The sequence below is a fragment of the Limnohabitans sp. genome (assembly GCF_040401495.1).
In the GTDB taxonomy this organism is placed as follows: domain Bacteria; phylum Pseudomonadota; class Gammaproteobacteria; order Burkholderiales; family Burkholderiaceae_C; genus Limnohabitans.
The window spans coordinates 13,530-69,947 of sequence record NZ_JBBAOI010000006.1 but is presented as its reverse complement, the minus strand read 5'-3'; the positions used below and the strand labels follow the sequence as shown (position 1 = coordinate 69,947).

Here is a 56,418-nt window from a genome sequence, read left to right as displayed (position 1 = left end):
GCTTCACCCGCCACCATGGCTATGCAAGGTTTCAGATTGCTGGGCATGGTGTTATTGTAAAAAATCAGCGAATGATGCCGCGCTGGGGCGAAACAGAGCTTAAAAACTCGGACATCAATGCAGTAACGTCTTTACCATTTGGTTGGGCAAGTCCTAGGGAATCTATCGCTTGAATGGATTTCTCTAGGGTCAAACCATCTCGATAAAGAACTTTGTAAATTGCCTTAACTGTTTGAATCTGCTCATGTGAAAACCCACGTCGCTTCAAACCTTCAAAATTCATAGACCGCGCTTGTGCAGGCTGACCTTGACACATGACAAAGGGCGGAAGATCTGCGAATAACAATGAATTCATGGCGGTAAAACTGTGGGCCCCCAATTTGCAAAATTGGTGTACTACGGTGAAGCCACCCAAAATAACCCAATCCCCCACATGCACATGGCCAGCCAGTTGGGTGTTGTTAGCAAAAATGGTGTTGTTGCCAATTTGACAGTCGTGGGCCAAGTGAACATAGGCCATGATCCAGTTGTCGTTGCCTATAGTGGTCACGCCTTGGTCACCCGCCGTGCCAATATTGAAAGTACAAAACTCTCGAATGACATTGCGGTCCCCAATGATCAATTCACACGGCTCGCCAGCATATTTTTTATCCTGAGGTATGGCGCCTAAAGAATTAAATTGAAAGATTTGGTTATCTCGACCAATGCTTGTTCTTCCCTCGATGACACAGTGCGAACCAATTCGCGTACCCGATGCAACTTTCACATGAGGTCCGATGGTGGTGAAAGGGCCGACACTGACGGAATTGTCTAATTCCGCAGAGGGATCAACCAACGCTAATGGGTGAATATCAGCCATCAGAGCCTCATTCGATAGTGCGCATTGTGCAAATCAAATCAGCCTCAACTGCCAAGGCCTCACCCACCCAAGCTTTTGCTTTGAATTTAAAGATGCCGGCTTTCATTCGATCTAATTCCACGCACAATGTTAAAGCATCACCTGGTTCAACTGGCCGTTTAAAACGCGCATTGTCTATGCCTGCAAAGTAATAAACCGTGTTGTCGTCAGGAACGATATTCAACGTGTCAAAAGCCAATAATGCAGCCGCTTGAGCCAACGCTTCAAGCATCAAAACACCTGGCATGACCGGCCTATGAGGGAAATGACCATTGAAAAAGGGTTCATTGATCGTGACATTTTTTAATGCTTTGATCGACTTTCCCTTGTCCAAACTTAAGACTCTATCGACCAACAATATTGGATATCGATGGGGTAGCATTTTTAATATTTGATGGATATCCATGATTTAACCTCTTGAGGGGAGTCCAGACTCCAATTGCTTAATTCGATCTCTAAGAGAATGTAACTGTCTCAAAGTTGCGGCATTTTTTTGCCAAGACTCGTTGTTATCGATAGGAAAAACGCCACTGTAGGTGCCAGCTTGCAAAAGGGAACGCGTAACCACCGATGCTGCAGAAACATGAACATGGTCTACCAGTTGCAGATGACCTAGAACAATAGCACCTCCACCTAAAGTGCAATGGGCACCTATTTTGGCACTGCCTGCAATTCCCACGCAACCGGCCATGGCTGTATGCGCACCTACCGAAACGTTATGGCCAATTTGAATCAAATTATCCAGTTTGACTCCGTCTTCTATCAGCGTATCCCCCAATGCTCCACGATCTATGCACGTATTTGCACCTATCTCAACAAAATTACCGATGCGAACGCATCCTAGTTGCTCAATCTTTATCCACGCACCATTGTCAGGCGCAAAACCAAAACCATCGGCACCAATCACGACGCCAGGATGCAGAATGCAATCTTCACCAATAGAGCAACCATAGGACACCGTAACACTGGATTTAAGCCAAGTTCGCCTGCCAATGACAGCATGGGCTTCGATGACACACATCGGGCCAATACGCGCAGTTGGGTCAATATTCGCAAGGGGGTGAATAAATGCGCTGGGGTGAATCAAGGGTTCATCACTCGCCGGGAGCAGGCTTGACCAAAGCTTGGTTACGCGTGCCCAATATGCGTAGGCATCATCAGTCTCGATGGTTGTCCCGCGACTCAATGCCTCCGACCCCATAGCGCGAGAAACAATCACACAAGCAGCCTTGGAACTTAAAAGCTGAGACCTGTATTTTGGATGACTTAAGAAAGCCAAATCATGCTGACCGGCTGAGGACAATGTTGCGAGACCGGTAATTTCGGTATCGGGCGACCCTTGCAAATCTCCGCCCAATTGGTCAACGAGTTGTCCTAATGTCAGACGAACCACGCCATCACTTACCGGTATTGATGACTTTAATCACTTTTTCAGTGATATCGTGTTTAGGATTGATATAAACAGCTTCTTGCAAAATCAAGTCGTATTTTTCAGCTTCAGCTACTTGCTTGACAACCTTATTGGCTTTTTCCAAAACCAGTTGCAGTTCTTCATTTTTTCTTGCGTTAAGGTCTTCTTGGAATTCACGGCGCTTTCGCTGAAATTCGCGATCCTGATCAGCAAGCTGACGTTGCTTTGTACTTCTCTGTGTTTCAGACAATGTAGGCAAATCGCGCTCGAGTTTTTCGGAGTTGGTTTTCAAGGAATTACCCAAATCTACCAATTCTTTTTCGCGCTTTGAAAACTCTTGCTCTAATTTGGTTTGAGCGACTTTGGCGGTATTGGCTTCACGAAAAATTCGGTCAGTATTGATGAATCCAACCCTAAAGTCTTCGGCCCACAAGGGGATGGCGCCCATCAACACAGAGCTGGCCAATATATAACGCAGGTAGAGATGTTTCATCAAAACGACGTCCCAATTTGGAATTGAAAGGATTGCATTCTATCTCCATCAAATTTACGGATGGGCTTGGCCATCGCGAACCTTAATGGACCAACGGGTGAAATCCAGCTGAGTCCTACACCAAAAGAAGTGCGCAGCTCATCTAGTTCAATACTGCTGTCAAAAACATTACCTGCGTCGATAAAAGAATACAAGCGCAATGTTCTGTCATTACCAACCCCAGGAAAGGGGACATAAAACTCAGTATTGAGCAAAACCTTCTTGGAGCCACCCACTGGACACCAGGAACTGGTACTGCATCCGTAATCTTTGGGGCCTAGAGAACCTTGCTGAAAGCCACGCACAGAGCCTAAGCCGCCTGCAAAGTAGTTTTTAAATACAGGGTAATTTTTCCCGCTCAAGCCCTCGCCATAACCGAACTCGGCATTGATAGCAAAGGTGTATTTTTTGCCTATGGGAAAAAATTCTTGAAATTGAGCGTTGTTTCTGTAATAGCGTGTGTCGCCAACGCCAACCTCACCATTGAGCTTAACTAACCGCCCTTTACTGGGTGCTAGTAAGCTGTCGCGGCTGTCTCGGGCCCAGCCAATGCCAAGAGGAATAGATTGGCTGGTGGTACCAAACTCTCTGATGTAACTTGCAAAGGCGGTTGGAATATTGGTGCCCGTATTGATAGTCGTTTGTTCAAAGGCGGCGCTTACAAATACCGTGTCGATTTCAGCAAATGGAACCCCAAAGGCAACACCAAGGCCAGAGGTTCCAATACTATAGTTGCCACTGTTAGTTAAATAAGGTTTACTAGATTTGTGGTAAGCATTAAGAGACCTGGAAACCCCGTCTTCTGTGAAATACGGGTCTGTGGTGCTGATATTCAAAAGACGGTTGTACTTGCTGGTATTGACATTGATACCTAAAGAATTTCCTGTTCCAAAGAAATTATCTTGGCTGATACCAAAAGAAAGAAACAACTTTTCTGTACTTGAAAAACCTGCGCCCAACTGCAGACTACCCGTGGGCTTTTCAGTAACTTTCAAATTGATGTCTACCTGATCGGGAGAACCGGGGACCTCCTGAGTATCAATAGTGACTTCAGTGAAATAGCCCAAGCGATCTACACGGTCACGCGATATACGGATACGATCCCCGTCATACCAAGAAGACTCCATTTGCCTGAATTCACGACGAATGATGTCATCTTTGGTTCGATCATTGCCTGAAATATTGATTCTGCGGACATAGGCCCTGCGAGAAGGGTCAGCTTGCAAAACCACTTGAACTTGGTTGGTCGCTCTGTCAATCTCAGTACGGGGTTCTATGCGGGCAAACGCAAAGCCGAAGTTTCCGAAATAGTCCGAGAACGCCTTCGTGGTTTGCACAACATCTGCGTTGTTATAGGGTTGTCCAGGCTTGATTGAAATGAGTGATTTAAATTCACTGTCACGCCCTAAGTAATAGCCATCCAACATAATGCGCGAAACGACAAAGCTGTTTCCTTCAGTGACGTTGATAGTGATACTGATGTCTTGCTTGTTTGCAGATATGGCGACTTGGGTCGAGTCCACACGAAATTCAAGGTAGCCTCTAGAAAGGTAGTAAGACTTTATGTTTTCCAAGTCAGCATTGAGTTTGGCTTGCGAATAACGATCTGCTTTGGTATACCAAGACATGTAGTTGGGCTCTGACAAGTCCATCTGGTCTTTCAAAGTTGACTCCTCAAACGCCTTGGCGCCAACAATACGTAAAGACTTAATACGGGCTACATCGCCTTCAACCACGGTGAAATTGAGATTGACCCGATTGCGGTCGGAGGGTGTCACAGTCGTTACAACTTCAGCCCCATACAAACTCTTGTTGATGTATTGACGCTTAAGTTCTTGTTCCGCCCTGTCAGTCAGCGCCTTATCGTAGGGTCGGCCCTCCGCTAAGCCTATGTCCTTGAGCGCTTTACGCAATGTATCTTTGTCAAACTCTTTGATACCCACAAAATCAACTGCACCAATGATGGGGCGCTCCTCAACAATCACCACCACCACTGCGGCATTAACTTCGATGCGAACGTCTTTGAATAAGCCAAGCGCAAACAAATTACGAATGGCCAAAGTGCCCTTCTCGTCACTGTAATTTTCCCCAACTCGAAAAGGAATTGTGGCCAATACAGTACCGGGCTCGGTACGTTGCAAACCTTCAATTCGTATGTCTTGTATCTGAAATGGCTCAAGGGCGTGTGCTGTCGGCAAAAAACAAATGAATAAAAGCAAGACATACAGAAATTTGTAGGCCGTGGAAAAGGGATTTGATTTCATAAATGAAGAAAAATGTGAGGGGTAATTCATGGGCATCAAGTCAACCAGCGCAAAACATCGTTAAACAAAGCCGTGAACATCATGAGTGCCACCACGGAAAGACCTATGACTTGCAATCGCTCAAGCCACAATTGGGAGGGGGGACTCCCAATGACAAGCTCCCAAAGATAATACATCAGGTGTCCACCGTCCAACATAGGCACTGGAAGCAGGTTTAAAAGCCCAATGCTTAGACTGATCAAGGCTAAAAATTGCACAAATGGGCGCCAGCCCTGTTCCGCTGTTTTACCTGCATATTCGGCCATGGTCAGTGGCCCACTCATCTGCTGCCATCCACTGGAAGTAGTGACCAATTTTCCAACGGCAACTAGGGTCATATTCGATTGAGCCAACAGCGTATCGAATGCCATACCCAAGCTTGAAATTGGGCCATGCTGCACCCACACCATGTCAGGTTCCCCACCGATCACGGCATCAATTTTGGCGACTTTTTTGCCATCTATTTCCCTTATCTCTGGGAGAATAGTCAACGAACGAACTTTTCCGCTACTAGACTGAACTTCCCAACGCTGAACATCGGTGCAAGCTCGAATGAGTTGAATCAAATGTTGAGAATCACTGACCACTAGACCATCCACCTTCAAGACCAAGTCCCCTGCAAGCAAACCCGCCTTGGCTGCAGGCCCCATTTGCAGAACTCTCACCACTTCGGGCTTGGTGAAGGCCCCTGTAATTCCTATGAGTGACATTGGCGAATGTTTACCATCGACATCCCATCCAACAAGCGAAATATCCACGATCCGATTTGTCTGAGATTGAGATGACAAGACCTCTAACTGGAAACTCTGTTGAGCATGCGAAGCATCATTGACCATCCCTCTTAGGTGGTCCAAGCTTTGCACAGTCTCCCATTCTTGAGGAGTCACCGAGAATTTTTGAACCAAATCGCCGCTGCGAAGGCCGGCAGTCTCTGCGACAGAAGCTTTCACAGGCGTGCCAATCACGGCCACAGCTTGCAGACTGCCTACCCAATGAACAAACGCATATAAAAAAAGCGTGAGCAATAAATTAGCCATGGGCCCTGCCACAACAATGCAGGCTCGTGCAAACAAAGGCTGGCGGTTGAAAGCCGTTTGAGCCTCTTCGAACGCCACCTCTTGGTCTCGCTCATCAAGCATTTTAATAAAGCCACCCAAGGGGACTGCGCAAATGGTGAATTCAGTGGGCAGGCCCAAACCAGGTTGAACACGCTGCCATCTCAAAATGGGTTTACCAAACCCGATGGAGAAACGCAAAACCCGCACCTTGAACCATAAGGCTGCACGGTAATGGCCATACTCATGGACAAAAATGACGGTTGTCAGTGCGACCAAAAAAGCCAGTAAGGTCATGCCCATGTGGGTTCTTTAATTCAATCTAAGCGCAATTTGTTGCGCAACAGAACGGGATCGCTGATCTAAATCCAGTAAACCTTCCAAATCCACCGCAGCAGATGGAATAAGCGACTCCATCGTAGCCAAATTCAAATGATGAATTTGATCGAAGCGGATTCGCTTGTCTAAAAATGCAGCGACAGCCACTTCATTCGAAGCATTAAGCACAGTCGTACTGCCTGAAGTTGCCTCCAAGGCCTCCCATGCCAGTTTCAAACCCGGAAAACGTGCCTGATGTCCATGGTCATCAAATGACTCAAAGGTCATGGCGGGCAAATTTCGAAAATTCAAATTGTCTGCGCCAGAGGCCATTCGCTGCGGCCAAGAAAGACCGTAAGCAATGGGCACACGCATATCGGGAGTGCCCAGTTGCGCAACGACTGAGCCATCGACAAACTGCACCATCGAATGAACAATGCTTTGGGGATGAATAACGACATCTATGCGATTAGGCGACATGCCAAATAAGTATTTAGCCTCAATGACCTCTAAGGCTTTGTTCATCATAGTTGCTGAGTCCACGGAAATTTTTCTGCCCATAACCCAATTAGGGTGAGCGCAAGCTTCTTCGGGGGTGACATCACGCAAAGTAATCGGGTCGCGTAGTCGAAAAGGGCCACCAGACGCCGTCAAAATAATTTTGTCGACACTGCTCTCCCAAGTACTGGGGTCTTGCGGCAAAGATTGAAAAACAGCGGAATGCTCGCTGTCAATAGGCAATAGATGTGCCCCACCTGTTTTGACAGCATCCAAAAACAATTGGCCTCCAACAACCAAGGCCTCCTTGTTAGCTAATAGCAATCGTTTCCCTGCTTTGGCAGCAGAAATGCATGAAGACAAACCAGCTGCGCCAACAATGGCAGCCATCACGGTGGTGACGCGTTCATCACTGGCTACTTGATCCAAAGCTTTTGCGCCGGATAACACCGTAGTGGGCAAGTTTTCAGCGAGCAAACGTTCACGCAAAACACGAGCGGCATCTTCATTGACCATGACCGCGAAGACTGGTCGAAATCTGGCGCACTGAGAAAGCATCAAATCGACTTGTTTAGCGCCAGTTAAAGCAAAAATCTGAAATTGCGTCGGGTGGCGCGAAACCACATCCAAAGTGTTGACGCCAATGGAGCCGGTTGAGCCCAAAATAGTCAGTGTTTGTTTCAAAGCATTCATATCAAAGCCAACATCACTGCCAAAGGCAGCGTTGGTAAAAGTGCATCTATACGATCGAGTATGCCGCCATGACCTGGTAAGAGCTGACTGCTGTCCTTGGCTCCCGCACTGCGTTTAACCAATGATTCTATTAAATCACCTGCTACGCTCATCATGACCAAAAAAAGCAAGCCCGATACCAACACAACGAAACCATGCTCATAAAGTCTGTCAAAGATACTGCTGGATTGCCAAGAAAAATAGTCTGTGGCACTCAACCAAACATATGACAGTAAGAAAACACCAACCACTGCCCCACCAACACCTTCCCATGTTTTTCCCGGACTGATGTCAGGCGCTAATTTATGTTTACCCAAAGCTTTGCCAGAAAAATAAGCCGCAATATCGGCCATCCAAACCACCAAAAGCACAGACATCAAAAAATCAATGCTGAAAATTTTGGATGCCATCAGCGCTAACCAAGTACAACACAACAGAAGAACACCAACACCCCACCTTATAACAAATGGGATTCGGGACCATCGCTGTACACCACCTGCCAACAAGAACCCTGCCAACAGAACCCACAAGCCGCCCAGCAATAGCCAAAAGCCTCGATCAAAATATTTGAATAAATTAAAGTACCAAACGAAAGAACAAAAAATGATGCACAGAACCGCCATCCACATAGAAGAGAAAAATCCTAGCTGATTAAGCCGCCCCCACTCCCAAGCCGCAGCGCTTACCAAAACCATGCCAGCTAAAGCAATCCAGAAAAGGTCTGGATGAAAAAGCGCTGGGATCAAAATTCCCAACAAGACCAATGCAGTCGAGATTCGCTGCTTAAGCATGGCTTGGCATGGATTAAACCGCCATGATTTCTTGTTCTTTCGAAGCGATGAGTTTGTCTATGTCGACAATGTGCTTATCGGTTACTTTTTGTATGTCCGCCTCTGCTCGCTTTTGATCATCTTCAGAGGCTGATTTATCTTTCACCAGTTTTTTAACTGATTCATTTGCATCACGGCGCAAATTCCTTATAGCCACCTTGGCATTTTCCCCTTCAGTGCGGACCAACTTGGTCATTTCCTTGCGTCGCTCTTCAGACATTGGCGGCATAGGCACACGAATCAAATCGCCCATAGAGGCGGGGTTAAGACCTAAATCGCTTTCACGAATGGCTTTTTCAATCTTGGGACCCAGGCCTTTTTCCCAAGGTTGGACGCTGATGGTGCGTGAATCGAGCAAAGATATGTTGGCCACCTGGGATAACGGCGTTGGGTTTCCGTAGTACTCGACCATCACGTGGTCGAGCAGCCCTGGGTTGGCACGTCCAGAACGAATTTTGGACAATGTATTGCTGAAGGCAGCAATTGATTGGTCCATTTTGGTTTCTGTATTTTTTTTGATCTCTGCAATATCCATCATTTCCTCTTTGAGATTGACAGACTTCAGGCAAACACCAGTGTGCCTTCGTCTTCGCCCATGACAACGCGCTTGAGAGCGCCGTGCTTGAAAATAGAAAAAACCGTGATGGGAAGTTTTTGGTCCCGACATAAAGCAAAAGCAGTGGCATCCATGATGCCGAGATTACCTTGAATGGCCTGATCAAAACTGATCTTGGCATAACGAGTCGCTGATGCGTCCTTGTTTGGGTCAGCAGAATAAACGCCATCCACTTTGGTTGCCTTTAGTACCATTTCGGCACCAATTTCTGCACCCCTTAGTGCCGCGGCCGTATCGGTAGTGAAAAAGGGGTTACCAGTTCCAGCAGCAAACACCACTACCTTGCCCTCTTCCAAATATTGCAATGCTTTGGGACGGACATAGGGTTCAACCACTTGCTCAATACCTATGGCGGACATGACCCGCGCCGTCAAGCCGGCCTTGTTCATGGTGTCAGCAAGTGCTAAAGCGTTCATAACTGTTGCAAGCATACCCATGTAATCGGCCGTAGCGCGGTCCATGCCCACAGACCCACCAGCAACACCTCTGAAAATATTGCCGCCACCAATCACAACAGCCACCTCTACCCCGAGACGGGTAATTTCAGCAATCTCTTCAACCATGCGAACGATGGTGGCACGGTTGATACCAAAAGCATCATCCCCCATCAAAGCCTCGCCAGACAACTTCAGCAATATCCGCTTATAGGCTGGTTTTTTTAATGTCATTCAGGCCTCCGTTGGGATGAGAGTTTAACGAGTTAGTTCAAGCCAAAAAAAAGGGGACTTTCGTCCCCTATGATGTTTATGCAGATTGTTTAGCAGCAGCTACTTGGGCTGCCACCTCAGCGGCAAAGTCATCGACTTTGCGCTCTATACCCTCACCAACCACATAAAGTGTGAATGACTTGACTGTGGTTTTGACCGACTGGAGCATTTGAGAGACGGTTTGTTTGTCATTTTTAACAAAGGGTTGATCAAACAATGACACCTCCTTGAGGTACTTTTGAACAGAGCCCTCAATCATTTTGGCTGCGATATCTGCAGGCTTACCAGACTCGGCAGCCTTGGCTGTCGCAACTGAGCGCTCACGCTCAATCAATTCTGCAGGGACGTCAGCGCTGGTCAGAGAAACGGGCTTCATAGCGGCCACATGCATGGCAACATCACGCGCAGCTGACTCGTCACCTGCGTATTCGACCAGAACGCCAATACGCGTGCCGTGCAAATAGGAAGTCAAGGCTGTTTCTCCACTGAATAATTTGAAACGGCGAAAACTCATGTTTTCACCGATCTTGCCAATCAAACCTTGACGGACATCTTCTAGTGTTGGGCCAAAGCCATCTTGCTCATAAGAAAGCGCACCCAAAGCATCGATATTGGCGGGCTGGTGTTGCGCGGCTAACTTAGCAGCGGCCTGAGCCAAGGACAAGAAACTGTCGTTCTTGGTCACGAAGTCGGTTTCACAATTGACCTCGATCAAAGCGCCTGAATGGCCTTCGATGAAACTGCTGACTACGCCCTCAGCAGTTACGCGAGCTGCAGCCTTACTTGCTTTACTGCCTAACTTCACTCGAAGTAATTCTTCTGCTTTGACCATATCGCCAACTGCTTCCGTCAACGCTTTTTTGCACTCCATCATGGGCGCATCCGTTTTGGCTCGCAGTTCGGCGACCATGCTTGCTGTGATTGCTGACATAAATACTCCTGTTTATTCAATAGAGGGGATTTGCTGTGAAAAAGGGGCCTCTTAAGCCCCTTTTAAATGACTCCTAAAGGACGCTTAAGCCTGTGCAGAATTCTCCACTTCCACAAACTCATCAGCGCCTTCAGTGACGGCTTTGACCACATCGTTGACTGCATTAGCACGACCTTCCAAAATAGCATCAGCGATACCGCGAGCGTAGAGGGTTACAGCCTTAGAAGAGTCGTCATTGCCAGGAATGATGTAATCAATTCCTTCAGGCGAGTGGTTCGAGTCAACCACCCCGATCAAGGGAATACCCAATTTTTTAGCCTCTGCGATGGCAATTTTGTGAAAACCTACGTCGATCACAAAAATCGCATCGGGCAAGGTAGCCATGTCTTGAATGCCGCCAATGTCTTTTTCAAGTTTTTCAAGCTCGCGCATGAAAACGAGCTGTTCTTTTTTAGACATGCTTTCCAGACCCACTTCTTGCTGGACTTTCATATCTTTCAAACGCTTGATGGATGTTTTCACGGTCTTGAAATTGGTGAGCATTCCACCCAACCAGCGCTGATCAACGAATGGCACACCAGCACGCTTGGCTTCCGAAGAGATGATTTCGCGGGCTTGACGCTTGGTGCCAACCATCAAAATGGTGCCGCGGTTAGCTGCCAATTGTTTGGCGAACTTGATCGCGTCTTGGAACATCGGCAAAGATTTTTCCAAGTTGATGATGTGGATTTTGTTGCGATGGCCAAAAATGAACGGGGCCATTTTGGGATTCCAAAAGCGGGTTTGATGTCCGAAATGAACACCAGCTTCTAGCATTTCGCGCATGGAAGTAGACATAGATAACACTCCAAAGGTTAGGTCTGAGCCAGTTCTTTATCGCAACAAATCACAGAGATTTGGGCAACACCTTGTGGGAACTGGTTTGGGATTTGCTGATTGCAAACTGAGTTTTGCACATCTTGAGCAACTGAAATTTTAGCACAAGCCCGCGTTTGGCTTTCGATTTTGTCAGCCCCTGCCCACAAACGGCATATTGGTTGCCATCACTGTATGAAACAGCACATTGGATGAAAGCGGCATATTGGCCATATAGAGAACAGATTCGCCCACATGCTTTACATCCATCAAGGGTTCTTTGGCGATGTCACCATTTGCTTGTGGAACGCCCAGAGCCATCTTGGCGGCCATTTCGGTGGCAGCATTGCCAATATCGATTTGCCCGACGGCAATACCGTATTTGCGCCCATCCAGTGCTGCCGTTTTCGTCAAGCCGGTTACTGCATGCTTGGTTGCCGTGTAGGCGATAGAGTTGGGACGAGGTGCATATGCCGATATAGAGCCATTGTTGATGATCCTGCCGCCTTGTGGGGATTGCGCTTTCATTGCGATAAATGCTTGTTGCAAGCAGAAAAACATGCCATTGAGATTGATGTCCACCACGTTTCGCCATTGCTCAATGCTCAACTCTTCAAGCGGCACACCAGGCGCACTCACACCAGCGTTGTTGAACAGTAAATCTACACGCCCCCATTTGCTTATCACTTTTGCAAAAGCATTTTTGACAGCATCAGGATCAGCCACATCTGCCGACAATGGCAAGCATGAATCTTGGGAGTGGGAAGCGGCAGCAACCTCCTCTAAAAGCTGTAATCGGCGACCGATTAAAGCAACGCGCCAACCATCAGCGAGTAACGCCAGCGCGGCGGCTTTGCCAACACCTGTGCCAGCGCCTGTGACGATTGCAATTTTGGAATGGGACATGTTTGAATCTCCTGGAAAATGTCAGTGGCGATTTTTAGATTTTTTGGGGACTTTAGCTGTGGTTTTTTTTGCTGAGGTCTTAATGCCTTGGGACCCTGATTTTGTGCCAGCGTGGAAATTGCTTGTGGTACTTCTAACTTTTGCCTTTGCAATTTTGGCATTGGAAGAAGGATTGCCGCCGCCTGATGGCAATTTCTTACCCCACACAGTCTTGTCCATTGCAGAAGTGCCGTCGTCTTGTACCCAACGAAAATCAATTTTTCGACCATCCAGGTCTACACGGCTGACTTGTACCCTGACACGTGCGCCAACGTTGTAGCGAATGCCGGTTCGCTCTCCGCGTAACTCCTGACGGGTTTCATCAAATTTGAAGTAGTCGCCACCGAGCTCTGTGATGTGAACCAAACCCTCGACATACATGGCATCCAAAGTCACAAAAACGCCAAACCCTGTGACGCCAGACACAGTTCCACTGAAATCTTCGCCTAAGTGTTCGCGCATGTACTGACACTTGAGCCAAGCTTCAACGTCCCTGCTGGCCTCGTCAGCACGTCGCTCATTGGCGCTGCAATGTAATCCTGCAGCTTCCCAAGCTTGTTGCTCAGCAGATGGTTTCTGTGAGGGTGTTGAAGGTTTATCTTTCAAACGAGCTTGGGCTGCTAAGCGCCTAGCCAACTTAATATGCGCCTCTCCAGGCAAAGGCAAACCGGGCAACTGATAGCGCTTTCCCGTCAAAATGGATTTAATAACACGGTGAACCAACAAATCGGGATAGCGCCGAATAGGACTGGTGAAATGGGTGTAAGCCGGATACGCCAATCCAAAGTGGCCACTGTTGAGGGGGGTGTAAATGGCTTGTTGCATAGAGCGCAACAACATGGAATGAATTTGCTGTGCGTCAGGCCTGTCTTTACTTGCTTGGGCAATGGCCTGGAACTGACCTGGGCTTGGGTTTTCGCTCAAACTGGCAGGCACACCCATGGCCTTGAGGTAGTTGCGCAGGGTCTCCCGTTTTTCAGGCGTGGGGCCCTCATGCACCCGAAAAACCGCTGGGTGTTTGGCTTGCAAAATAAAGTCAGCACTGCATACGTTGGCTGCCAACATTGCCTCTTCAATCAATCGATGCGCTTGCGTGCGAACTCTGGGCACAATTTTTTCAATTCGACCGCTGTCATCACAAATGATCTGGGTTTCAGTGGTTTCAAAATCAACAGCACCCCGCTTCTCTCTGCCTTTTAGCAAGCTTCGATAGACGTCGTGAAGGTGAATCAGATCTTGAACCCTGTCTTTGTACTTTGCAGCTTGGGGACCTCTTGTGTTGGAGAGAATAGCGGCTACATCGGTATAAGTGAATCTCGCATGGCTGTGCATCACAGCTTGGTAAAACTGATAAGCAAAAACTTGTCCATCTTCATCAATCAGCATATCGCAGACCATGCAAAGCCGATCGACCAAAGGATTGAGAGAGCACAAGCCGTTGGATAATTTTTCCGGCAACATGGGGATGACACGACGTGGAAAGTACACACTCGTGGCACGTTCGTAAGCATCTATATCGATAGGACTACCGGTATCAACGTAATAGCCGACATCTGCAATCGCTACCAATAGACGCCAGCCTTTTTGTTTGCCAAAAGTTGCGGGTTCGCAATAAACAGCATCGTCAAAATCTCTTGCGTCCTCGCCATCGATGGTGACAAGCGCAATGTCACGCAGATCGATACGACCAGCCAAGTCTTTGGCTCTTACCTTGGCAGGTAATTCAGTTGCTTGCGCAATACAAGCAGAAGAAAACTGGTGGGGCACACTGTACTTGCGAACCGCTATTTCAATCTCCATGCCGGGGTCATCCATCTCGCCCAGCACTTCTTTGACGCGGCCAACAGGTTGCCCAAACAAACTAGGCGCCTCGGTCAACTCCACCACCACCACTTGACCCGCCTGCGCATTTCCTGTGGCCCCTTTGGGTACGAGTATGTCTTGCCCATAACGCCGGTCTTCAGGGGCGACCAACCAGATGCCACTTTCTTGCAAAAGTCGGCCAATGATGGCTTGCTGAGGTCGATCAATGATTTCCACAATACGCGCTTCTGGGCGACCTTTGCGATCCAAGCGGGTTACTCTTGCAATAACTCGATCGCGGTGTATGACAGCCCGCATTTCATTGGGCGGCAAATACACATCGATTTGACCGTCATCGCGTTGTACGAAGCCATGACCATCTCGGTGACCCTCTACCGTTCCCTCGAAGGTTTCAAGAAGTCCTGCGCTTGGAGTTGATTTTTGTTTGATAGAATCCTCTGCTTTCCTGAATGCCCAGGTGGCGGAATTGGTAGACGCACTAGTTTCAGGTACTAGCGAGTAACATCGTGGGGGTTCGAGTCCCTTCCTGGGCACCAATGTTAACCAACATCAAAGCCACCGAAGTGGCTTTTTTTACGACCACTTCATACAGCTCATTAGATTGGCAAACCAATCAAATCATGTCCTTGCGTTTGCAGAACGCGCACCTTGATGAAATCCCCTGTGCGATAACTTTTACTCAGCTTTTCGGGAGGCAGCAGATGAACGACGCCGTCAATTTCTGGCGCATCAGAGTAGGTTCGCCCAACACCGCCTTGCTTGCCTAAGGCTTTAGAGGAGTCAACCAAGACTTGCATGGTAGAGCCGATTCGATTTTGCAGTTTTTGAGTAGATATTTTTTCTGCCACCTGCATGAATCTTGCCCGACGCTCTTCACGAACCTCTAATGGCAACATGCCCGGCAAGGCATTGGCCGTCGCTCCTTCTACAGCGCTGTAAGCAAAACAGCCTGCACGGTCGATTTGTGCTTCTTCTAAAAACTGCAGCAAGTGCTCGAACTCAGACTCTGTTTCGCCAGGAAAGCCTGCGATAAAGGTACTGCGAACCACCAACTGAGGACACTGAGCACGCCAAAGTTGCAAGCGCTCCAAATTTTTTTCTCCACTGGCAGGACGCTGCATACGCTTGAGTACATCGGGGTGGCTGTGTTGAAAAGGCACATCCAAATAAGGCAGGACACGTCCGCTCGCCATCAATGGGATCAGATGATCAACCGTGGGGTAGGGATAGACATAGTGCAAGCGCACCCATGCAGAAAAAGGCTCGGCCAATTCAGCCAATACCTGAACCAACTCTAGGGTTCGAGTTTTGACGGGCCGTCCATCATGAAAACCCATTTGATAGCGCACATCAACGCCATAGGCTGAGGTGTCTTGGCTAATAACCAGCAACTCTTTGACGCCGCTTTCAAACAAAGCTTGGGCTTCGCGCAAAACATCCCCAATGGGGCGCGAAACCAAATCTCCTCGCATGGAGGGAATGATGCAAAAAGTACAGCGATGGTTGCAGCCTTCACTGATCTTCAAATAAGCGTAATGCTTGGGTGTGAGTTTGATGCCGGCAGCTGGAACAAGATCAATAAAGGGGTCATGCGGCTTGGGTAAATGGGCATGAACCGCGTCCATCACTTCTTGCGTAGCATGGGGGCCCGTCACAGCAAGTACGCTTGGATGCATGGCTTTGACGACGTTTTGTCCATCCGACTGCGCTTTGGCACCCAAGCACCCCGTGACAATGACTTTGCCATTCTCAGCCAAAGCTTCACCAATGGTATTGAGGCTTTCTTCAACGGCGGCGTCTATGAATCCGCAGGTGTTGACGATGACCAAGTCAGCGCCAGCAAAGGTTTTAGAGGTTTGATAGCCCTCAGCGCTTAGCTGGGTGAGAATGAGTTCTGAGTCAGTCAAAGCCTTGGGACAACCCAAGCTGACAAAGCCAACAGTGGGCGTGGCCATCAACGCTTGAGCCCCATGGCTGTGAGCATTTGTGTTTGCATCTGTGTGAGCATTTGCTGAGATTGCTCTGTGTAACTGCCCATCAAACCTTTGAGCAAAGGAGACTGTGTGGTCATGACTTGAGCCCACAGTTCTGGCGAAAGATGTTTGCTTTGGTCAGCCATTTGCATTTGCAAATCTATAAATGTTTGTACATTTTTTTCTAAATAATTACCCATAAAGCCTTGCATCGCATGGCCATAAAAGCGAATGATATTGGCCAAGGCGACCTCGGAAAACATTGGCACACCGCCTGACTCTTCTTCCAAAATAATTTGCAACAAGATACTGCGTGTCAGGTCTTCATTGCTTTTGGCTTCTACGACTTTGAAGATTTCACCTGCGACCACAAAGGCTTTAACCTCTTGCAAGGTGATGTAACTTGAAGTTTGGGTGTCGTACAGACGCCTATTGGGGTATTTTTTGATCAACCGAGTTGCAACTTCCCCCTTAGGGTCTGCTTCTGGGAAGTTTGAAGTGGAAGAAGATTTGCGTGCCAAAAGAATGTCCTGTTTGGGGGTTTGCAAAAGCGTCTTTGCAAAACGTCGAGCAGGTAAAAGGGCAAAGCAAAGACTGGTAGGCGCGATTGGACTCGAACCAACGACCCCCACCATGTCAAGGTGGTGCTCTAACCAGCTGAGCTACGCGCCTTCGTTGTCGAACCACAGTATTCTAACAGCAGTCTACTTAGCCAAGATGTCGCCTTGCAGTTCGCACACCCGCGACATCCTTAACGACCGTGAGCACCTTGGTCAATTTGGAAGCGTCTCCCACCTCCACCGTGAAAGTCATCCACGCTGTTTCTTTGATGGACTGGGTTTGCACACCAATGACATTGATCTTGTCCTTGGCGAACACTTCGGAGATATCGCGCAACAGTCCTTGTCGATCATTGGCAACGATTTGTATATCGACTGGGTAAAGCGCATCTGCGCCGCTGCTCGCACCCCATGCGACCGGTATCACGCGGTCTGGCGCAGTCATGGATAGCTGAATGAAATTTTTGCAACTGCTGCGGTGAACGCTCACCCCTTTGCCGCGAGTAACAAAGCCACCCAATGCGTCTGGTGGTGCGGGCCTGCAACATTTGGCCAATTGGGTCATTAACGAGTCAACACCCACCACCAACACGCCAGAATGTGTGGAATGGGTTTTGCTGCGCTGGGTTTTGCGCAGCAGTCGCTGATCGTCATCCAGCACGGGGGCAGGCGGGCGCAAGTAGGTTTCAATGGTTTTGAGCGAGAACTCGTCCTTGCCCACGACCTCAAACAATTGGGCAGCGGCAGGAAAGCCCAATTGCACAGCCAGTTCATCCAGCTTCAAAGCGGTTTTGCCTTCGCGTTGCAACAAGCGCTCAACCAACTCTCGCCCTTTCGCCATGGTTTGGCTTGCCACCTGCGCATTGAACCAAGCTCTGACCTTGGCTTTGGCACGCTGCGAACTTAAAAAACCCAACTCTTGGTTAAGCCAGTCTCTTGAAGGCCCCCCCTCTTTGGCAACGATCACCTCAACCGTTTGCCCATTACGCAAAGACGTAGAAAGCGGCACCATAAGTCCGTCAACTTTCGCACCTCTACAGCGATGGCCTAAGTCAGTATGCAGACTGTAAGCAAAGTCAACAGGTGTGGCATGAACAGGCAGTTCAACGATGGCAGCTTGTGGGGTCAGAACATAAATTTTGTCGTCATCATCCACCACGCTTGCTTTCGGGTCTGCATTTGCAGCTTGGTTTAAATCACGCTCCCAAGCCAGCAACTGACGTAGGACCGCTATTTTTTTAGCTTGGTAATCAGACACTTGTACGCCTGAGTAGCCTTTGGTGCCTGCCTCTTTGTAGGCCCAATGGGCGGCCACACCAAACTCTGCATGCGCATGCATATCTTGCGTGCGAATTTGGATTTCAACCACCTTACCCGAGGCTTCACTCACCACGGTATGCAAGGATTGGTAACCATTCGACTTTGGCTTGGCAATGTAATCATCAAACTCGTTATCAAGCGGTGTCATCTGGGCATGGACCAACGACAAAGCACGGTAACAGTCATCGACAGAGTTGACGATCACCCTGAGTGCCCGTAAATCACGAATCTGTGAGAAGTCCAATGACTTTGCGCGCATTTTTTTGATGATGCTGTAAATGTGTTTTGGCCGACCCTGTACTTGCGCACTTATGCCTTGTGCCAGCAATTGGTCTGACAGCGATTGACGCAACTGAGCTACTTGGCCCTCTCGCTCGACCCGTTTGTCCTCCAACCACCCTGCGACTTGCTTGTATGTCAGGGGTTCAAGCAGACGAAAAGCCAAGTCTTCCATCTCCCATTTAATTTGCCAAATGCCCAAGCGATTGGCCAAGGGTGCAAAAACCAGCAAAGATTCCTTTGCAACATCGTCAAAGCCGGTTTTTTTATGTGCGTGCAAATAACGCAAAGTTTGTAACCTTGAAGCCAATCGCAGAACAACCACCCGCAAGTCTCTTGAAAAAGCCAGCAACATTCGCCTGACAAATTCAATTTGCACCTGCCCTTGCGCATCTTTTGCAGCATGGGTTCGAGCTTGTCGTTGCAACTGCATCAAGCGCATGGTCTCCATGGCCAAGGCTGAATGACTGGCACCAAAAGCCTTTTCAATCAACTCTTGGGGCTTGTTTAAATGCTCACACGCAAAGGCCAAGTAGGACGCTGCTTGCATATCGTCGGATGCGCCCAAGGATTTGACCAGCGCCGCCAAGGCATCTGCATGTACCAAGCAGTTTTCACCGTTATCCAACTGCTGCGTAGACAGAAAAGGTTCTGCGAATGCTCTGGCACGCTCTAACGTTTGTTGACTTGGCTCGAAGTTGACGCCTGCCACAGACAGCAGTCCTTGCACGCCTAGGGGCGAGTCTTCTAAAACCTCAGTACTTTTCATCGTTGAAGAAACTCAATAGCTTGGTGCAGAATAAGACCAGTCATCGTAATGGATTGGGAAAAGCATGAATGAGCGATTTTTAGTTGGCAAGACGGCCTTGGTCACAGGTTCAACCAGTGGCATTGGCCTAGGAATGGCCAAGGCCTTGGCCAAAGCAGGCGCCAATGTGGTGTTGAACGGGTTTGGACCGCATGAGCAGGCTATTGCTGATGTTGCCGCCTTGGGTGTTCAAGCCACATTCCACGCAGCAGATATGCGCATAGCCTCTGAGATTGAAGCGATGATGCATTTCGCTGCAGAGCGTTTTGGTCGAATCGATGTGTTGGTCAACAATGCCGGCATTCAGCATGTAGCTGCCCTTGAAGATTTCCCCGCACAGAAGTGGGATGACGTCATCGCCATCAATCTGAGCAGCGCATTTCACACCACCCGCTTGGCCCTGCCCGCTATGCGCCAAGCCAACTGGGGGCGCATCCTCAATATTGCGTCGGTACACGGTTTGGTGGGTTCGGCGAACAAATCTGCTTATGTTGCAGCCAAGCACGGTATCGTGGGCCTGACCAAGGTCACGGCGCTGGAGACAGCCACGACTGGCGTGACCTGTAACGCCATCTGTCCGGGTTGGGTTTTGACCCCCTTGGTGCAGCAACAAGTCGATGCCAAGGCATTGGCCCTGGGGGTCAGCATCGAAGAAGCGACACGCTTGCTTTTGAGTGAAAAAGAGCCTTCTATGCAGTTCACTACCCCTGAAGAATTGGGCGAATTGGCTTTGTTTTTATGCTCTGCAGCTGGCAACAATGTGCGTGGCGCAGCTTGGAATATGGATGGGGGTTGGGCTGCTCAATAGCCAACTGCACTGTGTTTTTAAACATCATCCAAATGGATGAGGTGGGTGTCGCCGACTTTCAGTTACGCCGAATTTAAGTACCACTCTATTGCCTGCCACACAGTGCTGATTTATCTTTGCAGGCATGAAGAAAAACCTGCACAACCCTGAGGACGAAGCCTTTGCAGCCCGCTTGAGTCAAGCCATGAAAGACGCTGGGCTCAAAGCATCAGCCACCCACTTGGCCGACTCTTTCAATTTACGTTATTGGGGCGAGGGCATCACCGCCCATGCGGCTCGAAATTGGATGTTTGGCGTGTCTATGCCCAAGCAAGACAAACTTAAAGCACTGAGCGAAGTGCTCAATATCAGCCCGCAAGATTTGCTGTTTGGTCCACAACGAGTGGTTCACGCCGTACAAGAAACCCAATTGACCGATGGCATGGGCATGGGCGACACAGAAATGCTCAGGCAGTATTTGCAACTGCAGCCCGAGCACAAGCGAATGGTCAGGCAATGGGTGCGCATGTCATTGGCCTTTCAACAAACCCACCCCTAGGGCTCAGGGGCAGGCTATTGGGGGGACTGACTATGCGTTCCAAGCACCTTGTGCCTCTTCCCAACCCACCACCGCAATAGGTGAGCCATCTGGGTTGATGAATGTCAGGGGACCCAAAAAGGTCATATAGAACTCGCTGTCCTCAGGGAAAGAGGTTTGATCATGCCTAGCGCCTGAGCATTCGAAGCCATAACCGGGTGCAACTGCTGTGTCTCCCCCGTTCGCTTTACCTCCGCGCACATCCATGCGACCCTTGGTGAGCAAATACTCACCGGGTCCCGCATGAATATGCGGTGCAAATGAAGACCCCTTGGGGCAATCAAAAATGGCAGTCCAAGCGCCATGACCGGGTTGAACATGCAACAACTTCCAGCGAATGCCCCCCGCTGAAAGGGACGGTGGGAAGGGTATCCAGTTCAAATCTGGAATATGAACATACTCTTCGGCAATTTTAGATTTCATGCGTCTGTCTCCTGTGTTCTACATAGGGATGTCAGTTTGGCTTTGAATCAGCCAATTCAATACTGATCTGTTTAAGAACAGATGCAATCAAGACTAACCCTAGATGGGAGACTGAAGCAAAGCCACTGCCCTTGCCTCTATGGCCTGTCCTGAACCGACAGGACCCAGCTTTTCTGCAGTTTTCGCTTTGATATTGACTTGCTTCAAATCCAGCTGCAAAGCGGCAGCTATACGCTCGCTCATGGCGCCAATGAATGGCGCCAACTTAGGCGCTTGGGCAATCACCGTGCTGTCTATATTGCTTATTTGCCACCCCGCCGCTCGTACCAACCCACCCGTGGCCTGTAGCAACTTCCAAGAATCTGCACCACGCCAGCGCTCGTCAGTGTCGGAAAAATGGGTGCCAATATCGCCCAAGGCCGCCGCACCGAGCAATGCGTCTGTGATGGCATGGAGCAGCACATCGGCGTCCGAGTGTCCCAGTAGCCCAAGATGAAAAGGGATGACCACACCGCCAATGACCAATCGTCTGCCGGGCACCAAAGCATGGGTATCCCAGCCTTCGCCAATTCGAAATTGCACGGTCATGACAACACTCCTGGACGATGCTGACGGTCATTCAGAACAGCTTCAGCCAAAGCCCAGTCCTGCGGGTAAGTCACTTTGAAATTGAACGATGCCCCCTCGACCAGCAAGGGCGTATGCCCTTTTGCCTCCATGGCACTGGCCTCGTCTGTGATGTTTTCAGTGGGCTGCTCAAGCGCCTGAGTCAAAGCGCCTAAACGAAACATCTGCGGGGTTTGGGCCAGCCATTTGTCGCTGCGACTCAAGGTCGCCGACACGCGGTCACCCACTGAAGCTTTCAAGGTGTCGGGCAGGGGCAAAGCCAACAGGCCACCTGTGGGGTCTTGGGCGCAAGCTTGCAACAAGGCTTGTATCAACCGAGACGTGATCAAACAACGCGCCGCATCATGGACCAGCACCCAGTCCATTGGGTCGCTGCCTCGTTCCTGTAAAGAGCGTAAACCACCCAACACACTTTGGGCGCGGGTGGTGCCTCCGCGCGGGACGCATTGAAAAGCAGGTTGAGGGTATTGGATCAACAGTTCAGACATATAAGTGTCTTGCGGTGACACCACCAACAAGGCGTGTCCTAGACCCGCCACGCCTGAAAACGCTTTCAGGGTATGCATCACCATAGGTATGCCAGCCAACAAGGCGTACTGCTTGGGGATATCTACACCCGCGCGACTGCCAGTGCCAGCACAAGGGATGACCACATGGAAGCGGGGATGCTCTTGGCTCATGGGTGGGGACCGATCATGGGGGCATTCTAGAATCTCTAACTTCCATGCAATTGCCTGCCCTTCACAGCGTTCAGCGCTTCACACTCCCCCGTCCCCCTGGTTCTGCCGATGCAGCACTTCTTGCAGCCTTGGTTGAAAGGGAAAAAATCCAAGGTAGACGAGTCAGCATCATCTGTGCCGAGGCCTTTGATGCTCAGCGGTTACTGGAAGAAATGCAGTTTTTCCAACCCGAGTTGCAATGCGTGTTGTTTCCCGATTGGGAAACCTTGCCCTATGACGGCTTCTCACCCCATCAGGATTTGATCAGCGAGCGTTTGGCGACGCTGTGGCGTATCTCTCAAGGCAAAGCTGATGTTGTGCTGATGCCCGCCAGCACTGCCTTGTACCGCTTAGCGCCTGCGTCCTTCTTGGCGGCCTACACCTTTCATTTCAAGGTCAAGCAAAAGTTAGATGACGCCCAACTCAAGCAACAACTGACCATGGCAGGCTACAGCCATGTGTCGCAAGTGGTGAGCCCCGGTGAATACACGGTACGTGGCGGCTTGATCGACCTGTTTCCCATGGGCTCGCTGGTGCCCTATCGGGTCGATTTGTTTGACAACGAAATCGATTCGATACGCACCTTTGACCCAGATACCCAGCGCAGCCTCTACCCTGTACCTGAGGTTCGATTGCTGCCTGGTCGAGAGTTCCCCATGGACGAGGCATCACGGGCTTTGTTTCGCAGCCGTTGGCGTGAACTCCTCGACGGCGACCCCACGCGCAGCCGCATTTACAAAGACATGGGCAACGGTGTGGCCACGGCGGGTATTGAGTACTACCTGCCCCTGTTCTTTGAAGAAACCGCCACAGTGTTTGACTACTTGGGTCAAGCCTCGGTAGTGGTTTTGCACGGCGACCTTGAGCCGGTATTACAAAGTTTTTCCCAAGATGCGCAGGAACGCTTTCGCTTGGCGCAGGGCGACCCTGAACGTCCCGTGCTGTCGCCCTCGCACTTGTTTTTGAACACCGAGCAGTTTTTCACGCGGGTCAACCTTCATGCACAGTTATCGCTTCGCAAAGGCGACACCTCAGCCGTTGTTGATTGGGCGCAGCCGCTACCAGATGTCACTGTTGAGCGCGGCTCGGACACGCCTTTGGCGAGACTGCAAGCTCGCCAAGGCAACAGCTCGCAACGTGTTTTGGTATTGGCTGAAAGTGACGGACGCCGAGAAAGTTTGCTGGATTTCTTAAGAGCCTCAGGCGTGAGCCCTCCCAGTTTTGACTCGCTCGCTGATTTCATCCAAAGCGCCGAGCCGTTTGGCATTGCCACCAGCGGTTTGCACACCGGCTTTGCTTGGACGGCGTTGGGCATCGATCTGGTGACCGAAACCGAGTTGTTCTCTGCCAGCCCAAGCGCGAGGCGCAAACGCAAACAAGAAGCGGTCAGTGATGTGGAGTCGCTGATCAAAGACTTGTCAGAGTTGCAAGTAGGCGACCCCGTAGTACACAGCGCTCACGGTATTGGTCGTTACCGAGGCTTGGTCAATATGGACATGGGCCAAGGGGTAGACGATGTAGGTCAACCTCTGCTGCAAGAGTTTTTGCATTTGGAATACGCCGATGAAGCTACTTTGTATGTGCCGGTCAGCCAGTTGCACCTGATCAGCCGCTACAGCGGCGTGAGCCCCGATGAAGCGCCCTTGCACCGCTTGGGTTCGGGCCAATGGGACAAAGCCAAGCGACGTGCCGCTGAACAAATCAGGGACGCCGCAGCCGAGTTACTCAATATCTATGCGCGGCGTGCTGCTCGGCAAGGCCACCCGTTTCGCTACACGCCGCAAGACTACGAGGTATTTGCCAACGACTTTGGTTTTGAAGAAACCGCCGACCAGCGTGGTGCCATCCATGCAGTCATCCAAGACATGATCAGCCCACGCCCCATGGACCGTCTGATTTGCGGTGACGTCGGGTTTGGCAAAACCGAGGTGGCCTTACGTGCAGCCTTCATTGCGGTGATGGGTGGCAAGCAAGTGGCGATATTGGCACCCACCACCTTGCTAGCCGAACAGCATTTCCAAACCTTGACCGACCGCTTTGCCAAATGGCCAGTCAAGATCGCCGAGATGAGCCGCTTTCGCTCGCCCAAGGAGATCAAAGCCGCCATGCTGGGCTTGGAAGACGGCTCTATCGATATCGTGGTGGGCACCCACAAGCTCATCAGTGACACCGTCAAGTTCAAGGACCTGGGGCTGTTGGTCATCGACGAAGAACACCGCTTCGGTGTGCGGCACAAAGAAGCCATCAAAGCCATGCGAGCCGAGGTGGATATCTTGACCCTCACGGCCACACCTATTCCTCGGACCTTGGGCATGGCCTTGGAAGGGCTGCGCGATTTGAGTGTGATTGCCACCGCACCGCAACGCCGCTTGGCCATCAAAACCTTTGTACGAACCGAAGACAACGGCGTGATCCGCGAAGCGGTGTTGAGGGAATTGAAGCGGGGCGGCCAGTGCTATTTTCTGCACAACGAAGTCGAGACCATCCAAAACCGCAAAGAGCGTTTGCAAGAATTGATTCCTGAAGCACGCATCGCTGTGGCCCACGGGCAAATGCCCGAGCGTGAGTTGGAAAAAGTCATGCGCGACTTTGTGGCGCAGCGCTTCAATATTTTGCTGTGTTCAACCATCATCGAAACAGGTATCGATGTACCCACCGCCAATACCATTCTCATGAGCCGTGCCGATAAATTTGGCCTCGCGCAGTTACACCAATTGCGCGGCCGTGTCGGTCGCAGCCATCACCAAGCCTATGCCTATTTGCTGGTGCCTGATTTGCAAGGCTTGAGTAAAAACGCCACCCAAAGACTGGACGCGATACAGCAAATGGAAGAACTGGGTTCGGGCTTTTACTTGGCCATGCACGATTTGGAAATACGGGGTGCAGGCGAGGTACTGGGTGAAAACCAAAGCGGCAATATGCTGGAAGTGGGGTTTCAGCTCTACAACGAAATGCTGTCAGAAGCAGTTCGCGCTCTGAAAAACGGTGAAGAGCCCGACTTGCTCAGCCCCTTGCAAGCCACCACCGAAATTAATTTGCACGCACCTGCGCTCTTGCCCGACGACTACTGTGGCGATGTGCACCTGCGTTTGTCCTTCTACAAAAAACTGGCCACCGCCAAGAACCAAGACCAAGTCGACGCACTGCTTGAAGAACTGGTCGACCGATTTGGCAAGTTGCCCGCCCAAGCCCAAACGCTGATCGATACCCACAGACTGCGGGTCTTGGCCAAACCCTATGGCGTGGCCAAAGTGGATGCAGCCCCTGGCGTCATCCTCATCAGCTTCAAACCCCATGCGCCTATCGACGGCATGCGCATCATTCAATTGGTGCAAAAAAACAAACACATCAAACTCGCTGGCAACGACAAACTGCGCATTGAAAGGGCCTTGCCCGAAGTGAAAGACCGTGCGCAAATGGTCAGGGATATCTTGCGCTCCTTGGGCGAGCCGGTAGTACCTCAGGGCAAAACAACGGTAGCCACATGAGTCCACTTACCTTGCCTGCAGCAGAACACTCCCCTAGCCTTTGGGTTCAAGGCATCACATTACCGTTACGGCTGCATGACTTCAAGTTGATCGCCTTCGACATGGACTCCACACTCATCAACATCGAGTGCATCGACGAGGTGGCTGACGCAGCGGGGCGCAAAGTCGAGGTCGCTGCCATCACCGAAGCCGCGATGCGAGGCGAGATTGCCGATTACAAAGAAAGCCTGCGCCAACGCGTGGCCTTGCTGCGCGGTGTGCCTGCCTCTGCCCTGACGCAGGTCTATGACGAAAGGCTTCGCCTGAACCCTGGCGCCCAAACCTTGGTGCAAGCCTGCCAACAAGAGGGGCTCAAGACCCTGCTGGTCAGTGGGGGCTTCACCTTTTTCACAGACCGCGTGCGGGATCTGTTGCGTCTTGATTTCACCCGCAGCAATGTATTTGAAATTGAAAACGAGCGCCTCACTGGCCGCATGGTCGATCAAACATGGGGCGATATCTGTGATGGCGAAGAAAAACGCCGCATGTTGCTGGCCACCTGCAACGATTTAGGTATTTCGCCCCAACAAGCCATAGCGATGGGGGACGGCGCGAACGACCTGCCCATGATGTCGGTGGCGGGTCTGTCGGTGGCCTACCACGCCAAGCCCCGCGTACGCGAGGCCGCCCATGTCGCAATTGACCATGGTGGTTTGGACCGCTTACTGGAATTGTTCGTCTAATTTAATTGGGGTCTGACCCCAATTAAATGACCCCGATTAACGCAGCGCAGCGTAAATGGCTTGGGCAAGCTCAGGGGAAATGCCTTCGACGGTGCACAGGTCTTGCACACTGGCGTGCGCCACACCACGCACACCGCCAAAACGTTGCAGTAATTTAGCGCGTTTTTTGGGACCCACACCAGGGATGTCTTCCAAACTGCTACCCCCTGTGCGCACCTTGGCTCGCTTGGCCCGCATACCAGTGATGGCAAAACGGTGCGCCTCGTCGCGGATTTGCGCCACCAACATGAGTGCAGCTGAATCCGCTTGCAAGCTGAGCTTGGGTCGTTCATCGGCAAACACCAGTTCCTCTAAGCCCACCTTGCGACCCTCGCCTTTTTCCACGCCGACCAAGCGTGACACATCCAAATCCAGCGCAACAAATACCTCCCGCGCCATGCTGATTTGCCCTTTGCCGCCATCGATCAGCACCAAATCGGGAAACTTAGCTTCGCCTAAACGCACGGCTTGCGCCAATTTGCTGTAGCGACGTGTCAGCACTTGACGCATGGCGGCGTAATCGTCACCACCGGTGATGCCCTCGATGTTGTAGCGGCGGTATTCGCTGGCCTGCATTTTGTGGTGATGAAACACCACGCACGAGGCTTGGGTGGCTTCGCCCGCTGTGTGCGAAATATCAAAGCATTCCACCCTGAGGCTATCCAAGTCATCCACCGCCATGTCCAGCGTATCGACCAAGGCGCGGGTACGTGACTGCTGTGAACCTTCCTCGGCCAACAAGCGGGCCAGCTTTAACGCCGCGTTTTGCTGCGCCATCTCCAGCCATACCTTGCGCTGCTCACGCGGTTGGTGGATGACATTCAGCTTTACCCCCGTTTGCGCAGACAAGGCAGCCACCAACTCTTTGTCCACCGCATGATGGGTAATGAGCGTAGGGGGCAGCGGCACATCCACATAGTGCTGACCCAAAAACGCCTCTAGCACCTCAACGGGTTCAGCGCCATCGGCATGGGTGGGAAAGTAAGGGCTGTCGCCCAAATGGCGGCCACCGCGCACCATGGCCAAATTGACACAGGCTTTACCCCCTTGCACCACCACCGCCAAGATATCCACATCGCGGTCGTCCACCGTGTCCACCGCTTGCTGGTGCAGCACCTTGGACAAGGCGCTGATTTGGTTACGCACTTCAGCAGCTTGCTCAAACGCCAAGCATTCAGCGTGAGCCAACATGCGCTTTTCCAGCGACTGCATCACATCTTGGGTTTGACCTTGCAGCAGTTCGCAAGCACTTTGCACATCGCGCTGGTAGTCCTCCAAACTGACCATGCCCACACAGGGTGCCGAGCAGCGCTTGATCTGGTGCAGCAAGCAAGGTCGGTGGCGGTTGCGAAACACCGTGTCCTCGCAGGTGCGCAAACGAAACACTTTTTGAATCAATTGAATCGCTTCTCGCACCGCCCATACGCTGGGGTAAGGGCCAAAGTAATCGTGGTGCTTATCCACTGCACCACGGTAATACACCACCCTTGGTGCAGCTTTGGGGTGCGGATGACCCAAGGCGTCGGGGTCGCCTTTTTGGGCACGGGTGATTTTCAAATAGGGGTAGCTCTTGTCGTCTCGAAACAGGATGTTGTAACGCGGCTTGAGGGTTTTGATGAGGTTGTTTTCCAGCAGCAAGGCCTCGGCCTCGGAACGTACCACCGTGGTTTCAAGCTTGGCAATCTTGCCCACCATATGGCCGATACGGGTTCCACCGTGACTTTTTTGAAAGTAACTGCTGACGCGTTTTTTAAGATGGTTGGCCTTGCCAACATACAAGACCTGTCCCTCGGCATCGTAGTAACGGTAGACACCTGGCAACGGGGGCAAAGCAGCCACTTGCGACAACAGCTCGGGATCGAATGCTTCTGGCTCAGTCACGACACGATGGCAACAGAAACCTCGCCCAAACCGGGAAACTGTGCGAACAGGCGTTGGCCTTCCTCCACAGGAACGGGCACCACACAGGTACCTGTGATGACCACTTCACCTTGACGCAGGCACAGGCCATGGCTGATCAACTCATTGGCCAGCCAGGTAAGCGCCACCCGCGGGTCGCCCAGCGCGTTGGCGCCTCTGCCTTGCGCCACCAACTTGCCACCTCGGCTGACCTGCACCGCTTGGGCTGCAAGATCCAAGCTGCGCCAATCGGTGGTGAGCGCAGAGCCCAGCACCATGTGACTGGCGCAAGCAAAGTCGGCAATCAACTGCGCCTCACCCGCTGTGACAAAGTCTTGGTAACGAGAGTTGGGAATTTCAATGGCCAGATGCAGCTCGGCCACTTGCGCCATGACCTGCTGCACCGTCAAGGCTTGAGTTCCCAGCGCCAGCACATCTGAGCCCATACGAAAGGCAAATTCGGCTTCGATGACCCGCATGACATTGCCACGCATGGAAACCGCTGCGCCATCGGTCAAGCAACGTGAAGCCAGCAAACGCCCCGCCAAAGGGCCGCTGACCCCGATGTGTGCTTGGCCTGCTGTGCTGGTGGCAGCGATTTTCCAGCCTATGGCTTTGTCGCCCGTGGCCTCAAACAAAGACTGCTGTACTGCGTAGCCCTCGCCACGGGTTTGGGGACGGTACTGGGCGTCAATGGCGCTGATTTGCAGGGGTGCCTCCCATGCTGGCAGCAACTGCAGCGCTGCTGCCTGCGCCACACCCCCTACCATTGGCCAACGTTGGGCATAGAAGCCCAAGGTTCAGCAGGCGGCAAAGGCGCATGGGCTTGCAGCAACTCTACCGAGATGTTGTCGGGCGAGCGCACAAATGCCATGTAACCATCGCGGGGCGGACGCAAAATCGTCACACCATGGTTTTGCAAACGCTCGCAGGTGGCATAAATGTTTTCCACTGCATAAGCCAAATGCCCAAAATTGCGACCGCCTTGCAAGGCCTCGGGATCCCAATTGAAAGTCAACTCCACTTGGGCGCTGTGGTCGCCGGGGGCCGCCAAAAACACCAAGCTAAAGCGCCCCGAGGGGACATCTTTTTGACGAATGACTTCAAGGCCCAAAGCATCGCGGTAAAACTTCAAAGAAGCATCCAAATCGGTGACACGCACCATGGTGTGCAAATAGCGCATATCAAGGCATCCTTGTCGACTGCCAAGACACAAATTGCAAACCAGCATCGGTTTTTTGCCAAATGCTGGTGAAGCGCAAGACGACATTGATGTCATTCTCTTTCACCCGAACGTCATAGTTGCCAATGCCGTTGATGATGGCAACGCAACCAAAAGTGCGCACAGTCACTTCCGAGCGGCGCATGACCTTGTACTTGACTGTGCCTGAGCGCATGGATTCAATATAGGAGGCCTTGTTGTCCAGCACCGAACTGGTGTGGATATAAACCAAATCCGGCGAAAACAGCTTTTCCATGGCGGAAAAGTCGTCGCCCATTTGTGCTGCATAGCGGGCGTCTTCAGCCTTGAGGGTTTCATCGCTGCTGATGGGGTTACAAGCCCCGCCTGCGGCTTGGGCCAAGGTCACGAATGCCCATGCCACAACAAGTCCAATAGATCTCAAAATAAGACGCATCGCAATCTCCTTCAAATGTTTGCCTTGAATGATACGCTTGCCACCTGCTGGAAATGAAGACAGCACTTACCCGTAAACCCTAGAAACCGCCTTGAAACAATGACCGATTCGCCTTTCAAAAAATCTGATACCAACGGTTTTCGCCAAGGGCTCATCTCTTACGCAGACCAAGGTTTTTCTTTGTTTTTGCGCAAAGCCTTCATCAAGGGCGCTGGCTACACCGATGCAGCCCTTGACAAACCCGTCATCGGTATCGCCAACACCGCCAGCGCTTACAACCCCTGCCACGGCAATTCGGCACAACTGATTGAAGCTTTGGAGCGGGGTATCTTGCTCGCAGGTGGCTTGCCCATGACCTTCCCCACCATTTCCTTGCACGAAAGCTTTGCTGCACCGACCAGCATGTATTTGCGCAACCTCATGGCCATGGACACCGAGGAGATGCTGCGTGCCCAACCCATGGACGCGGTGGTGCTCATCGGCGGCTGTGACAAAACCGTGCCCGCGCAACTGATGGGCGCAGCATCTGCCGGTTTGCCAGCGATTCAACTCATCACCGGCTCCATGTTGACGGGTTCACACCGAGGTGAACGCGTTGGCGCTTGTACCGACTGTCGCCGCTACTGGGCACGCTACCGCGCCGGTGAGGTCGATGATGCCGAAAAAGACGAGGTCAACGACCGCTTGGTGGCCAGTGTGGGTACCTGCTCGGTCATGGGCACCGCCAGCACCATGGCTTGCATTGCCGAGGCGCTGGGCATGACAGTGCCCGGGGGTGCCTCGCCGCCTGCCGTCACCGCCGACCGTATGCGGGTAGCCGAACGCACCGGTACACAAGCTGTTGAACTTGCCCACTCACGCCTTGGTATAGAGCAAATACTGACCGCCGATGCCTTTGAAAATGCCCTTAGGGTGTTACTGGCGATTGGCGGCTCCACCAATGGCTTGGTGCATTTGGCGGCCATGGCTGGCCGCGTCGGTTTGGATTTAGACCTTGATGCGTTTGACCGCATGGGGCGGGAAACGCCGGTATTGATCGACCTCAAGCCCTCGGGTCAACACTACATGGAAGACTTTCACCATGCAGGCGGAATGCCGGCCTTGCTGCGTGAATTGCGTCCATTGCTCAAACTGGACGCCCTCACCGTCACCGGCAAAACCTTGGGCGAAAACCTAGCCGTAGCTCCTGCCGCATTCCCCCAAACCGTTATCCGATCGGTCAATAACCCCATTTACCCGCAAGGTGGCATTGCGGTGCTGCGCGGCAACTTGGCGCCAGCCGGTGCCATCATCAAACAATCGGCGGCTGACCCACGCCTGATGGAACACGAAGGCCGTGCGGTGGTGTTTGAAGACAGCGCCGATTTGGCTGCTCGCATCGACGACCCCGACCTAGACGTCCACGCTCACGATATCTTGGTGCTGAAAAACATCGGCCCCAAAGGTGCACCGGGTATGCCCGAGGCTGGCTATTTGCCGATTCCGCAAAAACTCGCTCGTGCAGGTGTGAAAGACATGGTGCGCATCTCGGATGGCCGCATGAGCGGCACGGCTTTTGGTACCGTGGTCTTGCACGTCACGCCCGAGGCGGCTGTGGGTGGACCGCTGGCCTATGTACAAACCGGCGACCGCATCCGTTTAAGCGTTTCTGAACGCAGCCTTGAATGGTTGGTATCTGCTGACGAACTCTCCCGCCGACAACAAGCGCACCCAGTGACTGCGCCTACGGCCGCTAGAGGGTATAGGCAATTGTTTTTAAAAACCGTCAACCAAGCCGATCAAGGTGCTGATTTTGATTTTTTACGCGCTGAACAATCCCAAGGCAAAACGCCTCGCTAAACCCTTTTAACCTCGAGAAAGCCCCTCATGATGCAATGGTTCAAAGAACTCTCCCCTCCAGAAAAGCGCACGTTTGTCGCCGCCTTCGCTGGCTGGACCTTGGATGCGCTGGACTTCATGGTGTTCACCTTTGTCATCTCCGCGCTGATTGGCTACTTTCATATCGACAAAACCCAAGCCGGCATGTTGGGCACTGTCACTTTGCTGTTTTCGGCGCTGGGCGGCTGGATCGCGGGCATGTTGGCGGATCGCTTTGGGCGGGTGCGCATATTGCAAATCACTATTGTGTGGTTCTCTGTTTGCACCTTCCTCATCGGTTTTGCACAAAGCTTCGAGCAAGTCTTTGTGCTTCGAGCGCTGCAAGGCTTGGGCTTTGGCGGCGAATGGGCGGTGGGTTCGGTGTTGATGGGTGAAATTGTCCGAGCCCAGTACCGAGGCCGAGCAGTGGGCACGGTGCAAAGCGGTTGGGCTGTCGGCTGGGGCATCGCCGCATTGCTGTACACCTTGGCTTTCAGTTGGTTATCCGAGGATTGGGCGTGGCGCTCGCTCTTTTGGTTCTCGGTCTTGCCGTCCTTTTTGGTCATCTATATACGACGCAACGTACCAGAACCTGAGGTCTACCAACAAAGCTGTGCCGCCAACGATGACAGCATCACGCGTGTGTCACCTTGGGCTATTTTTTCGCCTGCTTTGCTGAAAACCACCTTGTTGTCGGCCTTGCTGTGTACCGGCGTACAAGGCGGTTACTACGCCGTCATGACATGGCTGCCCACCTTCTTGAAGACTGAGCGCCACCTGAGTGTGATTGGCACAGGCGGGTATTTGGCTGTCATCATCAGCGGCTCTTTCATTGGCTACATCAGTGGCGCGTATTTCACTGACCGCTTTGGCCGCAAGCCCAATTTGTTTTTGTTCGCCGTGTTGTCTGGGCTGAGCGTCTACGCATATACCCAAATTGAATTGACCAACACCGAAATGTTGTTTGTGGGCTTCCCGCTGGGCTTTGCCGCTTCGGGCATTTTCAGCGGTATTGGCGCTTACCTGACCGAGTTGTTTCCATCCACGGTTCGCGCCAGCGGTCAAGGCTTTGCCTACAACTTTGGGCGCGGTATTGGTGCGCTGTTTCCCACCTTGGTCGGCTTGCTGTCAGCCAGCCAAGGTTTGGGGACGGCCATTGGGATGTTTGCGGGGGGGGCGTATGCGCTGGTGCTCTTGACGGTGCTGTTTTTGCCAGAAACCAGAGGTCGGGCTTTAACCGCCTGACACAAGCTGCTGCCATTGGCGCAGGGCCACAGACTTGGCTTGCATGATAGGCACACAAACGGGGTCGGGGTACCAAGTTTGCGTATCGGTTCGAGTCAGCGATTGCAAAAAATGCGCGTTGCTCGGTGCCCAACCCAAACCCACTGCAGCGGTTGCAGCAGCGCCTACGCAGGGTAAGTAGGTGCTGTCACGGTGGGCCACCACAGGCTTGTTCCAAACATCGGCCAAAATTTGCATCCATGCAGCGCTGCGGGTGGCACCTCCCACCACCTGAAGCGATTGCATGGGCTGTGCTTGGACTTCCTCGAATGCCCAAAGCAATGAAAGCGCTACCCCTTCCAAAACCGACCTGAGCATCTGTGCACGAGTGGTTTGCAAAGACAAGCCACTAAAACCTCCTTGCGGTTGCTCTGTCGAGACCGGAAGACGTTCAGCAGATAAATAAGGTAAAAAAAGCACATTGGCATCGGTAACCGTAGACGCCACCAAGTGCTCCATCGCGGCGTACCCCCTTGTCTCATCGTCCTCCCCAGTTAATTGCAAGGCCCAGCGGTGCACGCTGCCTGCATTGCTGATGGGGCCAATGCGGATATGCCACCCAGCTTGGGGACAGGGCAAAAGGAACAAAGGGGTTTGCCCAGTATGGAAAGCTTGCGCCAAGGTAGCCACCCAGCCAGAGGTGCCTAAATAGGCATAGCTTTGGGTGCTGTCAGTCACGCCTGCACCCAAGGTGGTGGCGCCAGCGTCACCTAAGCCGCAAAAAACCGACAACCCAACGTCCAGCCCCGTGAACTCTGCCGCCCTATCGCTCACCCCCCCCACACAGTCACCCGCAGGGTGCAAGCTTGGCAAGCTCAGATGGTGCAAGCCCAAAACTGTCATCCATTCGCTGGTCCAACACCCCGCATCAAAGTTGTACATGCCAGTGGTGGCCGCAGTGGTGGGATCGGTCACCGCTTTGCCCGTCAAGCGAAAAATAATGAAATCCTTGGCACCCACCAAAACCTGCTTGGTGCGTTGGAAGTGGTCAGGCTCATGGTCACGAAGATGCAGGATTTTGGCCAGCACCGAGGCACCATTAAAAGGGTTTCGCGTGGTCTGGGCCACCTGAGTTGACCCAAGGGTCGCCAAGACAGCCGCGGCTTGCTCACCAGCACGGGCATCCATGTACAGCACTGCAGGACGAACAACTTCGCCGTTGGCGTCCAGTGCGATGAGGTCTTGCATCTGACCGCTAAAGGTCAATGCTTTGAGTGAAGATGGTTCAACGCCCAACGACCACCATTGGCGCAACACGGCACAAAAACTGTCCCACCAAAGATGTGGGGCTTGCTCACCTGGTGCATCTTTGCTGGCCGCATAGTCTTGGCTACAAGCGTGGTGCATCACCCCCTGCTGATCAAGCAACACCGCCTTGATAGCGGATGAACCTATGTCAAAACTGGCGATGTAGGCCATGGTGTCAGCGCTAACGCGCGGCCCCCCATTTTTGCGACACCACAGCAGCGACAACGATGGCACCTGTCAACATATCTTGTAAAAAAGAAGGCACATTGAGAATGGTCAGGCCATTGGCCAAAATACCCAAGGTGGCCGCTCCGAGCAGCGATCCCAGCATATGCGGCGTTGCACTTCGCACCACGGTGGTACCCAAAAATGCAGCAGCATACGCGGGCAGAAACAAACCATTGCCGCCCGTGGGATGCGCCGAGCCCAGCCGAGAAGCCAGCAAAACACCTGCAACGCCAGCGGCCAACGCACACAAACCAAAAGCGCCTACTTTGTGCCCAAGCACAGACACCCCTGCCAAGCGAGCAGCCCTGCCATTGCCCCCGACGGCATACAGTTGACGTCCAAAGACTGTGTGATGCATCACGACATACGCACACGCCACACTGCCCAACATGACCCATGACGGGCCTGGCAAACCCATCAGCACGGCGCGGCCTAACCAGCTGAAGTTATCTGGGATGTTTTCAAACACGGTTGAGCCGCCGGTCAGCCAAAAGGTCAATCCGCTGAGCATGGTTCCTGTGGCCAAGGTGGTGATAAAGGACAGCACACCAAAATAACCCACCAACCAACCGTTGAACATGCCCATCAGGCAGCACAGCCCCAGTGTCAACACTACCGCTATGGTCACATCCATGCCACTGACCGCCAACTGCGCTGACATCACACCAGCAAAGCTGGCCATGGCGCCCACCGACAAATCAAACTCGCCTGCGGCCATCACAAACGTGGCGCCCAAGGCGATCAGGACCAAAAAGGCAATTTGGCGGGTCACGTTGATGGCATTGTCCAAGGTGGCAAAAGCCTGTGGACTGAGGTAGGCAAAGACAGTGCACACCAACAGCAAGGCGCCCAAAGTGGCATAGGTACGAAGCCATTGCTGAAGCGAAATCGAATTCATGCAGCGATTTTTTCCCTATGCGCTGCATTGTCTAAGGGCTTGGCAAAACACCAATGCAAGACCTGCGCGGCATTCAGTTGTTGATTGGGCAAGTCTGCAACGCTTGCGCCCTCACGAACCACCACCACTCGGTCAACCCATTGCAGCATTTCGTCCAAGTCCGAGGTCACCACCACGGCTGCGCCGCCAGCCTCGCAATGGTCACGCACCAGTTGGTGAATGGCTCGACGGGTGGCCACGTCCACCGCTTGGGTCGGTTCATCACACAACAACACCACCGGTTGCATGGCCAAGGCACGGGCAAAGACGATTTTTTGTTGGTTACCCCCGCTCAGCTCAGACACAGGCTGCTCCAGGTCTCTGGCCTTGATGGCGAGGGTATCTATCCATTCCTGGGCAAATTTGTTTTCTTTATCACGGCGCAACCACCCCCAACGACTCCATCGCCTGAGCAGGGACAGGCTAAGGTTTTCACGCAAACGCATGCCCATCACCAGGGCGTTGTGACGCCTGTCTTCGGGCACCAACACCAGGCCCTGTTTTGCCGAGGCGCCAGGGCTGGTCGGCCGATAAGGTTGTCCCATCCAATGCAAGCTTCCTCGCGACACAGCCCTGAGCCCGACCAAGGCTTCCAAAAACTCGGTTCTCCCCGCGCCAGCCAAACCGTACACGCCCACCAATTCGCCAGACTGCAAACTGAGCTGTATGCCTTGCACGCAAGCATCCTCTGTGCAAAGGTTATCAACATGCAGCAAAGCACGGCCCTGCACGCTGGCAGTAACCGGTCGTTGATGGGCGCTGGAAGATTGGCCTGACATGGCATGGACCAAATCGGAATGGGTTTGCTCGGCAGCTTCAAGCGTCGCCACGGTTTTCCCGTTGCGCAGCACCACAATGCGCTGCGATATCTGCAAGACCTCTTCCAAGCGATGGCTGACATACAACACGGCCATGCCTGCGTTTTTCCATGAACGTATGCGCTCCAAAAGCAAGTCTGCATCGTGACTGGTCAAGGCCGCGGTAGGTTCATCCAAAATCAGCACCGCCGGGCGCTGCATCCAACAGCGCAGCAAAGCCAAATAAAAGCGCTGGGTGGCGGTGTAACTGAGCACAAGGTTTTCTAAGGGCAGTGCCAAGTCCAGTTCATTGCAAGCGGCCTGTGCCAAAGCCCGCATCTTGGGGTAAGAGATGAAAGCCCCGAAGGCTGTACTGGGAAATGACAGGCCGATAAACAAGTTGTCTAAACCACTGAGGCTGGCAATCAACTGCGGGTCTTGGTGAACCACCGCAATCCCCGCCAAGCCATTCTCAGCAGTGAGCACGCCGGCGTCACAGGCATAGCTGCGTGTCAACACATGGATAAGGGTGGACTTGCCAGCGCCATTTTCACCAATCAAGCCCAACACCTCGCCTGCCTGCAAACGTATGTCAACACCCTCTAAAGCCGTCAGCTCGCCAAACCGCTTGGTCAAGCCGACGCCTTGAAGAACCACGCTCACTTGGTGATCAAGCTGGCCGGTGCGTACATTTCCGTGCTGCTGGGTTTTTTGCCCGCGAATGAAGCTTCCATTTGTGTCGTCACCAATTCAGCCATGCCACGGAAATTTTGCTTCATGGTGGCCACAAAGGGTGAGCCTTTTTTGATCAAGTCGTTGGCTTGGCTGGTGCCATCAATGCCAGTGACCACAATTTCGTTGCGACCAGCGGCTTGAATGGCTTGGGTGGCACCAATGGCTGGCTCGTCCCATGCAGCCCACACCGCGGTAATAGAGCCTTTGGCAGGGTTGGCTGTCAGAATACTTTCCATGGCTTTGCGGGCATTCTCGATGGGGCCGGGCACTTGCACATGTTGCTCGCTGATGACTTTGATATTGGGGTTTTTCTTGAGCAAGGCATCCAAGGCTTGTGAGCGTTTGAGCACACCAGGATGGGGACGGTGGGTAAACACCACGATGGAACCTTTGTTGCCAATGGTTTTGAGCAAATGCTGGCTGATGGCGTCAGACATGGCCGTGTTGTCGCTGGTGGCATTCATCACCATGCCGGGGATGTAACCAGAGTCACAACCAAACACGGGAATGCCTTTGGCTGCTGCTGCTGCAATTTGGGTTTTCACTTGGTTGGGGTCCGCACTGACAATGACGATGGCGTCAGTTTTGGCAGCAATGGCATCTTCCATGCGACTGGCCATTTGCCCAAAGTCGCCTTTGGTGTCGATCACATTGGCTTTCCAACCCTTTTTGCCAGACAGCTCTGCCAACGTGGTGAGCATTTCATTGGTGGTGACCGATTGCTGGTAAGGGGTGATCAATGTGATGTTTTTAGCTTGCTGGGCGCCGACCTGGGTGGTGCAGGACAACGCTAAGGCCAATGCTGAGAAAGTGAAATGGCGACGCAAGGGATTAAAGCGAGATGGGTTCAAAGTTATCTCCGTGAAGTGTTGTAGAAATTAAAGCGCGAGAAAAATTCTAACTGTGTCTGCCAACCCTAGGGTTTCAAGTGAATCGCCGCTTGCATGGCCTGTGTCGCCACCTCTTCCAACCAGCCAAAGTCCATGTGCTGGTGGGCTTCGCAAAAAAACCAAGGCTCTCTGGAGTCGGGCTCCAGCATCACACCTCGGGCAATCAATTGCCAGCAAAACTCGCGGTACAAACTGCTGTTGGTCTTGCGCCAGTCGCGGTAAGTCTCAGGCACGGTGGGGGTGAAGTGGATACCCAGCATGGAGGCAGGACCGGCAAACCTGTGTTCAATCCCCGCTTGGGTGAACACCCGCCCCAGCAGATCGCGTACCCGCTCGCCGACGCGGTGCACGGTTTGCAGCGCATCGGTATGGGTCAAGATATCCAAGGTGCAATGGGCGGCGCTCAAACCCACCAAATTGGCGGTGTAGGTTCCGCCATGCACCACAGAGCCAGCGCCAGCGCCCACCACATCCATCACATCGGCACGGCCGCCAAAGGCAGCCACCGGATAGCCGTTGCCCATGGCTTTGGCATAGGCCGTTAAATCTGCATGAATGCCATACAAGGCCTGCGCTCCGCCCTTGGCCACCCGAAAACCTGACTTCACCTCGTCGATGATCAGCATGGTGCCTTGGGCTGTACAAAGGTCGCGCAAGCGCTCAAGCCATGCTTGGCTCGCGGCGATGCTGCCTGCGTTGCCGATGATGGGCTCTAGCACCACGCAAGCCAGTTGATGATCGCGGTGCTGGAACAAGTCTTCCAAGGCTGCAAAATCGTTCAAGCCAATGATGTCAACCAAGTCGTGGGTCTTTGGGGGAATACCTGCGCCAAAAGGAATCACCTTAGGTGCTTGGCCGCCGTGGGCGTCCCAGTTTTCAATATCTGACTTCCACATCAACTCGTCGTACAGACCGTGAAAGCCGCCCTCCACCGTCGCCATGCGTTCTCGCCCCGTGAAGCCGCGTGCAGTGCGCACCGCACCCATCACCGCTTCTGTGCCGGAGTTGGCAAAACGCATCTTTTGTATCTGGGGGCATAAAGCTTTGATTTGCTGCACCACCAAGGTGTCCAACTCGGTAGCAAATCCCGTCAAAGTGCCGCCGCTTTGAATTTGCGCAATCACCGCATTGTCAACCCGCTCATCGCCATAGCCCAAAATCACGGGTCCATAGCCCAAACGGAAATCCACATAGGTTTTACCGTCCACATCGAACAACTCGCAGCCCTTGGCTCGTTGGATGAACACAGTGCGGTTGGGTCCCCAGTAGCGGTAGTTTTCAGCCACGCCCTCGGGCATGTGGCGCATCGCTTCTTGAAGCAGTTGCGACTGACGGCTCATAGCTTTACTGCCTCACCATGGGGTGGGCGCAGCAACAAACCCACCCGTTCTTCGAGCAACTTCACCACATGCAGTTCGGCAGCTTCGTCGCCATAACGAGCTCTGGCCTCTTCGAACAAGGCTTGGGCATGTGCGCCCATGGTGAGCGAATACCCCTGCGATTGGGCGATTTGGTTGACCAGCGCCAAATCTTTGCAGCACAAGGCCAGCGAAAAACTAGGGTCGTAGTGACCTGCAAAAATGGAAGGAATGTCGTGCCGCGCCACCCAGCTGTCGCCCGCGCTGGAAGTAATGGCCTCTTGCACCACGTTCAGCGGCACACCCGCTTTGGCACCCAGCATCAACGCCTCGCCAATGGTGGCGGCACCCACAAACCACAGCAGATTGGTTAAAAGCTTGACCGTGGCTGCGTTGCCCGGTTTGCCGCAATGGAAGATTTTCTCGCCAATAACATTGAAGATTGGCAGGTGCTTGTCAAAGCAAGCTTTCTCGCCGCCCACAAAGATGGACAAACGCCCCAAGGCCGCCATGTCCACAGCGTTGGTGACGGGCGCTTCTAAAAAATGAACACCTCTTTCGCCAGCCATTTGCACCAAGCGTTGCACCAACTCCACCGAACTGGTGGAGGTGTCGATCACCGTGGTTCCCGAACGAACGTTGGCGAGAACGCCCTCAACGCCAAGCATGACTTGGTTGACTTGGGGTGGTCCGGGCAAGGAGGTCATCACCACATCGGCCTGCGCCACAGCTTGCGCGACAGAATGGGCTTGTTTCGCGCCCAAAGCCAACAAGTTGGCTGTTTTTTCAGGCATTGAGTCCAACACAGTGACGTCATAACCGGCGCGTACCAAATTGGCGGCCATGGGGTTGCCCATATTGCCAACGCCGATGAAAGCCAGAGTTGGCAAGTGACTCATGATTTTTTAAACGTCAAAAACTGCGGCTTGTCGCCCGAATAAGGTTGGTAGGTAAAGCCAAAAGCTTCAAGCAAATCCAAAGCTTCGGCAAAAGGGTAGGTGCGGTATTGAATGGTCTGCGCCATCAAGGTTTTGTCGCCGTCAGCCAAATAGTAATGCTTGATAAAACCATGGTCGGCGAGCTCAATTTTTTGCGAGTACATCATGCCGTTCGAGATAGGGTTGGCGTAATCATGATGCGGTCCTTGAACGCCTAGCAGCAATTGCCCACCCGCTTTGACATGCTGGGCCACTTTGGACAAACCTTGTCGGTTGGGTTCGTCTTGTGCGATGTGACTGACCAAAAATGGTTCTTTGTCGCCATCGATCACGAAGTACCAGACGCCGCCGTAGGAAAAAGCCAAGTCATAGGCCTGGTCCAAATGCAGTTCAGTCACGTTTTGGTGATGTAACTTCACTTGGGAAAATGTCTGCAAGCGTTGTTGTGCAATCGTCAACATGGCTTGGGTTAAATCTACACCTGTGATGGCAACATTGGGTTGACGCTTGGCAAGGGTCTCCAAGATCAGGCCCGTGCCGCAGCCAATTTCAAGAACACTAGAGAAGGGTTGGTGCTGAACAAGGGAGTCTACAATTTTGTCGTAATCATAATAACCAGATGTCATGATTAAGTCGTAATAACCAGACATATTCGTGTAATCGCCCATTATCTTCCCTGGTAAACAGCTGACCGAGAGATCAGGGTAGCGCCATCTGGCTAAGCCCCCCAAAATTTGGCGCAAGCATATCAGTCCCGGATGTTAGCCCTTTTCATCTTTGAATCACTGGGCGATTAGGCCTCCCCATCTAGAATGGCCTACTTTTCAAAGTGCTTTCTTGACCAACCCATGCTTTCATCATCCCTACTGAAAAAAGGCCTGCTATTTCTTGCACTCGCTTTGGTGGGTTTGATCTTTGCCCAACGCAATTTGGTGTCTTGCGCATTTCAAACCAACCCCCATCAAGGCTCAATTGAGTCAGTGGCAAGAGGGGAACAGATATGGGCTTTGTATTGTTTAAGTTGTCATGGGCCTAACGGAGTGGGTGATGGACCTGCAAGCGCACAGTTAGCCAAGAGGCCCAAAGACTTGACGATGATTGCATCGCCCCCGATTTTCCCTGACGGTATCTTGGCCTTTCGCATTACCAATGGGAAAAATACCATGCCTGCATGGCAAGACACTCTTACCCCAGACCAAATTTGGGACCTTGTGAGCTTTATCCGCTCCAAGTCCAACCGCACTTTTTAAAGCGAGATAATGTCTTATGGATAAACCTCACGTCTGTACCTACTGCAATTTGTCTGAGTCGCGCATCATTGACCAAAGTCCTCTGACTTTGGTGTTTCGCGATGTCTTTCCTGTCTCGCCGGGCCACACCCTCATCATCCCGCGCCGTCATGTCGAATCCTATTTCGATCTCACCGACCAAGAGCGCGAGGACCTGACTTTCATGATGATACGAGCCAAGAATGTGCTTAAAAATGAGCTAAGCCCTCAAGCCTTCAATATAGGCATCAACGAGGGTTTTGCTGCAGGTCAAACCGTGGCGCACATCACCATGCAACTGATTCCTCGCTTCAAAGGCGACGTCACCGAACCACGCGGCGGTATCCGCTGGATTTTTCCTGACAAAGCTGTTTTTTGGGAAAAGAAACCCACCACAGTCACCACCACAGACACCAAATGAAAAACAACTTCACCGCAAAACAACTGACCATTGCCGCCCTTATTTTGTCGTCTGCCACAGCACTGCGGGCCGCAGAACTCAGCAACGACGACCGGATTTACCAAGCCACTTTTGGCGTCATCACTGCTTTTGGTTACAAAAAACAAATCGATGCCGACCCCATTTGCAAAGGCAAGGCTTACCCCGATTTCGATTTAGAACAATTCTTGAACGCCATTCCCAAGGACTTCCTCACACGCCCCGGTCAGCGCGAAGGCATTACCAACCAATTCAAAGGCTATTTCCAAAACATCGACACCCTGCAACTGCCTTCGGGGCAAACCATTCCTGTGGCCTACCAAGAGTTGAAAAAAAGTACGGCTTTGCTGCTGCGCAAAGAAACCGAAAGCAGTGACGTGGCTGATTTGTGCCAAAAAATTTACGACGACGCAGACAAGATTTTTAAAAAGCAAGTCCAGAGCATTCAACTTTTGGTCGTTAAAAAATAAGGCCTTTTAATGAAAATACACCTCTGTTTTCCTGCTTTGAGCCGTAACCGCTTGGCAATAGTCCTCATGGGAGTTTTGCTACTAACCGCTTGTACCCAAGAGCAACAGAACAAAATTGGCCGCGAAATCCAAAACTGGACGGGCACCGATGGCGTATTGGAAATTTACGCAGGCGATAAATTGGTTCGTCGCTTCCTGAAGGTGGACAAACTGAGCACTGCGCTGGGAACCGATGACGGTAAGGCCCGCGATTACCGTTACGGCTATGGCGTTTTAGACGAAAACCTCAATATGCAAGTTGATCCTAACGAAAAGCGGGTTTATTTTGAAATCAGCAGCTTTTCAAACATTGTGTTTTTTGAGAATCCCCACTGAACGCACAATGGGGTTTCAGCCAGCAGACCAATTCGGTTTACGCTTGTCCAAGAAAGCTTGAAAGCCTTCTTGCGCAGTGTCTTCCATCATGTTGCAGGCCATGGTTTGACCCGCCAACTGATAAGCCGCGCTCAAACCCATTTCTAACTGTTGATAAAACAAGGCCTTACCTAAACGAACTGCAGGCTCGGGTTTGGCCACGATCTTCAGGCACAACTGTAAAACCGCCTCAGTCAACGCATCGCCCTGCACAACTTGGTTGATCAAACCCCGTTCTTTGGCGGTATCAGCGTCAATAAAATCGCCAGTCAAAAGCATTTCCATGGCTTGCTTGCGGTGCATATTGCGGCTCAAGCCCACGCTAGGGGTAGAACAAAACAAACCATAGTTAATGCCCGACACCGCAAACCGAGCTTCTTGGCTGGCGACGGCCAGATCACACATACTGACCAACTGGCAGCCCGCCGCAGTGGCAATGCCCTGAACTTCGGCAATCACAGGTTGAGGCAGATTTTGAATACGCACCATCATGCGACTGCATTGGGCAAACAATTGGGTATAAAAATCGTGGTCGGGATGGTTACGCATTTCACGCAAATCGTGTCCAGCGCTGAAGGCGCGGCCGCTTGCAGCAATCACCACGACGCGACACGCTGCGTCTTGCGCCACAGTTTGCAAAGCCTCGTCCAAGGCGCTGAGCATCTCGCTTGACAACGCATTGAAGCTATCCGCACGGTTGAGCACCAAACGCGTCACGCCAACAGCAGGTGTTTCCCGCAAAACCCAATCGTTCATGGTGTATCTTCTCCTTTGAAACCTGTCTTTTTCCTGCCCCTATGCACCCCAAGCAACCGCCCTTGATTTATCTCGGGCCTCATGATCCGCTGCCAGACGCTTCGACGGCCTGGGATCGCTCCCATGGCGTTGAGGGCTTAGTCGCGGCCGGCGGCGGTCTGTCTGTGGAGCGTCTTCGGGAAGCTTACAGCAAAGGCTGCTTTCCTTGGTTTAGCGAGGGTCAGCCCGTGCTGTGGTGGAGCCCTGACCCTCGAATGGTCTTGCAAGTTGCGCATTTCCGCTTCCACCGCTCCCTGCGGCAATGGATGAAGCTGCATAAAAACTGGGAAATTCGCATCGATTCAGCTTTTGATGCGGTCATAGAGCATTGTGCCAATGCGCATCGCCCTGGGCAAAACGGCACATGGATCGTGGCCGATATGGTCAGCGCTTATAAGGCCTTGCATGCGGCAGGCATGGCTCACAGTGTTGAGACATGGATCGATGGCAAGCTTCGTGGAGGGCTTTACTGCGTCAGCATAGGGCGGGCCATATTTGGTGAATCCATGTTCAGCTTGGTTCCCAATAGCTCCAAAATCGCTTTAGCCGCTTTGGTGGCTTTTTGTAAAGCCAACCAAATCAGCATGGTGGACTGCCAACAAAACACCCCCCACTTGGCTTTGATGGGAGGTGGCGAAATGCCACGCGCTGAGTTTCTTAAACATATCCTAGTTGCCCAAGCACTACCCTCTTTGAGTTGGCATTTTGACCCTTTATACTGGGATGAATTCTCAACTCCTACCGCTTCGCCGTGACCCACCTCAAGGATTTGCCGCTTCAATCGTTGCAGTTTTATGCAACAGCGCCCTACCCTTGCAGCTACCTACCCGATCGACAGGCCAGGTCCCAGGTGGCCACTCCCAGCCATCTGATCCACAATGACACCTACTCTGAATTAGTCGCCAAAGGATTTCGCCGAAGCGGCATGTTCACCTACCGCCCCTATTGCGATGGCTGCCGTGCCTGTGTGCCTTTGCGTGTCAAGGTCAATGAATTCATGCCTTCACGCAGTCAGCGAAGAGCGCTCAAACAGCACGAGGATTTGCAGTCGCGAATTTCGAAATTGGTTTATGCCCCTGAGCATTACCAGTTGTACCTTGCCTACCAAACTGGCCGCCACGCAGGCGGTGGCATGGACCAAGACAGCGTAGAACAGTACACACAGTTTTTGCTTCAAAGCCGAGTCAACTCTCGTTTGGTGGAGTTTCGAAGCCCTGACGCCGCAACGCTTGATGGGGCTTTGCGTATGGTGTCTATTCTGGATGTCCTTGACGACGGACTATCAGCGGTTTACACCTTTTATGACCCCTTGGCAGCAAAAGGCTTGGGAACCTTTTGCATTCTGTGGCAAATAGAACAGGCCCGTGAGTTAGGCTTGCCGTATGTGTATTTAGGCTACTGGATCAGCCAAAGCACAAAGATGAACTACAAAGCCCAGTTTGGTCCTCACCAAGTACTCATAGAAGGCGAATGGGAAGACGTCTGAACCCGCTCTTGTAAGATATCGCCATGCGAAAAATACCTGCAGGCCATGTTCCGTCTCCCTCGATTCAAGTGCTAGAACGCATGTTCGCTCTGATAGACGTATTGGCGGCCAAGGAAGGTTCAGCAACTCTGAAGGAAATCAGCGAAAAGACGGGTTTGCATCCTTCCACCACCCATCGTATTTTGAATGACTTGGTGCTGGGGCGCTATGTCGACCGCCCCAAGTCTGGGCACTATCGCTTAGGAATGCGCCTACTGGAGCTAGGCAACTGTGTCAAAGCGCGTCTCAATGTCAGAGATATGGCGCTAGAGCCTATGCAAGATTTGCATCAACTCACGCAGCAACCGGTGAACCTCAGTGTTCGCCAAGGTGACGAAATCGTCTATATAGAACGCGCCTACAGCGAGCGCTCAGGTATGCAAGTGGTTCGTGCCATTGGGGGCAGAGCGCCCTTGCACTTGACATCTGTAGGTAAATTATTTTTAGCCGCCGACGACAACCTGCGCGTTCGCGCCTATGCCAACCGTACAGGCTTACCAGGCCACACCCGCAACAGCATCACCCAGTTGGCTGCACTGGAAAAAGAGATTGCCAAATCTCGCCAGTCTGGCGTGGCCAGTGATAACGAGGAGCTCGAATTGGGGGTGAGGTGTATGGCTGCTGGTATTTACGATGACCAAGGAAAGCTGATCGCCGGTTTGTCGATATCAGCGCCCGCTGATCGCCTAGATGAATCCTGGCTTTCTAAACTACAGGACACTGCCCATCAGATTTCTCTGCAATTGGGTCATCCCATCAATAATTAAGAAGCCAGCGACTGGCGGGTCTCTAGCCAGCGCCGAACACGCTCTGCATCAGCGATACGGCTGAACTTACCCGCAGAGTCTAAGAAAACCATGATCAATTTACGACCAGCCACTTTGGCTTGCATTACTAAGCACTGACCTGCCTCGGAGATGTAGCCGGTTTTTTGCAAGTAGATATCCCAATTGGGATTGGAGACCAATCGATTGGTAGAGCGGTATTTCAAAGTTTTACGCCCTACTTCGACTTGGAAACCATTAGAGGTCGACAACTCACGCAGGGTGGAGTCATTTGCAGCAAAGGCCACCAAGGTAGCTAAGTCTTTGGCGCTGGATTGATTGCGGCTGGACAAACCCGTGGGTTCAGCATAGCGAGTGTCACGCATTCCCAGTTGCGCAGCCTTGGCATTCATTTGATTAATGAAGGCATCCAAGCCAGCGGGGTAAGTGCGTCCCAAGGCATGGGCAGCGCGGTTTTCACTGGACATCAGCGCCAAATGCAACAACTCACCACGGGTCAAGGTCGTGCCAGGGCGCAAACGTGAACCGCTGCCTTTTTCGGTATCGATGTCATCTACCGAAATTGTGATGGACTCGTCCATATCCAGATTGGCTTCGCGCACCACCAATGCCGTCATCAATTTGGTAATGGAGGCGATTGGCAAAACCGCTTGGTCGTTCTTACTGAGCAAAACTTCTTGGGTGTCTTGATCAATCACATAAGCCACGCTGGACTTGAGCGCGATTTGATCGTCGGACACCGAATGCAATCCAGCCAACTCGCCAAAAGAGGGACGCTTGGGCAAAGCTTTTTTCGCGCGGCTACTTTTTTTGGCAGCTGCAACCGATTTGGTTTTGAATTTTTGCTTGCCGCCAGCGGCATGTGAGGCAGGCGCCCAAGCCATAAATAGGGCAACGCAAAGCGCGACAACAAAACGTGAGTTCATACTTTTCAACATGGTGTCCCAGTGCAGGCTCCGACGAGCCTTGATGCACTAGTGTAGTGCGATTTAAAATTACACGCAAGATCAAAGACTTGCGTGTAATTTATCAGGTAACCAAAAGGCAGTTTCCTTACGGAATGTTAAAGACATCGTGAAGACTTAGCCTTGTGCCGCTACACGTTCAGCTTTACTCTGCAATTTATTCAATGCACTTAAGTATGCTTTTGCCGAGGCCACCACGATATCAGGGTCAGCCCCTACACCATTGACAATGCGCCCGTTGTTTTGAAGCCTCACAGTGACTTCACCCTGACTTTCAGTTGAGCCGCTGATGGCGTTCACGGAATAAAGCACCATCTCTGCCCCGCTTTGCACATGCTTTTCAATCGCCTTCAACGATGCATCCACTGGGCCATTTCCGTGCGCTTGACAAGCGAATTCTTTGCCGTTGTCAGTGATGACGATTGAGGCAAAAGGCATCTCGCCTGTTTCACTGTGTTGCGACAACTTCACAAATGAAAACACATCGTTGTCATGCGAAATACTTTCTTCGCTGACCAAGGCCAAAATATCCTCATCGAAAATTTCACTTTTGCGATCTGCCAATTCTTTGAAACGACCAAAAGCAGCATTGGTCTCAGCTTCGCTGTCGAGTTCTACACCCAAATCTTGCAAGCGTTGCTTAAAAGCATTTCGTCCACTCAACTTTCCCAACACAATTTTGTTGGAACCCCAGCCCACATCTTCAGCCCGCATGATTTCGTAGGTATCACGCGCCTTCAAAACCCCATCTTGGTGAATACCTGAGGCATGGGCAAAGGCATTGGCTCCCACCACCGCCTTATTGGGTTGAACCACAAAACCCGTGGTTTGACTGACCATGCGACTGGCAGCCAAGATATGTTTGGTGTCTATGCCAAGCTCAAGTCCGAAATAGTCTTTACGGGTTTTGACTGCCATGACAATTTCTTCCAAAGAGCAATTACCTGCCCGCTCACCCAGCCCATTGATGGTGCACTCGACTTGCCGAGCGCCGCCAATTTGCACACCAGCCAGAGAGTTAGCTACCGCCATACCTAAGTCGTTATGACAATGCACCGACCAAATAGCTTTGTCGGAATTGGGTATGCGCTCTCTTAATGTCTTGATAAAAATACCGTACAACTCGGGTACTGCATAGCCCACGGTATCAGGCACATTGATGGTGGTTGCGCCCTCAGCAATGACTGCTTCCAAAATACGGCACAGAAAATCCATATCGCTGCGGTAGCCGTCCTCAGGGCTGAACTCCACATCTGCTACCAAGTTGCGGGCAAACCGAACAGACTGTTTGGCTTGCTCAAACACTTGGTCAGGCGTCATGCGTAGCTTCTTTTCCATATGCAAGGCAGAGGTTGCAATGAAAGTGTGAATTCGAGAATTCTTGGCACCTTTGAGGGCCTCGGCAGCACGCGAGATATCTCGGTCATTAGCACGTGACAAAGAGCATACGGTCGACTCGGTAATGGCGTTGGCAATGGCCTTAACAGCTTCGAAATCGCCATCGGAACTGGCAGCAAAGCCCGCTTCGATCACGTCAACTCGTAAACGCTCGAGTTGTCTTGCGATTCGCAATTTTTCATCGCGTGTCATAGAGGCGCCGGGAGACTGCTCGCCATCACGCAAAGTGGTGTCAAAAATAATCAATTTGTCAGCCATGTTTAAGCTCCTGAAAATTCAACCTTCCGATGCAAACCGTTCAGCCCCATTGAAAAAGGCCCGGTGCGGTAAGCAAACGGGCCTTGGGGAAAATTGCGCAAACGCTACTGATCCAGCCCATGAAAGCTTTGAAGCAGTAGTAGTAGCGAAATATTCATGAGAGGAATGTATCACAGGCTTATGGACAATAACCAAGCCAAGGATTGAGGGCTTATTAGTGCAAGCCTTTTTCATCTGGCTCGTCTGTCGAGGTACTGATGACGCTGGTGGGCAATCCCTTGTAGCGCCGCCAAGCATAAACCACATAGCCGCTAATCCCATAGACAAGAAACAGACTGAAAAGTACGGTAGGTGGATGAATATTGATCAAGGCAATGATGAGCGCAAAGGAGACGATGACAGCAAAAGGAACGCTTTTGCGCATCTGGAAATCTTTAAAGCTGTAGAAAGGCAAATTACTGACCATGGTCAAACCCGCATAAAGAATCACAGCAAACATGACCCAGCGGTTATCCACGGGAGAAAAACCCACATCGGTCATTAACCAGATAAAGCCCAACACCAAGGCGGCCGCTGCAGGAGAAGGCAGGCCTTGAAAGAACCGCTTATCGACCGCCGTGGTGTTGACATTGAAGCGAGCCAAGCGAAGAGCAGCACAGGCGCAGTAAACAAAGGCTGCAAACCATCCCCAGCGACCCAGGTCCTTCAGAGCCCACTCGTAGGTGATGAGGGCAGGCGCAGCACCAAAGGACACCATATCTGCCAAGGAGTCCATTTGGGCACCAAATTCTGTTTGGGTATTGGTCATCCGCGCGACCCGACCATCCAAGCTGTCCAGCACAATGGAACAGAAAATAGCAATGGCAGATGCCTCAAAATGGTTGTTCATGGCCATTACGATGGCATAAAACCCACCAAACAAAGCAGCCAAAGTGAAGAGGTTGGGCAATACATAAATGCCCTTTCGCAATCGGCTACGAGGGGGTTCGAGTTGCTCTTCGGTATCGTCCATGACCGTGCGCTTAAAGGGTTGCCAGTACTGTGGTTGTTGCGCTTACCTTGTCTCCTGGCGCCACCTTCGGGATGGCACTCAGAGGCAAATACACATCCACACGAGAGCCAAAGCGAATGAAGCCATAGCGTTCGCCTTTAGCCAATACATCGGCAGGATGGACATAGCAAAGAATGCGTCTGGCAATCAATCCCGCAACCTGAACCAAGGTAACCACATGCTGCTGCCCATTCACGGTGGCATCAATCACAACCGCATTGCGCTCATTTTCAGAAGATGCTTTGTCAAGATCGGCGTTGACAAACAGGCCTGGGAAATATTGAACAGCGCGCACAACCCCATCCACACTGGCACGGTTACTGTGAACATTGAAAACATTCATGAATACGCTAATGAGTAAGGCATCTCTGTCGGCATAGGGGTCACGCACTTTTTCAATCTTGACAATACGGCCATCAGCTGGCGATAGGACGGCGTTAGCAAGCTCTGGCACAGGGCGCGGTGGATCGCGAAAAAACTGCAGCACAAACACCAACACAATGTAGAAAGGAATGGCTGCAACACCACCCCAAAGAATAGTCGCCAAAAGACTCAGCACAAAGGCCAAGCCTATGAACGGCCATCCTTCACGTGCCAGAATTGGATGCGGGTAATGGCTCATCAGTTACGGGTCTGATCGACCAGTTTGTTTTTGGCAATCCAAGGCATCATGGCACGCAGTTGTGCGCCCACTACCTCAATGGAATGGTCTGCTGTCAAGCGGCGACGCGCGGTCATGCTGGGGTAGCCAGTGCGGCCTTCCAAAATGAACATCTTGGCGTATTCACCTGTTTGTATGCGCTTTAAAGCGTTGCGCATGGCCACGCGTGACTCTTCGTTGATAACTTCAGGGCCAGTGACGTATTCGCCATACTCTGCATTGTTAGAGATGGAGTAATTCATATTGGCTATACCGCCTTCATAAATCAGATCAACGATCAATTTCAACTCGTGCAAGCACTCAAAATAAGCCATTTCGGGGGCGTAGCCTGCTTCAACCAAAGTCTCATAACCCATCTTGATCAATTCAACCGCACCTCCGCACAACACGGTTTGTTCACCAAACAAGTCTGTTTCGGTTTCTTCACGGAAATTGGTTTCGATGATGCCGGCCTTACCGCCACCATTGGCCATGGCATAGCTGAGAGCCAAATCGCGGGCTTTCCCGCTTTTGTCTTGGTGCACAGCAACCAAGTGAGGCACGCCGCCGCCTTGAGCGTAAGTAGAGCGCACGGTGTGGCCAGGTGCCTTGGGCGCCACCATCCATACATCTAAGTCGGCACGAGGAACCACTTGGTTGTAATGCACATTGAAACCGTGGGCAAAGGCCAAAGAAGCACCTTGCTTCATATGGGGTGCGACGTTGTTGTTGTAGACCTCGGAAATTTGCTCATCAGGCAACAAAATCATCACAACGTCAGCGATCTTTACTGCGTCATTGACTTCCATGACATTCAAGCCAGCTTTGCCTACTTTGTCCCAAGATGCACCGCCTTTGCGCAGTCCGACCACGACTTTGACACCACTGTCGTTGAGGTTTTGAGCGTGCGCGTGTCCCTGCGAGCCATAGCCAATGATGGCCACGGTTTTGCCCTTGATGAGGCTCAGGTCACAGTCTTTGTCGTAATAGACTTTCATGGGTTTCTCCTTAAAAATGGGGGTCGTTAAACACGCAAAACACGTTCGCCACGGCCAATACCGCAAGCGCCGGTGCGCACAGTTTCCAAAATAGCGCTGTGTTCGATAGCTTCTAAGAAAGCATCGTTTTTGGCCACATCGCCAGTCAGTTCAATGGTGTAGCTTTTATCGGTTACGTCAATCACGCGGCCACGAAAAATATCGGCCATGCGTTTCATTTCTTCTCGCTCTTTTCCTACGGCACGAACTTTGACCATCATCAACTCACGCTCGGTGTAAGCGCCTTCGGTCAAGTCGACCACCTTGACCACTTCAATCAGACGGTTCAGGTGTTTGGTGATTTGTTCAATCACATCGTCCGAGCCAGAAGTCTGCAAAGTAATGCGCGACAAACTGGGGTCTTCGGTAGGCGCAACAGTCAAGGATTCGATGTTGTAGCCCCGCGCGGAGAACAAACCAACCACTCGGGACAAGGCGCCAGGTTCATTTTCAATCAGTACTGCAATGATATGTTTCATAGTGGATTCCTCTTTTCGCAACCCTCCCCTGCAGGCGGTAACCTGCAGGCTCGGTTGTCAATAGATTCGTCAGGAAGTGATTTTCAAAGTTAAAGATCCTCACTACCCAAAAGCATTTCAGTGATGCCTTTGCCAGCTTGAACCATGGGGAAGACGTTTTCAGTAGGGTCAGTGCGGAAATCCATAAAGACGGTTCGGTCCTTGAGTTTTCTTGCCTCGCGAAGCGCGGGTTCGACATCCTCAGGTCGTTCAATCAACATGCCCACATGGCCATATGCCTCAGCAAGCTTGACAAAATCGGGTAAGGCATCCATGTAACTGTGGCTGTAGCGGCCTGAGTATTCAATCTCTTGCCACTGCCTGACCATGCCCAAGTAACGATTGTTCAGCGCGACGATTTTGATTGGCGTGTTGTATTGCAAACAAGTGGAGAGTTCTTGAATGCACATTTGAACCGATCCTTCGCCTGTGACGCAATACACCTCACTGTCTGGCTTGGCCAATTTGATGCCCATAGCATAGGGGATGCCAACACCCATGGTGCCCAAGCCACCAGAATTAATCCAACGACGAGGTTGGTCAAACCGATAGTACTGTGCAGCCCACATCTGGTGCTGCCCTACATCAGAGGTGATGTAGGCATCAGCATCTTTGGTCATATTCCATAAAGTCTCGACCACATACTGGGGTTTGATGACATCAGAGCTGCCATGGTCGTACTTGAGGCAATCACGTGAGCGCCAAACTTCTATGGTTTCCCACCAAGCAGCCAAATTTTTCGGGTCGGGCTTAGCCGTCAACTCGCGCAACATACCAATCATTTCTGTCAGCACTTCCTTCACATCACCGACGATAGGAATATCGACCTTGACACGCTTTGAAATGCTGGACGGATCGATATCGATGTGAATGATCTTTCGCTCGTTTTGCGCGAAATGCTTGGGGTTACCAATGACCCTGTCGTCAAAACGTGCGCCCACAGCCAACAACACATCGCAGTTTTGCATAGCGTTATTGGCTTCAATCGTGCCATGCATGCCGAGCATGCCTAAGAATTTCCTGTCGCTCGCAGGATAGGCGCCCAGCCCCATCAAGGTATTGGTACAGGGGTAACCCAGCATGTCCACCAAGGTGCGCAACTCGGCAGACGCTTCACTCATGAGCACGCCGCCACCGGTGTAAATAAAGGGTCGTTTAGCACTCACCAAAAGCTGCAAGGCTTTGCGGATTTGACCGCTGTGGCCTTTGCGAACAGGATTGTATGAACGCATATCTACAGAGGTCGGATAGCCGGTGAACATGGTTCTTTTAAAGGACACATCTTTAGGGATATCGACCACGACCGGACCGGGGCGGCCGGTACGAGCAATGTGAAAGGCCTTTTTCATGATGTCGGCCATTTCACGCACATCTTTGACCAAAAAATTATGCTTCACTATGGGGCGAGTGATACCAACGGTATCGCATTCTTGGAAGGCATCAAGGCCAATTGCATGGGTTGGAACTTGCCCCGTGATGATGACCATGGGAATGCTGTCCATGTAGGCGGTGGCTATTCCAGTCACGGCGTTGGTAACGCCCGGCCCCGAAGTGACCAGCGCGACACCGACTTCACCGGTTGCACGGGCATAGCCATCAGCTGCATGCACAGCCGCTTGTTCGTGGCGGACCAACACATGCTCAATGGTGTTTTGTTTGTAAAGCGCATCGTAAATATGCAAAACTGCACCACCCGGGTAGCCCCAGACGAACTGAACACCTTCAGCTTGAAGCGACTTGACCAAGATGTCCGAGCCATTGATTTCGATGGGGGTTTGACTCAGCGCATTGGCCTGAGCGGCGGATTGAAGTTCCGCTTTGGAGATTTCCATGATGTAACCTTTGTGAATTTCGCAAACGAAAAAACTAGGGTGCCTTTTTGCATCTTCTTATGAAAGCGCATCAAGACTTTGGATTTCAAGCTACAGGCGTTTAACACCAAACTTGAACCCTTTTAGTTCGACAGCCCTCCATTATGACATTGAATTCCTCTTAATAGACCTTATTCACCTGAGTCAATGCCCAATGCCATAATCGAAAAACGTATTTTTTGTATCCTCCACCACCTCTTTTCTCACTTGTTGCAATAAAGTTTCATTAAATCCTTGGCTTCTGACAAAGAACTTTCAGACTTTCTGGTTGGCATAGAAAAACGCGCGTTCAAACGAACAGTCTTTCATGTCCGAGAAGACGAGTCTGCGCTTGATATCGTTCAAGACAGCATGATGAAATTGGCTGAACACTATGGAGACAAGCCTGTCGCAGAGTTGCCGATGCTGTTTCAAAGAATTTTGTCCAACACCACACTGGACTGGTTCAGGCGCCAAAAGACCCGCAAAGCGCTTTTTTCCAATTTCAGTGACTTTGGGTCGGATCAAGGTGATGATGAGTTTGATGTTTTAGACGTCTTAACATCTCATTTAAGTACTGAAAGTGCATTAGATGAATTCATTAGAACCCAAACATTTGAAGAAATTGAGAAAGAAATACAAAATTTACCAGGACGTCAACGAGAAGCCTTCCTGTTGCGTTATTGGGAGGACTTGGATGTGGCTGAAACTGCAGCAGCCATGGGGTGCTCTGAAGGAAGTGTCAAAACACATTGCTCTAGAGCCGTGCAATCCTTGTTTAAAGCTTTGAGTTCAAAGGGAATCCGACCATGAAACATTTACCCTCAACGACATCGGCGCAAGACCTGATCGGCAAGCGTATCGCCATGATGCTTGATGACAATGCCTCTTTGTCCTACGAGGTCACGGAGCGTTTGCGCGCTGCGCGTACCCGCGCCCTGTCCCACAGACGTATCGCCCAACCTCAGCTTCAAACAGCGCAGGAAATTCAAACCCAAAGCGGCCTCGCCCTGCTGAAATTTCCCAGCCAAATTCAGTTGTTTTTCCAAACTTTCGGCTCCATCATTCCCTTGTTAGGCTTGGTTGCAGGTCTATTTTTTATCAACGAGTTCCATAATGACCAATCTGCACTCGAACTGGCGGAAATAGATTCGGCCCTCTTGACCGATGACTTGCCCCCTAATGCTTACACCGATGCCTCTTTCCTCGACTACCTCAAATATCAAGTCAATTCTCAACAAAATTGATGTTTGAAGACATGTGCAGCGTCAATCCTCCAAGGCCTTCCAACTTCAAATTCTGGATGACTTGTGCTTTTTTGATTTGTTCTTTTGCCGCCTCCTCTGCAAATGCTGCCGACCCTGTTGAACGGGTCGACAACAAGCTGAACTCTCTTGAAACCTCGCCTCGCTGGTCAGAGCTGAGCCAGGCGCAGCAAAAAGCATTGTTACCTTTACAAAACCTTTGGTCGACACTGGAAGTCAACCGAAAACGCAAATGGTTGGTCATCGCTCAAAATTTTTCCGATATGAGTGAATCCTCCCAACTTTTGGCTCAAGAGCGCATGCGCGAGTGGGCTGCGCTCAGTCCACTTCAACGCTCACAAGCGCGTTTGAATTTTGCCCAAACCAAGCAACTATCGCCAGACGAAAAATTGGCCAAATGGGAAGCCTACCAAGCCCTGAACGAAGAGGAAAAACAAAAATTGCCCTCTTCTCGCATGCCCCCCCCAAAGGGTGCAGCCTTGGCTGTCAAGCCTATTTCACCGGCAAAATTGACCACTCCCCCAGCAAAAAAAGAAGGTCAGAGCTCAGCGCCTCGAATTGACACGGGGCAACTCAACCCTTTCACTTTATTGCCTGCAAATCTGCCGGGCACCAACAGGCCCTCTGCGGTCCAATGATTCATCAAGCTGATCTTGTTGAACTACCCAACACAAGACTGCCAGGAGCATCTTTGCTGAAAAGAATGAGCTGTTGGTTTTATGAAGGAATGCTGCTTTTTGGGGTGATATTCATTGCAGGCTATCTTTTTGGAACATTGACACAAACACGACACGCCATGAACAATCGCCATGAACTTCAAGCGTTTGTGTTTTTGGTTCTTGCGCTTTATTTCTGTTTTTTTTGGCATAAAGGCCAAACGCTTGCCATGAAAACTTGGCATTTAAAAATCACCCAAGTCAATGGCCAAACCCTTTCGCCAAAACAAGCTCTGGTTAGGTATGTATTTGCTTGGATTTGGTTTATTCCGCCACTGACTCTGACATGGCTATTGAATGGCTCTAGCCTGCTAGGGGTGTTGGCAGTGTGCGTTTGGGTGGTTTTCTGGGCGCTGCTAAGCAAACTGCACCCAGACAAACAGTTTTGGCACGACGCTTGGTCACAGACTCGGGTAGT

Annotated in this window: 58 protein-coding genes and 2 tRNA genes (1 of these 60 cut by a window edge); 18 read left to right on the top strand and 42 right to left on the bottom strand. The window is 51.6% G+C overall.

Features of this window, described 5'->3' with window-relative positions; translation table 11 throughout:
- The 15 genes from lpxB to rnr form a co-directional block, all read right to left on the bottom strand.
- On the bottom strand, positions 1–47 hold the 5' portion of the coding sequence (lpxB, locus tag AC9UEO_RS06190) for a lipid-A-disaccharide synthase (protein ID WP_509531080.1). Its footprint begins 1,108 nt before the window's first position; 47 of the gene's 1,155 nt are visible here — the first part of the coding sequence; it begins with the start codon at positions 45–47; the stop codon falls past the left edge of the window.
- A gap of 17 nt (positions 48–64) precedes the next feature.
- On the bottom strand, positions 65–859 hold the full coding sequence (gene lpxA, locus AC9UEO_RS06185; protein ID WP_509531078.1) for an acyl-ACP--UDP-N-acetylglucosamine O-acyltransferase: 795 nt from the start codon (positions 857–859) through the stop codon (positions 65–67).
- Between the two features lie 7 nt (positions 860–866).
- Complete coding sequence (gene fabZ, locus AC9UEO_RS06180; protein WP_509531076.1) at positions 867–1,304, bottom strand: 3-hydroxyacyl-ACP dehydratase FabZ; 438 nt, start codon at positions 1,302–1,304, stop codon at positions 867–869.
- 3 nt (positions 1,305–1,307) lie between these two features.
- Positions 1,308–2,282 (bottom strand): UDP-3-O-(3-hydroxymyristoyl)glucosamine N-acyltransferase, encoded by a 975-nt coding sequence (gene lpxD / locus AC9UEO_RS06175; protein ID WP_509531265.1) that lies wholly within the window; start codon positions 2,280–2,282, stop codon positions 1,308–1,310.
- Positions 2,283–2,295: 13 nt separating this feature from the next.
- Positions 2,296–2,757 carry an OmpH/Skp family outer membrane protein gene (locus AC9UEO_RS06170; protein ID WP_509531263.1) on the bottom strand — a complete coding sequence of 154 codons (462 nt, stop codon included), beginning with the start codon at positions 2,755–2,757 and terminating at the stop codon, positions 2,296–2,298.
- Positions 2,758–2,801: 44 nt separating this feature from the next.
- Entirely contained in the window at positions 2,802–5,105 is a 2,304-nt protein-coding gene (gene bamA / locus AC9UEO_RS06165; protein ID WP_509531261.1) for an outer membrane protein assembly factor BamA, read from the bottom strand.
- A 35-nt stretch (positions 5,106–5,140) separates the two neighbouring features.
- Entirely contained in the window at positions 5,141–6,502 is a 1,362-nt protein-coding gene (rseP, locus tag AC9UEO_RS06160) for an RIP metalloprotease RseP (RefSeq protein WP_509531074.1), read from the bottom strand.
- 9 nt (positions 6,503–6,511) lie between these two features.
- Complete coding sequence (dxr, locus tag AC9UEO_RS06155; protein ID WP_509531072.1) at positions 6,512–7,708, bottom strand: 1-deoxy-D-xylulose-5-phosphate reductoisomerase; 1,197 nt, start codon at positions 7,706–7,708, stop codon at positions 6,512–6,514.
- Complete coding sequence (locus AC9UEO_RS06150; protein ID WP_509531070.1) at positions 7,705–8,538, bottom strand: phosphatidate cytidylyltransferase; 834 nt, start codon at positions 8,536–8,538, stop codon at positions 7,705–7,707. The genes dxr and AC9UEO_RS06150 overlap by 4 nt, the downstream gene beginning before the upstream one ends.
- Before the next feature lie 13 nt (positions 8,539–8,551).
- Positions 8,552–9,112 carry a ribosome recycling factor gene (gene frr, locus AC9UEO_RS06145; RefSeq protein ID WP_509531068.1) on the bottom strand — a complete coding sequence of 187 codons (561 nt, stop codon included), beginning with the start codon at positions 9,110–9,112 and terminating at the stop codon, positions 8,552–8,554.
- A 26-nt stretch (positions 9,113–9,138) separates the two neighbouring features.
- A complete protein-coding gene (pyrH, locus tag AC9UEO_RS06140; RefSeq protein ID WP_509531066.1) occupies positions 9,139–9,861 on the bottom strand; it encodes a UMP kinase in 723 nt (240 codons plus the stop codon).
- Positions 9,862–9,937: 76 nt separating this feature from the next.
- Positions 9,938–10,831, bottom strand: coding sequence for a translation elongation factor Ts (gene tsf / locus AC9UEO_RS06135; RefSeq protein ID WP_509531064.1), 894 nt, complete (start codon positions 10,829–10,831; stop codon positions 9,938–9,940).
- A gap of 84 nt (positions 10,832–10,915) precedes the next feature.
- Positions 10,916–11,668, bottom strand: coding sequence for a 30S ribosomal protein S2 (gene rpsB, locus AC9UEO_RS06130; protein WP_509531062.1), 753 nt, complete (start codon positions 11,666–11,668; stop codon positions 10,916–10,918).
- A gap of 171 nt (positions 11,669–11,839) precedes the next feature.
- The gene (locus AC9UEO_RS06125) at positions 11,840–12,592 is read right to left on the bottom strand and encodes an SDR family oxidoreductase (protein WP_509531060.1); all 753 of its coding nucleotides are present in this window, start codon (positions 12,590–12,592) and stop codon (positions 11,840–11,842) included.
- Positions 12,593–12,613: 21 nt separating this feature from the next.
- The gene (rnr, locus tag AC9UEO_RS06120; protein WP_509531259.1) at positions 12,614–14,884 is read right to left on the bottom strand and encodes a ribonuclease R; all 2,271 of its coding nucleotides are present in this window, start codon (positions 14,882–14,884) and stop codon (positions 12,614–12,616) included.
- A gap of 22 nt (positions 14,885–14,906) precedes the next feature.
- Between rnr and AC9UEO_RS06115 the strand changes: the two genes are divergently transcribed.
- A tRNA-Leu gene (locus tag AC9UEO_RS06115) sits at positions 14,907–14,991 on the top strand.
- Positions 14,992–15,051: 60 nt separating this feature from the next.
- On the opposite strand, the gene rimO is transcribed toward AC9UEO_RS06115, so the two are convergent.
- From rimO to AC9UEO_RS06095, 4 genes are all read right to left on the bottom strand, one after another.
- Positions 15,052–16,410: a 30S ribosomal protein S12 methylthiotransferase RimO gene (gene rimO, locus AC9UEO_RS06110; protein WP_509531058.1), complete on the bottom strand. Its 1,359-nt coding sequence runs from the start codon at positions 16,408–16,410 to the stop codon at positions 15,052–15,054.
- Positions 16,410–16,949 carry a polyhydroxyalkanoate synthesis repressor PhaR gene (gene phaR / locus AC9UEO_RS06105; protein WP_509531056.1) on the bottom strand — a complete coding sequence of 180 codons (540 nt, stop codon included), beginning with the start codon at positions 16,947–16,949 and terminating at the stop codon, positions 16,410–16,412. The genes rimO and phaR overlap by 1 nt, the downstream gene beginning before the upstream one ends.
- A gap of 74 nt (positions 16,950–17,023) precedes the next feature.
- Positions 17,024–17,100, bottom strand: a tRNA-Val gene (locus tag AC9UEO_RS06100).
- 36 nt (positions 17,101–17,136) lie between these two features.
- Positions 17,137–19,356, bottom strand: a complete 2,220-nt coding sequence (locus tag AC9UEO_RS06095; RefSeq protein WP_509531054.1) for a RelA/SpoT family protein — start codon at positions 19,354–19,356, stop codon at positions 17,137–17,139.
- Between the two features lie 64 nt (positions 19,357–19,420).
- Here AC9UEO_RS06095 and AC9UEO_RS06090 point away from each other — a divergent pair, with 64 nt between their 5' ends.
- Together AC9UEO_RS06090 and AC9UEO_RS06085 are read left to right on the top strand one after the other, a co-directional pair.
- The gene (locus AC9UEO_RS06090; RefSeq protein ID WP_509531052.1) at positions 19,421–20,203 is read left to right on the top strand and encodes a 3-hydroxybutyrate dehydrogenase; all 783 of its coding nucleotides are present in this window, start codon (positions 19,421–19,423) and stop codon (positions 20,201–20,203) included.
- Positions 20,204–20,327: 124 nt separating this feature from the next.
- Complete coding sequence (locus AC9UEO_RS06085) at positions 20,328–20,741, top strand: hypothetical protein (RefSeq protein WP_509531050.1); 414 nt, start codon at positions 20,328–20,330, stop codon at positions 20,739–20,741.
- Positions 20,742–20,771: 30 nt separating this feature from the next.
- Here AC9UEO_RS06085 and AC9UEO_RS06080 read toward each other — a convergent pair whose 3' ends face one another.
- The 3 genes from AC9UEO_RS06080 to ispD form a co-directional block, all read right to left on the bottom strand.
- Positions 20,772–21,203, bottom strand: coding sequence for a 2,4'-dihydroxyacetophenone dioxygenase family protein (locus AC9UEO_RS06080; protein ID WP_509531048.1), 432 nt, complete (start codon positions 21,201–21,203; stop codon positions 20,772–20,774).
- 99 nt (positions 21,204–21,302) lie between these two features.
- On the bottom strand, positions 21,303–21,785 hold the full coding sequence (gene ispF / locus AC9UEO_RS06075; protein WP_509531257.1) for a 2-C-methyl-D-erythritol 2,4-cyclodiphosphate synthase: 483 nt from the start codon (positions 21,783–21,785) through the stop codon (positions 21,303–21,305).
- A 2-nt stretch (positions 21,786–21,787) separates the two neighbouring features.
- The gene (gene ispD, locus AC9UEO_RS06070) at positions 21,788–22,510 is read right to left on the bottom strand and encodes a 2-C-methyl-D-erythritol 4-phosphate cytidylyltransferase (protein ID WP_509531046.1); all 723 of its coding nucleotides are present in this window, start codon (positions 22,508–22,510) and stop codon (positions 21,788–21,790) included.
- A gap of 44 nt (positions 22,511–22,554) precedes the next feature.
- Between ispD and mfd the strand changes: the two genes are divergently transcribed.
- Positions 22,555–26,037, top strand: coding sequence for a transcription-repair coupling factor (gene mfd, locus AC9UEO_RS06065; RefSeq protein ID WP_509531044.1), 3,483 nt, complete (start codon positions 22,555–22,557; stop codon positions 26,035–26,037).
- On the top strand, positions 26,034–26,759 hold the full coding sequence (gene serB / locus AC9UEO_RS06060) for a phosphoserine phosphatase SerB (RefSeq protein ID WP_509531042.1): 726 nt from the start codon (positions 26,034–26,036) through the stop codon (positions 26,757–26,759). The genes mfd and serB overlap by 4 nt, the downstream gene beginning before the upstream one ends.
- Positions 26,760–26,795: 36 nt before the next feature.
- On the opposite strand, the gene uvrC is transcribed toward serB, so the two are convergent.
- The 4 genes from uvrC to AC9UEO_RS06040 are packed head-to-tail and all read right to left on the bottom strand — an operon-like array spanning position 26,796 to position 30,334.
- On the bottom strand, positions 26,796–28,679 hold the full coding sequence (gene uvrC, locus AC9UEO_RS06055) for an excinuclease ABC subunit UvrC (RefSeq protein WP_509531040.1): 1,884 nt from the start codon (positions 28,677–28,679) through the stop codon (positions 26,796–26,798).
- Complete coding sequence (locus AC9UEO_RS06050; protein ID WP_509531038.1) at positions 28,676–29,494, bottom strand: 2-keto-4-pentenoate hydratase; 819 nt, start codon at positions 29,492–29,494, stop codon at positions 28,676–28,678. Before AC9UEO_RS06050 ends, uvrC begins: the two co-directional genes overlap by 4 nt.
- On the bottom strand, positions 29,461–29,880 hold the full coding sequence (locus tag AC9UEO_RS06045) for a VOC family protein (RefSeq protein ID WP_509531037.1): 420 nt from the start codon (positions 29,878–29,880) through the stop codon (positions 29,461–29,463). Before AC9UEO_RS06045 ends, AC9UEO_RS06050 begins: the two co-directional genes overlap by 34 nt.
- Position 29,881: 1 nt before the next feature.
- Complete coding sequence (locus tag AC9UEO_RS06040) at positions 29,882–30,334, bottom strand: nuclear transport factor 2 family protein (protein ID WP_509531035.1); 453 nt, start codon at positions 30,332–30,334, stop codon at positions 29,882–29,884.
- 99 nt (positions 30,335–30,433) lie between these two features.
- On the opposite strand from AC9UEO_RS06040, the gene AC9UEO_RS06035 reads away from it, so the two are divergent.
- Complete coding sequence (locus AC9UEO_RS06035) at positions 30,434–32,173, top strand: IlvD/Edd family dehydratase (RefSeq protein ID WP_509531033.1); 1,740 nt, start codon at positions 30,434–30,436, stop codon at positions 32,171–32,173.
- A gap of 30 nt (positions 32,174–32,203) precedes the next feature.
- Complete coding sequence (locus tag AC9UEO_RS06030) at positions 32,204–33,436, top strand: MFS transporter (protein ID WP_509531255.1); 1,233 nt, start codon at positions 32,204–32,206, stop codon at positions 33,434–33,436.
- Here AC9UEO_RS06030 and AC9UEO_RS06025 read toward each other — a convergent pair.
- The 7 genes from AC9UEO_RS06025 to AC9UEO_RS05995 form a co-directional block, all read right to left on the bottom strand.
- Positions 33,425–34,894, bottom strand: coding sequence for a xylulokinase (locus AC9UEO_RS06025; RefSeq protein ID WP_509531031.1), 1,470 nt, complete (start codon positions 34,892–34,894; stop codon positions 33,425–33,427). The two genes, AC9UEO_RS06030 and AC9UEO_RS06025, sit on opposite strands and share 12 nt — an antisense overlap.
- Before the next feature lie 10 nt (positions 34,895–34,904).
- On the bottom strand, positions 34,905–35,849 hold the full coding sequence (locus AC9UEO_RS06020; RefSeq protein WP_509531029.1) for an ABC transporter permease: 945 nt from the start codon (positions 35,847–35,849) through the stop codon (positions 34,905–34,907).
- Positions 35,846–37,348 (bottom strand): sugar ABC transporter ATP-binding protein, encoded by a 1,503-nt coding sequence (locus AC9UEO_RS06015; RefSeq protein WP_509531027.1) that lies wholly within the window; start codon positions 37,346–37,348, stop codon positions 35,846–35,848. Before AC9UEO_RS06015 ends, AC9UEO_RS06020 begins: the two co-directional genes overlap by 4 nt.
- Positions 37,345–38,271 (bottom strand): substrate-binding domain-containing protein, encoded by a 927-nt coding sequence (locus tag AC9UEO_RS06010; protein ID WP_509531025.1) that lies wholly within the window; start codon positions 38,269–38,271, stop codon positions 37,345–37,347. Before AC9UEO_RS06010 ends, AC9UEO_RS06015 begins: the two co-directional genes overlap by 4 nt.
- Positions 38,272–38,336: 65 nt before the next feature.
- A complete protein-coding gene (locus AC9UEO_RS06005; RefSeq protein WP_509531023.1) occupies positions 38,337–39,650 on the bottom strand; it encodes an aspartate aminotransferase family protein in 1,314 nt (437 codons plus the stop codon).
- Positions 39,647–40,567 carry an NAD(P)-dependent oxidoreductase gene (locus AC9UEO_RS06000; protein WP_509531021.1) on the bottom strand — a complete coding sequence of 307 codons (921 nt, stop codon included), beginning with the start codon at positions 40,565–40,567 and terminating at the stop codon, positions 39,647–39,649. The genes AC9UEO_RS06005 and AC9UEO_RS06000 overlap by 4 nt, the downstream gene beginning before the upstream one ends.
- Positions 40,564–41,232, bottom strand: a complete 669-nt coding sequence (locus AC9UEO_RS05995) for a class I SAM-dependent methyltransferase (protein WP_509531019.1) — start codon at positions 41,230–41,232, stop codon at positions 40,564–40,566. The genes AC9UEO_RS06000 and AC9UEO_RS05995 overlap by 4 nt, the downstream gene beginning before the upstream one ends.
- 222 nt (positions 41,233–41,454) lie before the next feature.
- On the opposite strand from AC9UEO_RS05995, the gene AC9UEO_RS05990 reads away from it, so the two are divergent.
- From AC9UEO_RS05990 to AC9UEO_RS05975, 4 genes are all read left to right on the top strand, one after another.
- Entirely contained in the window at positions 41,455–41,856 is a 402-nt protein-coding gene (locus AC9UEO_RS05990) for a c-type cytochrome (RefSeq protein ID WP_509531017.1), read from the top strand.
- 16 nt (positions 41,857–41,872) lie between these two features.
- Positions 41,873–42,295: an HIT family protein gene (locus tag AC9UEO_RS05985; protein ID WP_509531015.1), complete on the top strand. Its 423-nt coding sequence runs from the start codon at positions 41,873–41,875 to the stop codon at positions 42,293–42,295.
- Positions 42,292–42,783: a hypothetical protein gene (locus tag AC9UEO_RS05980; RefSeq protein ID WP_509531013.1), complete on the top strand. Its 492-nt coding sequence runs from the start codon at positions 42,292–42,294 to the stop codon at positions 42,781–42,783. Before AC9UEO_RS05985 ends, AC9UEO_RS05980 begins: the two co-directional genes overlap by 4 nt.
- A 66-nt stretch (positions 42,784–42,849) precedes the next feature.
- Complete coding sequence (locus tag AC9UEO_RS05975) at positions 42,850–43,158, top strand: hypothetical protein (RefSeq protein WP_509531011.1); 309 nt, start codon at positions 42,850–42,852, stop codon at positions 43,156–43,158.
- A 15-nt stretch (positions 43,159–43,173) separates the two neighbouring features.
- Here AC9UEO_RS05975 and AC9UEO_RS05970 read toward each other — a convergent pair whose 3' ends face one another.
- Entirely contained in the window at positions 43,174–43,953 is a 780-nt protein-coding gene (locus AC9UEO_RS05970) for an enoyl-CoA hydratase (protein WP_509531009.1), read from the bottom strand.
- Positions 43,954–43,994: 41 nt separating this feature from the next.
- On the opposite strand from AC9UEO_RS05970, the gene aat reads away from it, so the two are divergent.
- The 3 genes from aat to AC9UEO_RS05955 are packed head-to-tail and all read left to right on the top strand — an operon-like array spanning position 43,995 to position 46,284.
- Positions 43,995–44,747 (top strand): leucyl/phenylalanyl-tRNA--protein transferase, encoded by a 753-nt coding sequence (aat, locus tag AC9UEO_RS05965; protein ID WP_509531007.1) that lies wholly within the window; start codon positions 43,995–43,997, stop codon positions 44,745–44,747.
- On the top strand, positions 44,744–45,478 hold the full coding sequence (locus AC9UEO_RS05960; protein ID WP_509531005.1) for an arginyltransferase: 735 nt from the start codon (positions 44,744–44,746) through the stop codon (positions 45,476–45,478). Before aat ends, AC9UEO_RS05960 begins: the two co-directional genes overlap by 4 nt.
- Before the next feature lie 23 nt (positions 45,479–45,501).
- A complete protein-coding gene (locus AC9UEO_RS05955) occupies positions 45,502–46,284 on the top strand; it encodes an IclR family transcriptional regulator (RefSeq protein ID WP_509531003.1) in 783 nt (260 codons plus the stop codon).
- On the opposite strand, the gene AC9UEO_RS05950 is transcribed toward AC9UEO_RS05955, so the two are convergent.
- From AC9UEO_RS05950 to AC9UEO_RS05920, 7 genes are all read right to left on the bottom strand, one after another.
- Entirely contained in the window at positions 46,281–47,186 is a 906-nt protein-coding gene (locus AC9UEO_RS05950; protein WP_509531001.1) for a serine hydrolase, read from the bottom strand. The two genes, AC9UEO_RS05955 and AC9UEO_RS05950, sit on opposite strands and share 4 nt — an antisense overlap.
- A gap of 198 nt (positions 47,187–47,384) precedes the next feature.
- Positions 47,385–48,923, bottom strand: coding sequence for a 2-isopropylmalate synthase (locus AC9UEO_RS05945; protein WP_509530999.1), 1,539 nt, complete (start codon positions 48,921–48,923; stop codon positions 47,385–47,387).
- Between the two features lie 214 nt (positions 48,924–49,137).
- Positions 49,138–49,935, bottom strand: a complete 798-nt coding sequence (pssA, locus tag AC9UEO_RS05940; protein ID WP_509530997.1) for a CDP-diacylglycerol--serine O-phosphatidyltransferase — start codon at positions 49,933–49,935, stop codon at positions 49,138–49,140.
- Between the two features lie 10 nt (positions 49,936–49,945).
- Positions 49,946–50,596: a phosphatidylserine decarboxylase gene (locus AC9UEO_RS05935; protein WP_509530995.1), complete on the bottom strand. Its 651-nt coding sequence runs from the start codon at positions 50,594–50,596 to the stop codon at positions 49,946–49,948.
- A complete protein-coding gene (ilvC, locus tag AC9UEO_RS05930) occupies positions 50,596–51,612 on the bottom strand; it encodes a ketol-acid reductoisomerase (RefSeq protein WP_509530993.1) in 1,017 nt (338 codons plus the stop codon). The genes AC9UEO_RS05935 and ilvC overlap by 1 nt, the downstream gene beginning before the upstream one ends.
- Positions 51,613–51,638: 26 nt before the next feature.
- Positions 51,639–52,130, bottom strand: coding sequence for an acetolactate synthase small subunit (gene ilvN / locus AC9UEO_RS05925; RefSeq protein ID WP_509530992.1), 492 nt, complete (start codon positions 52,128–52,130; stop codon positions 51,639–51,641).
- Positions 52,131–52,219: 89 nt separating this feature from the next.
- Positions 52,220–54,001, bottom strand: coding sequence for an acetolactate synthase 3 catalytic subunit (locus tag AC9UEO_RS05920; protein WP_509530990.1), 1,782 nt, complete (start codon positions 53,999–54,001; stop codon positions 52,220–52,222).
- A 273-nt stretch (positions 54,002–54,274) separates the two neighbouring features.
- Here AC9UEO_RS05920 and AC9UEO_RS05915 point away from each other — a divergent pair, with 273 nt between their 5' ends.
- Both AC9UEO_RS05915 and AC9UEO_RS05910 read left to right on the top strand, forming a co-directional pair.
- The gene (locus AC9UEO_RS05915) at positions 54,275–54,832 is read left to right on the top strand and encodes an RNA polymerase sigma factor (protein ID WP_509530988.1); all 558 of its coding nucleotides are present in this window, start codon (positions 54,275–54,277) and stop codon (positions 54,830–54,832) included.
- Positions 54,829–55,266 (top strand): DUF3619 family protein, encoded by a 438-nt coding sequence (locus AC9UEO_RS05910; protein ID WP_509530986.1) that lies wholly within the window; start codon positions 54,829–54,831, stop codon positions 55,264–55,266. The genes AC9UEO_RS05915 and AC9UEO_RS05910 overlap by 4 nt, the downstream gene beginning before the upstream one ends.
- On the opposite strand, the gene AC9UEO_RS05905 is transcribed toward AC9UEO_RS05910, so the two are convergent.
- On the bottom strand, positions 55,247–55,528 hold the full coding sequence (locus AC9UEO_RS05905; protein ID WP_509531275.1) for a hypothetical protein: 282 nt from the start codon (positions 55,526–55,528) through the stop codon (positions 55,247–55,249). The genes AC9UEO_RS05910 and AC9UEO_RS05905 overlap by 20 nt on opposite strands.
- On the opposite strand from AC9UEO_RS05905, the gene AC9UEO_RS05900 reads away from it, so the two are divergent.
- Positions 55,464–55,922 (top strand): DUF3106 domain-containing protein, encoded by a 459-nt coding sequence (locus AC9UEO_RS05900; protein WP_509531253.1) that lies wholly within the window; start codon positions 55,464–55,466, stop codon positions 55,920–55,922. The two genes, AC9UEO_RS05905 and AC9UEO_RS05900, sit on opposite strands and share 65 nt — an antisense overlap.
- A gap of 65 nt (positions 55,923–55,987) precedes the next feature.
- Positions 55,988–56,418: RDD family protein (locus AC9UEO_RS05895; RefSeq protein ID WP_509530984.1), on the top strand; the 431-nt coding region annotated here is incomplete at its 3' end.

Excerpts from the sequence above, each read along its gene's own strand:
- AC9UEO_RS06000 (WP_509531021.1), bottom strand. The coding sequence starts at position 40,567 with ATGAGTCACTTGCCAACTCTGGCTTTCATCGGCGTTGGCAATATGGGC.
- AC9UEO_RS06025 (WP_509531031.1), bottom strand. The coding sequence starts at position 34,894 with ATGGCCTACATCGCCAGTTTTGACATAGGTTCATCCGCTATCAAGGCG.
- AC9UEO_RS06005 (WP_509531023.1), bottom strand. The coding sequence starts at position 39,650 with ATGAGCCGTCAGTCGCAACTGCTTCAAGAAGCGATGCGCCACATGCCC.
- AC9UEO_RS06095 (WP_509531054.1), bottom strand. The coding sequence starts at position 19,356 with ATGAAAAGTACTGAGGTTTTAGAAGACTCGCCCCTAGGCGTGCAAGGA.
- lpxA (WP_509531078.1), bottom strand. The coding sequence starts at position 859 with ATGGCTGATATTCACCCATTAGCGTTGGTTGATCCCTCTGCGGAATTA.
- rimO (WP_509531058.1), bottom strand. The coding sequence starts at position 16,410 with ATGGCCACGCCCACTGTTGGCTTTGTCAGCTTGGGTTGTCCCAAGGCT.
- ilvC (WP_509530993.1), bottom strand. The coding sequence starts at position 51,612 with ATGAAAGTCTATTACGACAAAGACTGTGACCTGAGCCTCATCAAGGGC.
- AC9UEO_RS05970 (WP_509531009.1), bottom strand. The coding sequence starts at position 43,953 with ATGAACGATTGGGTTTTGCGGGAAACACCTGCTGTTGGCGTGACGCGT.
- aat (WP_509531007.1), top strand. The coding sequence starts at position 43,995 with ATGCACCCCAAGCAACCGCCCTTGATTTATCTCGGGCCTCATGATCCG.
- AC9UEO_RS05990 (WP_509531017.1), top strand. The coding sequence starts at position 41,455 with ATGCTTTCATCATCCCTACTGAAAAAAGGCCTGCTATTTCTTGCACTC.
- AC9UEO_RS06090 (WP_509531052.1), top strand. The coding sequence starts at position 19,421 with ATGAATGAGCGATTTTTAGTTGGCAAGACGGCCTTGGTCACAGGTTCA.
- AC9UEO_RS05905 (WP_509531275.1), bottom strand. The coding sequence starts at position 55,528 with ATGACCAACCATTTGCGTTTTCGGTTGACTTCCAGTGTCGACCAAAGG.
- AC9UEO_RS06035 (WP_509531033.1), top strand. The coding sequence starts at position 30,434 with ATGACCGATTCGCCTTTCAAAAAATCTGATACCAACGGTTTTCGCCAA.
- AC9UEO_RS05995 (WP_509531019.1), bottom strand. The coding sequence starts at position 41,232 with ATGACATCTGGTTATTATGATTACGACAAAATTGTAGACTCCCTTGTT.
- AC9UEO_RS05985 (WP_509531015.1), top strand. The coding sequence starts at position 41,873 with ATGGATAAACCTCACGTCTGTACCTACTGCAATTTGTCTGAGTCGCGC.
- mfd (WP_509531044.1), top strand. The coding sequence starts at position 22,555 with ATGCAATTGCCTGCCCTTCACAGCGTTCAGCGCTTCACACTCCCCCGT.
- AC9UEO_RS06150 (WP_509531070.1), bottom strand. The coding sequence starts at position 8,538 with ATGCTTAAGCAGCGAATCTCGACTGCATTGGTCTTGTTGGGAATTTTG.
- AC9UEO_RS05945 (WP_509530999.1), bottom strand. The coding sequence starts at position 48,923 with ATGGCTGACAAATTGATTATTTTTGACACCACTTTGCGTGATGGCGAG.
- AC9UEO_RS06170 (WP_509531263.1), bottom strand. The coding sequence starts at position 2,757 with ATGGGCGCCATCCCCTTGTGGGCCGAAGACTTTAGGGTTGGATTCATC.
- AC9UEO_RS05975 (WP_509531011.1), top strand. The coding sequence starts at position 42,850 with ATGGGAGTTTTGCTACTAACCGCTTGTACCCAAGAGCAACAGAACAAA.
- tsf (WP_509531064.1), bottom strand. The coding sequence starts at position 10,831 with ATGTCAGCAATCACAGCAAGCATGGTCGCCGAACTGCGAGCCAAAACG.
- AC9UEO_RS05950 (WP_509531001.1), bottom strand. The coding sequence starts at position 47,186 with ATGGCTTGGGCGCCTGCCTCACATGCCGCTGGCGGCAAGCAAAAATTC.
- AC9UEO_RS05980 (WP_509531013.1), top strand. The coding sequence starts at position 42,292 with ATGAAAAACAACTTCACCGCAAAACAACTGACCATTGCCGCCCTTATT.
- AC9UEO_RS05955 (WP_509531003.1), top strand. The coding sequence starts at position 45,502 with ATGCGAAAAATACCTGCAGGCCATGTTCCGTCTCCCTCGATTCAAGTG.
- frr (WP_509531068.1), bottom strand. The coding sequence starts at position 9,112 with ATGGATATTGCAGAGATCAAAAAAAATACAGAAACCAAAATGGACCAA.
- AC9UEO_RS06085 (WP_509531050.1), top strand. The coding sequence starts at position 20,328 with ATGAAGAAAAACCTGCACAACCCTGAGGACGAAGCCTTTGCAGCCCGC.
- rpsB (WP_509531062.1), bottom strand. The coding sequence starts at position 11,668 with ATGTCTACTTCCATGCGCGAAATGCTAGAAGCTGGTGTTCATTTCGGA.
- ispD (WP_509531046.1), bottom strand. The coding sequence starts at position 22,510 with ATGAGCCAAGAGCATCCCCGCTTCCATGTGGTCATCCCTTGTGCTGGC.
- dxr (WP_509531072.1), bottom strand. The coding sequence starts at position 7,708 with ATGAATGCTTTGAAACAAACACTGACTATTTTGGGCTCAACCGGCTCC.
- pssA (WP_509530997.1), bottom strand. The coding sequence starts at position 49,935 with ATGGACGATACCGAAGAGCAACTCGAACCCCCTCGTAGCCGATTGCGA.
- AC9UEO_RS05935 (WP_509530995.1), bottom strand. The coding sequence starts at position 50,596 with ATGAGCCATTACCCGCATCCAATTCTGGCACGTGAAGGATGGCCGTTC.
- AC9UEO_RS06045 (WP_509531037.1), bottom strand. The coding sequence starts at position 29,880 with ATGCGCTATTTGCACACCATGGTGCGTGTCACCGATTTGGATGCTTCT.
- serB (WP_509531042.1), top strand. The coding sequence starts at position 26,034 with ATGAGTCCACTTACCTTGCCTGCAGCAGAACACTCCCCTAGCCTTTGG.
- fabZ (WP_509531076.1), bottom strand. The coding sequence starts at position 1,304 with ATGGATATCCATCAAATATTAAAAATGCTACCCCATCGATATCCAATA.
- AC9UEO_RS06020 (WP_509531029.1), bottom strand. The coding sequence starts at position 35,849 with ATGAATTCGATTTCGCTTCAGCAATGGCTTCGTACCTATGCCACTTTG.
- rseP (WP_509531074.1), bottom strand. The coding sequence starts at position 6,502 with ATGGGCATGACCTTACTGGCTTTTTTGGTCGCACTGACAACCGTCATT.
- ilvN (WP_509530992.1), bottom strand. The coding sequence starts at position 52,130 with ATGAAACATATCATTGCAGTACTGATTGAAAATGAACCTGGCGCCTTG.
- AC9UEO_RS06040 (WP_509531035.1), bottom strand. The coding sequence starts at position 30,334 with ATGCGTCTTATTTTGAGATCTATTGGACTTGTTGTGGCATGGGCATTC.
- AC9UEO_RS06125 (WP_509531060.1), bottom strand. The coding sequence starts at position 12,592 with ATGTCCCATTCCAAAATTGCAATCGTCACAGGCGCTGGCACAGGTGTT.
- AC9UEO_RS06080 (WP_509531048.1), bottom strand. The coding sequence starts at position 21,203 with ATGAAATCTAAAATTGCCGAAGAGTATGTTCATATTCCAGATTTGAAC.
- AC9UEO_RS06030 (WP_509531255.1), top strand. The coding sequence starts at position 32,204 with ATGCAATGGTTCAAAGAACTCTCCCCTCCAGAAAAGCGCACGTTTGTC.
- pyrH (WP_509531066.1), bottom strand. The coding sequence starts at position 9,861 with ATGACATTAAAAAAACCAGCCTATAAGCGGATATTGCTGAAGTTGTCT.
- bamA (WP_509531261.1), bottom strand. The coding sequence starts at position 5,105 with ATGAAATCAAATCCCTTTTCCACGGCCTACAAATTTCTGTATGTCTTG.
- AC9UEO_RS05910 (WP_509530986.1), top strand. The coding sequence starts at position 54,829 with ATGAAACATTTACCCTCAACGACATCGGCGCAAGACCTGATCGGCAAG.
- AC9UEO_RS05920 (WP_509530990.1), bottom strand. The coding sequence starts at position 54,001 with ATGGAAATCTCCAAAGCGGAACTTCAATCCGCCGCTCAGGCCAATGCG.